Consider the following 57,671-nt stretch of genomic DNA (forward strand, 5'->3'; position numbering starts at 1 on the left):
GGGTGACCATCCGCGGTCGACCGCAGCGGTCACGACCCTCCCGAGTTGCCGCGTGAACCACGGCTTCGCCGCGTACAGGCCGCGCATCACGACCACCACCAGATCACGAGGCCGAGCCCGACCGGGAACAACGACAGGCAGATGGCCTGCACGGTGCCGAGGCACGGCTTCAGGTATCGAGACAGCAGGCCGCCCCCGATCCATCCGATGCAGCCGACGATCCCGATGCGAGCGAGCCGTGGAAGCATCGAGGACGCGACTTCGTGCAGCTCCATTCCGAGTGCACCCGCGCTGTGGGCGTACACCTTCACGGGGATGCCGTTGAACATCTGGTGCGCGAACGCGTTCGACGGATCGGTCGCGAGCTCGTACATCGCGGTCTCGTGCATCCGCGCCGTGGTCAACGGAGTGGCCGTGTCGATACCGTGCGACACCAGCCACCACGTGGTGAGGATCCCGGCAGCGGAGGCGATGGCGGATGCCGCGATCAGCATCGGGCCCCGCCACGAGCGTCCGACCGTGCAGACGAGCAGGAGGAGCGGCATCTCCGCGACCAGCGGCCAGAAGATGCCTTCCGCGAAGGCCCAGGCGGTGATCAGCGCCAACCCTGCCATGGCGAACGCCATGCGACGCACGCGAGTCCAGGCTCGGCCAGGACGCTGGGAGGCAGGCGCTTCGATGAGCGTGTCGATGGCCTGGAACGCTACCGCGGATGCCTCCTCCGCATGCCCGTTCTCGACGCTGAACGGTTCACCCCAGCGCACTTCGACCGGCCCGCGGCGAATGAGCCTCCGTTCCGCCGGAAGCAGATCGCCGGCGCCGACCAAGCCGACCGGCAGTACCTTCGCCCCGGATGCCGCGGCGAGCTCGAACGCGCCGCGCTTGAACCCGGAGAGCTTCGGTGTGCGTCGGCGGCTGCCCTCGGGGAACACGACCACGACGACCCCGGCGGCGACCGTCGGAGCGGCCGCGAGCAGGTCCTTCATGCCGTTGCGGTCGCGCCGGATGGGCCAGATGCCGACCAGCCATTTCGCGATGAACTTGTTCCGGAGCCTGCCGAACCAGTAGTCGGCCGCGGCGACGAACCTGACCGGCCGGGACCGACCGAGCGTTGCGAGCAACACCGCCGTGTCCGCATGGGATGCATGGTTGGCGATGACGACGAGCGGCCCGTCGGGAACCGGTGGCTTGCGAGCGAGCGGGACCGGTTCGGCGGCGTCGCCCGGGATCGTCGTCACCCCATCGGTGACGATCGAAAGGATCAGGCCCCAGAGCTTCGATCGCCAGTACGACACGAGGCCGGAGCGACGAACCTGGCGTTCGGTCGGCGGCGCGGGGAGGTGGAGCGAAGCGGTGTCCAGCATGTCGTGACTTCCCGTCATCGTCGGCGAGCACGAATCGCGAGCGAGTGAGGCTCAGACCGGCAGGCCACCGATGCGCGGCCGCGTAGAGACGTCGTGACGAGCGGCGCGCCGCTCCCGAGCCCGACCGATGGCGATGATGCCTGCTCCGAGCAGTACGAACGCGAAGAGGATGCCGCCGATGTACGTGAACGCCGAGCCGTATCCCGCAATGTGCGGGTCGAGGAAGCCGTAGGGATACCACCACGACGTGCTGCCGTCGGGGTTCACGACGCGTTCTCCTCTGACCATCGTGTAGATCGTCCAGGCGAGCGGGTAGGTGACGATGATGGCGAGCGACGACCATGGGAGTCCGCGGCGTTGGCCGGCGAACAGCAGGTCGAGCACGAAGTAGACCGGCAGCACCACGTGCAGCGTCTCAGTGGCCCACGAGTCCATGAACGCGACCCAACCAGGATCTGTGGCGGCGATCGGGGCGGGGTCGCCGCGGAGCAGCACGTTGAACACGATGCCGAGCAGGATCACCGGGCCGGTGACCGCCGCCATCGCCATGGCGATGCCGACGGGCTCGGGCGAGGGCCCGGCATGCCGCCGCATCCATCGCGCTGCGATCAGCAGCACGACCACGCTGAGTATCGACGACACGATCGTGAAGAGGCTGAAGTAGTTCGCGAGCACATCGCCGCGATCCTGCCCCTCGCGCATCGCGCGATCGATGTTGACCAGCAGTCCGGCGACGACGCCTGAGAGCGCGACCATCGCGGCGGAAACCCTGAACCATACCCAACGCATGAGAACCCCCCAGATCGGTGACTGCGTTTCGATTGGGGATGTTGTAGTCCTCACGCGACGCGGCCGCCCGAAGATTGGCACGAGGATTGAGGAAATCTCGACCCGTGGACGCGATCGTTGTGGGATGGCTCTAACGGTGTCAGCACAAAAGAGGACATGCTCTCGCAGACGACCGAGAGCGACGAAACCGCGCGCGCGATGAGCGCCCGCGCCTCGGGAACGAGCTCGGCGACCGGCCCCGATCTGGAGCCACGAGAAGGTGCTCGAACCTGAAGATCGCTGCAGGTCCGGGGCTCTCATCAGCCCAGTACGGAGGTCCTTGTCGAGAACGCCTAGAAGTCCCAGTCCTCGTCTTCGGTGTTGACCGCCTTGCCGATGACGTACGACGAGCCCGACCCCGAGAAGAAGTCGTGGTTCTCGTCGGCGTTCGGCGAGAGCGCCGAGAGGATCGCCGGATTCACGTCGGTGACCGTCTTCGGGAACATCGGCTCGTAGCCGAGATTCATCAGCGCCTTGTTCGCGTTGTAGTGGAGGAACTTCTTGACGTCTTCCGTCAGGCCGACGCCGTCGTAGAGGTCCTGCGTGTACTGCACCTCGTTGTCGTAGAGCTCGTAGAGCAGCGAGAACGTGTAGTCCTTGAGGTCGTCGCGCTTGGCCTGGTCGACCAGCTCGAGGCCTTTCTGGAACTTGTAGCCGATGTAGTACCCGTGCACGGCCTCGTCGCGGATGATGAGGCGGATGAGGTCGGCCGTGTTGGTCAGCTTCGCCCGCGACGACCAGTACATCGGCAGGTAGAAGCCCGAGTAGAAGAGGAACGACTCGAGCAGCGTCGAGGCGACCTTGCGCTTCAGGGGCTCGTCGCCACGGTAGTACTCCATGACGATCGCGGCCTTCTTCTGCAGGTTCTCGTTCTCGACCGACCAGCGGAAGGCGTCGTCGATCTCCTTCGTCGAGCACAGCGTCGAGAAGATCGACGAGTAGCTCTTCGCGTGCACCGACTCCATGAACGCGATGTTGGTGTACACCGCCTCCTCGTGCGGGGTGAGCGAGTCGGGGATCAGCGAGACCGCGCCGACCGTGCCCTGGATCGTGTCGAGCAGTGTGAGCCCCGTGAACACGCGCATCGTGAGCTGCTGCTCCTCGGCGGTGAGCGTGTTCCACGACTGCACGTCGTTCGACAGCGGCACCTTCTCGGGCAGCCAGAAGTTGTTGACGAGGCGGTTCCAGACCTCGACGTCCTTGTCGTCCTGGATCTTGTTCCAGTTGATCGCGTTGACGTGGTCGACGAGCTTGACCTTGCCGCCGTGGGCGGGGTCGTTCTGGGCCGAGTTGACCGGGTCGGTGAGGGTCATGTCAGTTCCTTCTGAACGGATGTCTCGAGCGGATGTCGCGGATCGCTGGTCGCGGGGCTACAGCATGCAGCTGACGCAACCGTCCACTTCCGTGCCCTCCAGCGCGAGCTGGCGGAGCCGGATGTAGTAGATCGTCTTGATGCCCTTCTTCCACGCGTAGATCTGCGCCTTGTTGATGTCGCGGGTCGTGGCGGTGTCCTTGAAGAAGAGCGTGAGCGAGAGGCCCTGGTCGACGTGCTGCGTCGCCGCGGCGTAGGTGTCGATGACCTTCTCGTAGCCGATCTCGTACGCGTCCTGGTAGTACTCGAGGTTGTCGTTCGTCATGAACGCCGCCGGGTAGTAGACGCGGCCGATCTTGCCTTCCTTGCGGATCTCGATCTTCGACGCGATCGGGTGGATCGACGCGGTCGAGTTGTTGATGTACGAGATCGAGCCCGTGGGCGGAACGGCCTGCAGGTTCTGGTTGTAGATCCCGTGCTCCTGGATGGAGGCCCTGAGGTCGAGCCAGTCCTGCTGCGTGGGGATGTGCACGCCGGCGTCGGCGAAGAGCTGCGTGACCTTCGCGGTCTCGGGGACCCACGCGGCATCCGTGTACTTGTCGAAGAACTCGCCCGACGCGTACTTGGAGTCGCGGAAGCCGTCGAACGTCTCGCCGCGCTCGATCGCGATCTTGTTCGAGGCCCGCAGTGCGTGGAACAGCACCGTGTAGAAGTACATGTTCGTGAAGTCGATGCCCTCCTCGCTGCCGTAGAAGATGCGCTCGCGGGCGAGGTAGCCGTGCAGGTTCATCTGGCCGAGGCCGATGGCATGGGACTTGTCGTTGCCGTCTTCGACGGAGCGCACCGACGAGATATGGCTCTGGTTCGACACCGACGTGAGGCCGCGGATGGCGGTTTCGACGGTGCGGCCGAAGTCGGGCGAGTCCATCGTGAGGGCGATGTTCAGCGAACCGAGGTTGCAACTGATGTCCTTGCCGATGTTCGCGTAGCCGAGGTCCTCGTTGTAGGTGGTCGGGGTGTTCACCTGGAGGATCTCGGAGCACAGGTTCGACATGTTGATGCGGCCCTTGATGGGGTTCGCCTTGTTCACCGTGTCCTCGAACACGATGTAGGGGTATCCGCTCTCGAACTGGATCTCGGCGAGGGTCTGGAAGAACTCGCGCGCGTTGATCTTCGTCTTCTTGATGCGCGGGTCGTCGACCATGGCGCGGTAGTGCTCGGTGATGGGCACGTCGCCGAACGGCTTGCCGTAGACGCGCTCGACGTCGTAGGGCGAGAAGAGGTACATGTCCTCGTTGTTCTTCGCGAGCTCGAAGGTGATGTCGGGCACGACGACGCCGAGCGAAAGCGTCTTGATGCGGATCTTCTCGTCGGCGTTCTCGCGCTTGGTGTCGAGGAACCGCATGATGTCGGGGTGGTGGGCGCTGAGGTAGACCGCGCCGGCGCCCTGACGGGCACCGAGCTGATTGGCGTAGCTGAACGAGTCCTCGAGGAGCTTCATCACGGGGATGATGCCCGACGACTGGTTCTCGATCTGCTTGATCGGCGCGCCCGACTCGCGGATGTTGCTGAGCAGCAGCGCCACGCCGCCGCCCCGCTTCGAGAGCTGCAGGGCCGAGTTGATGCCGCGCGCGATCGACTCCATGTTGTCTTCGATGCGCAGGAGGAAGCAGGAGACGAGCTCGCCGCGCTGCGCCTTGCCCGTGTTGAGGAACGTGGGCGTGGCCGGCTGGAAGCGGCCGCCGATGATCTCCTCCACCAGGTCGATCGCGAGTTGCTCGTCGCCCTGCGCGAGGCCGAGGGCGGTCATGACGACGCGGTCCTCGAAGCGCTCGAGGTAGCGCTTGCCGTCGAACGTCTTGAGCGTGTAGCTCGTGTAGTACTTGAACGCGCCGAGGAACGTCTCGAACCGGAACTTCTTCGAGTACGCGAGGTCGTTGAGCTTCTGGATGAACTCGAACGAGTACTGGTCGAGCACCTCCTGCTCGTAGTACTGCTTCTCGACGAGATAGTCGAGGCGCTCCTTGAGGGAGTGGAAGAAGACGGTGTTCTGGTTGACGTGCTGCAGGAAGTACTCGCGCGCCGCCTCGCGGTCCTTCTCGAACTGGATCCGACCGTCGGCACCGTAGAGGTTGAGCATCGCGTTCAGCGAGTGGTAGTCCATCGCGACGGTGGTGCGCGGAGCGTCCATGAGGGCTACGCCGTCTGCTGCTGCCGAGTTCGCCGCTGTGCTTGTTGTGACCAAAATGCGTCCAATCCCTCGTCGACGGCGCGAACGTCGTCTGGTGTTCCGAATACTTCGAATCGATACAGGTGGGGCACGCCCGTCTTCGCGGCGATGATGTCGCCGGCGAGGCCGTAGGCGTTCCCGAAGTTGGTGTTGCCGGCGCTGATGACCCCGCGCAGCAGCGCGCGGTTCTGCGGGTCGTTCAGGAACTTGATGACCTGCTTCGGCACAGCGCCCTTGCCGTCGCCACCGCCATAGGTGGGGACGATGAGCACGAACGGCTCTTCAGCGTGCAGGGCGTCGTCGCGAGCGTGCAGCGGGATGCGGGCCGCAGGGCGGCCGAGCTTCTCGATGAAGCGCTTGGTGTTGCCCGAGACGCTGGAGAAGAAGACGAGATTCGTCATGATGCTTCCTTCGCCGCGTTCCCGTTACTGTTCCGGTTCACTCCGCCAGCGCCGAGTTCACCGGTGGGCCTTACGCGAGCCGCGAGGCGAGTTCGGCGATCTTGTCGGGGCGGAAGCCCGACCAGTGGTCTTCGTCGGTGATGACGACCGGAGCCTGCAGGTAGCCGAGCTCCTTGACGTGCGCGAGCGCCTGCTCGTCTTCGGAGACGTCGAACACCTCGTACTCGATGCCCTTGCTGTCGAGGGCACGATACGTGGCGTTGCACTGGACGCAGGAAGGCTTCGTGTAGACCGTGACCGTCATGGTTTCCCCTCGTTCTCTGTGTTTCTCGAGCTCCGGAGGAGCCCACCCCCGTACTGCTGATTTCGCTTCTTCAATACTACATCTTGTGTCTGCGGAACTGAACCGCCACAACATGCTGTAGTTACATCCGTGTAGTTTTCCACCGCGTTATCCACCGTTCATCCCCAACCGGATGCCCCGGTGATCCGCGGATTCCCGCGGACTCGACCCCGGTTATCCACAGCCCGCCCGCTTCGAAGAAATTCGCCTGTGGACGGATTCCCCGGCGTGTCGCCCGGTGCCCTCGATACGCGCAGTGCGACATCTTGGGGCCCTCGGATGCCGCTACCCCTACATGTGGTGTTGTGCCATTCATGCTGCCACCACCCACCGACATCGCCGCCGGCGCGGCGCGCGTGTCGCGCGGTCGCGGCATCCGTTCACCTGGCCGGCCCGGAATGCCTCGCAGCCCCGATGCAGGAGGAAGCGGCCCTGCGTCGGCGAGTCGGACCGTCCCACGCGGCGAGTCGCCGGATTCTTCCGGCATTCCGTTCGTCGCGCGAACCGCCGCTACGGTTGAGCGCATGCAGATCGCCACCGACGCCTTCGCTGGCGCCGACCGCCTGTCGCCGCGGCGCCGCGACGGCCTCCCCCGCCGACGCCGGCCGTCCTACCGCCTGCTCACGGTCGTGCCCGTGCTCGGCTTCGTGGCGATCCTGCTCCTCGCGACGGGCGCCGACCCCGCCGCGCTCTCCATCCTGGCGGTCGTCGCGATGCTCTTCGTCGGCGGCTGGTTCGTGTCCGCCGCCGTCTCGGCGTCCGGCGGGCGAACCCGCTACGCCGCCCTGCGCGAGGAGGTCGGCCGCGACGGGGTGGCCGTCAGGAGCACGACCTGGGTCGAGGACGGGCGGCCGGTCGCGGCATCCGAGCGCGACGACGGACGCAAGCCGGGCCGACGCCACCAGCTGCTCTCGTTCACAGAGGCGGGCATCGAGCTCCGCGAGCGACCGGTCGGCGGCCGGCGGGGTGCCACGCTCCTCCCCTACGCGGCGATCGACCACGTCGAGGTCGGCACCGCGACGTTCGACGACTGGACCGAGCGCGCCGTGCTCATCGCCGGACGCATCGACGGACGGCACGTCGAGCTCGGCGTCGTTCCGGTCGTCGAGTCCTCGGTGCTGCTCTCGCCGGTGACGGATGCCGCGTACCGCGCGCTCCTCGAACGGATCATCGCGTGCGCCGAGTCGGGTCGCGCGCCCGAGGAGCTGCTCGATCGCGCCACGGGGTGACGCCGCGGGCCCGCACCGCTAGCCTGACGGGCACACGGAAGGATCAGCGATGACCGACTACGTGACCTCGGCCGACGGCACGCGCATCGGATTCGACCGGGTGGGATCCGGCCCGCCGGTGGTGCTCGTCGGCGGCGCGATGCAGTTCCGCGCCTTCGACCCCACGACGACCGAGATGGCCGGGCACCTCGCGCGCCACGGATTCGAGGTCGTGAACTACGACCGACGCGGCCGCGGCGACAGCCCCGCCGAGTCGCCGATCACCCTCGAGCAGAGCCTCGAGGACCTGCGCGCCCTCATCGACGAGCTCACCGAGGGCGCCGACGACGCCGTCGCGCTGTTCGGCAACTCGTCGGGCGCGACCATCGCGCTCGCCGCGGCGGCGGCCGGCCTGCCCGTGTCGAAGCTCGTGTTCTTCGAGGCGCCGCTCGACGCGGAGCTGGGGCACGAGGGCGCCGTGTTCCTCGACGAGCTCCGCGAGCGCATCGCCGCCGGTGATCGCACCGGAACCCTCGAGGTGTACATGGCGGACATGCCGCCCGAGTGGATCGAGGGTGCGAAGCAGAGCGAGGCCTGGACGACCATGCTCGCGATCGCGCCGAGCCTCGAGCCCGACGCCGAATCCCTCGCGTGGACGCAGTCGGCACCCCGCCGCGAGCTCTGGGCGGGCATCACGCAGCCGACCCTCGCGCTCGTCGGCACCGACACCATGGACTTCATGGATGCCGCGGCCGACTCGCTCGTCGCGAACCTCCCCCATGCGGAGAAGCGCGCGATCGAGGCATCCGATCACCGCTGGGAGCCGCGCACGCTCGCGCTCGTGATCGCGGAGTTCCTCGTCGGCTGAGCCGCGCCCCTACGACCCGACCGCGACGCGGTCGTGGATCGGCGCCCCGGTGCTCGCGCGCACCACGAGCTCGGGCAGCGTCGGCGTCGGCATGAGCCGGTCGTCGTCGCCGAGCACGGCGAGCACGCCCGCCATCGCGTCGCGGCCGAGCGCGTCGAAGTCCTGGCGCACGGTCGTGAGGGGCGGCGCGAAGTACGCGGCCTCGGGGATGTCATCGAAGCCCACGACGCTGACGTCGTGCGGCACCGAGCGGCCGGCCTCGGCGAGCGCGTGCATCACGCCGAGCGCCATCTGGTCGTTCGCCACGAACACGGCGGTCATCTCGGCGTCGCGGGCGAGGGCGCGGCCGTGCACGTAGCCGCTGCCGGGCGACCAGTCGCCGGCGAGCGGTTCGCGGGCGGGCAGCCCATGCTCGCCGAGGGCTGCCGACCAGCCGCGGATCCGCTCAGCGGCGTCCATCGCGGCGGACGGCCCGCTGACGTGCCGGATCTCGCGGTGGCCGAGGCCGATCAGGTGCTCGACCGCGAGGCGGGCGCCGCCGTACTGGTCGAGCCAGACGCGGTGCATGCCGCCGCGGTCCTCGGAGGCCACGGCGATGATCGGGACGCCGAGCTCGACCCCGTCGAGCGCGTCGAGGGCGGCTCGCTGGGCCGCGATGAGCACGATGGCCTCGACGTTCTGGCGCACGAGGAGCTCGGCCGCGGAGCGGAGGCTCGGGGCATCCGTCTCGAGCATGCTCGCCGTGATGACCGAGTACCGGGCGTCGCGCGCGGCCTCGTTGAAGTGCAGAGCCGTCGATGAGGGGCCGTAGTCGGGCGCGCCCGTGACGATGAGGCCGAGCGTGCGCGTGCGCCGGGTGACGAGCGCGCGGGCGGCGGGGGACGGCACGTAGCGCAGCTGCTTGATGGCCTGTTCGACCCGTGCCCGCGTCGCCGGGCGCACGTTGGGGAGGTCGTTGAGCACCCGAGAGACGGTCTGGTGGGACACGCCGGCCAGTCGCGCGACGTCGAAGATCGTCGCGACCCTCGCCTTGTCGTCCCGGTCGCTCACCCGCGCTGCGCTCCTGCCCCGCGCTCCTGCGCGATCCTTCTCGTTGATTATCCTGCCGCCGACGGCCCTACTCGGCTCGGCCCCGCCGAGGCGAACCGGCCCCGCGGGCCCCACCGCCCTCTCAGCGCCGCCTCGCCGTGAGCACCCGCTGCAGGATGATGAACACGAGCAGCAGCGCGCCGATGAAGATCTTCGTCCACCACGACGAGAGCGTGCCCTCGAACGTGATGATCGTCTGGATGACGCCGAGCACGAGCACGCCGAGCACGGACCCGAGCACGAAGCCGTAGCCGCCGGTGAGCAACGTGCCGCCGATGACGACCGCGGCGATCGCGTCGAGTTCGGTGCCGATCGCGGTGAGCGGATACCCCGACAGCGTGTAGAAGGTGAACAGCACGCCGGCCAGGCCGGAGCAGAACCCCGAGACGACGTAGACGAGCACCTTGGTGCGCGCCACGGGCAGTCCCATGAGCAGGCCGCTCTGCTCGCCGCCGCCGATCGCGTAGACCGTGCGGCCGAAGCGCGTGGCGTGCAGCACCCACACCGCGATCGCCACGACGACGAGGGCGATGATGACGCTCGGCGTGATCGACATGCCGCCGCCGAGCGGGATGCGCGCGACGGCGAGCTGCACGAACGTCTCGTCGGTGATCGAGATCGAGCTCTGGCTGATCACGTAGCAGAGCCCGCGGGCGAGGAACATCGCGGCGAGTGTCGCGATGAAGGGCTGCACCTTGAAGACGTGGATCATGAGGCCCACGAGCAGGCCGAGCACGCTCGTGAGCACGAGGATCAGCGGGATCACCGTCCACGGCGACCACCCGGTCTGGAGCAGGCTCGCGGCGATCATGCCGCTGAGGGCGACGACCGCGCCGACCGAGAGGTCGATGCCGCCCGTGAGGATCACGAACGTCATGCCCACCGCGAGCACGATGAGGTACGCGTTGTCGACGAGCAGGTTGAGGAACACCTGCCCCGAGAAGAACCCGCGGTAGCGCACGCCGCCGATCACGAAGATCGCGAGGAACAGCACGGCGGTCACGGTGACGGGTCCGTACTTCGGGCTGGTGAGCAGGGCACGGATGCCGCTCCCGAGAGACCGGCGCGAGGGCCCGGGCTGTCCGGGGCCGGCGGGGCGCCCGGCGCGGCCGGGGCGGGCGGGGGCGTCGAGGAGCTTCGTCATGATGCGGCGGCCCCCTTTCCGGCGCGAACGGCCAGTCGTCGTCGGAACCCGCTCAGCGCCTCGGCGGTGGTTGGCGACTGCAGGAGGCACACCACGGTCACGACCGCGGCCTTGAACACCATGGTCGCGATCGGCGGGATGCCGACCGTGTACACCGTGGTCACGAGCGTCTGGATCACGAGCGCGCCCACGAGCGTGCCGAGGAGCGAGTAGCGTCCGCCGGCGAGCGACGTGCCGCCGATGACCACGGCGAGGATCGCGTCGAGCTCGATGAACAGGCCCGTGTTGTTCGCGTCGGCGGCGGCGGTGTTCGCGGTGAGGATGAGGCCCGCGATCGCCGCGCAGAACGCGCAGAACGTGTAGACGGCGAAGAGCAGCCCGCGAGCGCGCACGCCCGCCTGGCGGCTCGCCTCGGGGTTGATGCCGACGGACTCGATGAACATGCCGAGCGCCGTGCGCCGCGTGATGAGCGCCGCGGCGCCGAACACGACGGCCGCGATGATCACGGCGATCGGGATGCCGAACCAGAAGCCCGACCCGAGCGCCTTGAACGGCGGGCTGTTCACCGTGATGATCTGGCCCTCGGTGATGAGCATCGCGACGCCGCGGCCCGCCGTCATGAGGATGAGCGTCGCGATGATCGGCTGGATGCCGAGCACCGCCACGAGGAACCCGTTCCACACGCCGAGCACGAGCGAGATGAGGAGCGCCACGGCGACGGCGACGGCGACCGTGGCGGGGCTCGCCGGCTCGGGCGACCCGAGGATGATCGAGCACGCGACCGCGCCCGAGATGGCGGCGACCGCGCCGACCGAGAGGTCGATGCCGCGCGTCGCGATGACGAGGGTCATGCCGACGGCGATGATGAGCGTCGGCGCGCCGTTGCGCAGGATGTCGATGAGGCTCCCGAACAGGTGCCCCTCGCGCACGGTGACGGTGAAGAAGCCGGGGAACGCGACGAGGTTGATCGCGAACAGGACGAGCAGCATCACGATCGGCCAGAACAGCCGGTGCGCGACGAGCCGGGCGAGCAGGGCGCTCATCGGTCGCCTCCCTGGGCGGGGTCGGTGGTGGGTTCGGGTGCGGTGACGGATGCCGCGGCGGTCGGCGTCGCAGCAGTGGGCGTCGCGACGGCGGCGAGCTGCGCGGCGGATGCCGCGGGCTCGAGCTCGGGCGAGTCGTCGCCCTCCTCGGCGACGGAGCCGTCGGCGATGAGTGCGAGCAGCGAGTCGACCGTGAGGCCGTCGTTCTCGAGGTCGGCGACCACGTGCCGGTCGCGGAGCACGACGATGCGGTGGCTGAGCCGCAGCACTTCCTCGAGCTCGGCCGAGATGAAGAGCACGCTCATGCCGTTCTCGGCGAGGTTGAACACGAGCTTCTGGATCTCGGCCTTCGCCCCGATGTCGATGCCTCGTGTCGGCTCGTCGAGGATGAGCAGGTGGGGCGCGATCGCAAGCCAGCGGGCGAGCAGCACCTTCTGCTGGTTGCCGCCCGAGAGGTTCCGCACGAGCGCTTCGGGGTTGTCGGGCCGGATGTTGAGCGCCTGGATGTAGCTCTGCGTGAGCTCGTCCTGCCGCTTCTTCGGGATCGGGCGGAACCACCCTCGATCGGCCTGCAGTGCGAGCACGATGTTGTCGCGCACCGTGAGGTCGCCGACGATCCCCTCGTCGCGGCGGTTCTCGGACGAGTACGCGATGCGGTGCGAGATCGCCTGCCGCGGCGTGCGGAGCTTCGTGGCCCTGCCGCGGATCTCGAGCTCGCCCTGGTCGGCGCGGTCGATGCCGCCGAGCAGGCGCGCGAACTCCGTGCGTCCGGATCCGAGCAGGCCGGCGAGGCCGACGACCTCGCCCGCGGCGATCGGGAGGTCGGCCGGGTGGATCGCGCCGCGCCGGCCGAGTCCCTCGGCGCTCACGAAGGTCGCGGCATCCGATTCGTCGGCGAAGGACGCCCGCGCGCGCTGCTCGAGGTCGTCAAGGGCCGTGAGCTCCTTGCCGATCATCTTCTGCACGAGGTCGATGCGCAGGAGCTCCTCGGTGAGGTACTCCCCCACGAGCTTGCCGTTGCGCAGGACCGTGAGGCGGTCGCAGATCTCGTAGACCTGGTCGAGGAAGTGCGAGACGAACAGGATCGCGACGCCCTGCTCCTTGAGCGAGCGGATGACGCGGAACAGCTCGGCGACCTCGTCGGCGTCGAGCGACGACGTGGGCTCGTCGAGGATGAGCACCTTGGCCTGCACGTCGATCGCGCGGGCGATCGCGACGAGCTGCTGCACCGCGAGCGAGTGGTCGCCCAGCAGCGATCCGGGGTCGATCTCGAGGTTGAGGCTCTCGAGCAGCACCGCGGCACGACGGCGCATGGCCCGCCAGTCGATCGAGCCGAACCGCCGCGGCTCGCGGCCGAGCATGATGTTCTCGGCGACCGACAGGTTCGGCAGGAGGTTGACCTCCTGGTACACGGTCGAGATGCCGGCGGCCTGCGCCTGCGCCGGACCGCTGAACGACACCTCGTCGCCCGCGAGCGTGATGGTGCCGGCGTCGATGCCGTACACGCCCGTCAGCGCCTTGATGAGCGTCGACTTGCCCGCGCCGTTCTCGCCCATGAGCGAGTGCACCTCGCCGGGGAACATGCGGAAGTCGACGCCGTCGAGCGCCTTCACGCCGGGGAACGAGATCGAGATGTCGCGCATCTCGACGACCGGCGCGACAGCGGATGCCTGGGTCACGAGTCTCTCCATCGAGGGTGGTGGCGGCATCCGCTCGTGCGATGCCGTTGGTCGAGGGTAGGGCATGGCGGGTGTGCGGCACGGTCGCCGCGCACCCGCCGGTCCGGGCGGGCGGATGCCGCGGCATCCGCCCGCCTCGGGCTCAGTACTGGCGGTCGGGCAGCGCCTCGATCGCCTGCTCCTGGTTGAACGTCGTCTCCTCGGTGATGATGCGCGGTTCCACCGAGCCGCCGTCGTTGAGGGTCGTGATGATGTCGACGAGCTGGGCGCCGAGCAGCGGCGAGCACTCCACGATGAAGTTGATCTTGCCGTCGGCGAGCGCCTGCATGCCGTCCTTCACCGCGTCGACCGTGACGATCTTGATGTCCTCGCCGGGAACGAGACCCGCGGCTTCGATCGCCTCGATGGCGCCGAGGCCCATGTCGTCGTTGTGCGCGTAGACCAGGTCGATGTCGGGGTTCGACTTGAGCATGGCCTCCATGACCTGCTTGCCGCCGGCGCGAGTGAAGTCGCCCGTCTGGCTCGCCACGACCTCGAGGTTCGGGTTCTGCCGGATCACGTCGGCGAAGCCCTCGGCCCGGTCGATCGCGGGCGCGGCGCCCGTGGTGCCCTCGAGCTGCACGATGTTGACGGGCTCGGTCGTGTCCTTGTACTCGTCGAGCACCCAGAGGCCGGCCTTCTTGCCCTCCTCGATGAAGTCGGAGCCGAGGAACGAGACGTAGAGCGACGTGTCCTTGCTGTCGACGGCGCGGTCGGTGAGCACCACGGGGATGCCGGCGGCCTTCGCCTCGTTCAGCACCGCGTCCCAGCCGGTCTCGACGACGGGCGAGAACGCGATGTAGTCGACGTCCTGCTGGATGTAGGACCGGATCGCCTTGATCTGGTTCTCCTGCTTCTGCTGCGCGTCGGAGAACTTGAGCTCGATGCCGGCCTCCTCGAACGAGGCCTGGATGTCCTTGGTGTTCGCGGTGCGCCAACCGCTCTCGGCGCCGACCTGGGCGAATCCGACGACGAGTTCGTCGAGGGGCTTGGGACCCTCGGCCGCGGCACCGCCGCCACCGCCTGCGCAGCCGGCCAGCGCGACGAGCATCGCGCCCGCTGCGGCGATTCCGATGAGCTTCTTCATCAGCGTGAACCTCCTTGTTCAGTGGTGCCGGCGAAGCCTGCGTTGCTGCGTTCCTGGTGCGCCGGGTCGCCAGTCCATTCTGGCGGCACTCGTGATGTTAGCGCTCACTTGTGAGCGCTCACAAGTACGAGTTCGGTAACGGATGCATCACGGCCGGTGGTCGTCGGTGTGATCACGCTCTCTCGCGCTGATCACGCCGTTTCCGTCGGGCGGGCCAGCCGCTTGGGCGGCGTGTGCGGTGTCGACCCCCTGCGGAATGTGAGCGCTCAACTTCTCAGATGCCGCGCCCGTCGGGCCGCCTCCCGGAGCACGTGCTACGTGGCATCCGGATTCAGGCGATCGACGCCGATTCAGGCAGATCCCGCGGATCCCGGCCTGAATCCCGCGCGATCGCCTGAACCGCGACCCCTCGGCGGGTGGGATGCGGGGCACGGGAGCGGAGCCACGAGCGCGAGCGGCGCGTCGCGTCGGGTCGCGTCGCGTCGCACCGCGTCGCGGCGCACCTTGAGCGGAATCCCAATCGCGCGCTGGAATCCCGTTCGAGCGGGATTCCAGCGCGCGAACGGGATTCCGGCCCGGCCTCAGCGCCGGCGGGGCGGCCGCGCGCGGCGGTTCACGCCGGCGGGGCGGCCGCGCGGCGGTTCACGCGGGCGTAACCCGACCGGGGCAGACTCGGCGTATGACCGAACCGTTCCACCTCATCGTCGGCGCGGGGCCTGTCGGCCGGGCCCTCGCCGTGCAGCTGGCCGACGCGGGCACGCCCGTGCGCGTCGTCACCCGTTCGGGCGGCGGACCGGAGCATCCGGGCATCGCACGCCTGGCCGTCGACGCGAGCGATCCCGATCGCCTCGAGGAGGTCGCCCTCGGCGCCGAGGTCGTCTACAACTGCGCGAACCCGGGCTCGTACCCGAAGTGGGAGCGCGTCTGGCCACCGCTCGCGGCGTCGATCCTGCATGCCGCCGAGGCATCCGGTGCCGTGCTCGTGACGATGGGCAACCTCTACGGGTACGGGCCCGTCGACGGCCCGATGCGGCGCGATACGCCCCTGCGCCCGACCGACCACAAGGGCGAGCTCCGCGCGCGGATGTGGCGCGACGCGCTCGCCGCGCACGAGGCCCGCCGCGTGCGGGCCACCGAGGCCCGCGCCTCCGACTACCTCGGGCCGACCGCGCCCACCTCGAGCGGCCTGCTGCCGATGTACGCCGACGCCACGCTCGCCGGACGCCGCGCGACCGTCTTCGGCGACCCTGACGCGCCGCACTCCTGGACCGCCGTCGACGACATCGCGTCGACGCTCGCGGTGCTCGGCCGCGACGAGCGGGCGTGGGGCTCGCCGTGGCTCGTGCCCTCGAACCCGCCACGCAGCGTCCGCGAGGTGCTGCGCGCCCTCGGCGAGCGCGCCGGCACCGGCGAGCCGAGACTGCGACGGATGCCGCGCTGGACCCTTTCGACGCTCGGACTCGTCGTGCCGATCCTCCGCGAGGTCACCGGCGTGCTCTACCAGTTCGAGCGGCCATTCGAGATCGACGCCACCGAGACGACCGCGACGTTCGGGATCGAGCCGACCGACTGGGAGGCGCTCCTCGACGCGACCGCGGCGGCGTGGCACGAGCGCGCGGTGGCGCGCTGAGCGCGGGCTCCAGTCAGCTCTTCGCGGCCTTGGCCGCGGCCTTCGCCGCCTGCTTCGTGGCGCGCACCTTGGCGAGCGACTCGGCGCTCGTGATGTCGGCGACCGAGGCGAAGCCGCCCTCTGCGCCGTAGTGCGGACCGGCGGCCTCGCGCCACCCGGCGGCCTCGACGCCGAGCTGCTTGCCTAGGAGCGCCAGGAAGATGCGCGCCTTCTGGTCGCCGAACCCCGGCAGCGCTTTGAGCCGGCGCAGCACCTCAGGCCCGTCGGGATCGCCCTGCGTCCAGATCGCGGACGCGTCGCCGCCCCAGTCGTCCACGACCGCCTTCGCGAGCGACTGCACGCGCCCCGCCATCGAACCCGGATAGCGATGCACCGCCGGAGGCTGCTTGAACACCTCGACGAACCCCTCGGGATCGTAGGCCGCGACGGTCTCGGGATCGATCGAGCCGACGCGCTGCGAGATCTTCAGCGGACCCGCGAACGCGGTCTCCATCGCGATCTGCTGGTCGAGCAGCATGCCGACGAGCAGGGCGAACGCGTCGGTGCTGAGCAGCTCGTCGGCCGCGGAATCGCCGGTGATGTTCAGTGCCATGCGTCCTATCCTCGCACTGGGGGCCCTTCGAGGCATCCGTTGCGAAGCGGACAGAAGCTGACCGGATGTCGCGCCACACTGGTCCCACGAGAACACGCCTGAGGAGGCATCCGCATGGACTGGAAGATCGAACTCATCCACGTGCCCGTCAGCGACGTCGACCGCGCGATCGAGTTCTACGTCGACAAGGTCGGCTTCAACCTCGATCACGACCAGCGCGTCAGCGACGACCTGCGCTTCGTGCAGCTGACCCCGCCCGGGTCCGCCTGCTCGATCGCGATCGGCCAGGGCCTCGGCGCCACGCTCGCGCCGGGATCGCTCGACGTGATCCAGGTGGTCATCGACGACGCGGATGCCGCGCTCGAGCAGCTGCGGGCGAAGGGCGTCGACGCCGAGGGCGTCGACGAGCAGGCGTGGGGTCGGTTCGTCACCTTCCGCGACCCCGACGGCAACCGCTGGACGCTGCAGCAGCTGCCCGCCTGGCGCTGAGCGCGGCGGGGCCTGAGGCGGCGCCGAGCGCCGCCGCTGCGGCCGAAATGCATGAGAATCCGGGAGGAAGGCGCGCTGGGCGGCCTACCGACCGGATTCTCATGCATTCGGCGAACGCGATGCAGGCGTGACCGGCGCTATTCGCGGGGCGCCGCCGTGCTCTCGCGCACGACGAGCTCGGGCACGCGCGCCGTGCGGTCGGGCGCGCTCGGTTCGTCGCGCAGCACGTCGAGCACCGTCGCCATGATGTCGCGGCCGAGGCCGTCGAAGTCCTGGCGCATGGTCGTGAGCGCCGGGGCGAAGTACGCCGCCTCGGGGATGTCGTCGAAGCCGATGACGCTCACGTCATCGGGCACGCGCCGGTCGGCACGCCGGAACGCGGCGAGCAGTCCGAGCGACATGTGGTCGTTCGCGACGAACACCGCGGTGACGGTGGGGTCCGCGAGCAGCTCCTCCCCCGCCGCGTGCCCCGACGCGGCGAGCCAGTCGCCGACGATGGGCTCGCGCGGCTCGAGGCCGTGCTCGCGCATCGCGTCGTCGAACCCGCGGCGGCGCTCCGCGGCATCCATCGAGTCGGCCGGGCCCGTGACGTGCCGGATCTCGCGGTGCCCGAGCCCGATGAGGTGCTCGGTCGCGAGGCGCGCGCCCGTGTACTGGTCGAGCGAGACGCGGTGCAGGCCTGGTTCGTCCTCGGATGCCACAGCGACCACGGGCACGCCGGCGTCGATGCCGTGCAGCACCTCGACGCCCTCGCGCTCGCCCGAGATGAGCACGATCGCCTCGACCCGCTGGAGTGCGAGCCGGTGCACCGCCCGGGTGAGCGTGTCGGGGTCGAGCGTGCGCATGCTGGCCTGGCTCACGGTGTAGCCCGCGTCGCGCGCGGCCTCGTTGAATCCGAGCGCTGCGCTCGCCGGGCCGTAGTCGGGGCGTCCGGCCTGGATGAGCCCGATCGAGCCCGACCGGCGCTTCGCCATGGCGCGCGCGGCCGGCGACGGCGTGTAGTTCAGCTCGGCGATCGCCTGCTCGACGCGCAGCTTCGTCGACGCCGCGACCCCGCTGAGGTCGTTGAGCACGCGCGAGACCGTCTGGTGCGAGACGCCCGCACGACGTGCCACGTCGAACATGGTCGGCACGCCGGCGGGCTCGGCCGCGGCATCCGTCGCAGCCGCGTCAGACCCGGCGGGCTCGGTCGCGGCATCCGTCGCAGCCGCGTCAGACCCGGCGGACCCGGCCGCGGCATCCGTCGACGATGCCTCGGTCGCCGCTGGCTCGGCGGCCTCAGGCGCTTCCGGCACGGACGCCCCGCTCGCGGCATCCGCGTCGGTCGGGGCATCCGTGTCGGCCATGCGCTCGCCGCTCAGAGGCCCTGCGCCAGTCGGTAGTACGCCTGGTTCCAGCGCACCTCGTGCTCGAAACCGCGCTGGGTGGTGTCGTCGTCGATGACGAGCAGCTCGACCTTCGCCATGTCGGCGAAGTCGCGGAACACGTCGATGCCGATCGCGGTCGACATGACCGTGTGGTGCGCCGCACCGGCGGTGAGCCACGCGGCGGCCGACGTCTGGAAGTCGGGGGCGGGCTTCCAGATCGCGCGGCCCACGGGCAGCTTGGGCAGCGGATGCCGCGGCTCGACGTTCTCGACGACGTTCGCCGTGAGGCGGAACCGGTCGCGCAGGTCGCTCATCGCGACGACGACGGCCGGACCGGGGTCGGCGGTGAAGACCAGGCGCACCGGATCCTCCTTGCCGCCGATGCCGAGCGGGTGGATCTCGAGCGACGGCTTGGCGGTCGTGATCGACGGCGCGACCTCGAGCATGTGGGCGCCGAGGATGAGCTCGTCGCCGGGCGTGAGGTCGTAGGTGTAGTCCTCCATCAGGGTCGCGCCGCCGGGCAGGCCCGCGCCCATCACGTTGGCGATGCGCACGAGGACGGCCGTCTTCCAGTCGCCCTCGGCGCCGAAGCCGTAGCCCTCGGCCTGCAAGCGCTGCACCGCGAGGCCGGGCAGCTGCTGCAGCGCGCCGAGGTCCTCGAAGCTCGTGGTGAACGCGCCGAAGCCGCCCTCCTCGAGGAACGAGCGCAGCCCCAGCTCGATCGCCGCGCCGTAGCGCAGCGAGTCGTGGCGGTCGCCGCCGCGCCGCAGCTCGGGCGCGACGTCGTACTCGTCCTCGTAGAGCGCGACGAGCTGGTCGATCTCGGCGTCGGATGCCGCGTGCACGGCATCGGCGAGCTCGTTCACGCCCCACGTGTTCACCTGCACCCCGAAGCGCAGCTCCGCCTCGGTCTTGTCGCCCTCGGTCACCGCGACGAAGCGCATGTTGTCGCCGAAGCGGGCGAGCTTCAGGCTGCGGGATGCCGCGAGGCCGGCCGCCGCGCGCTGCCAGGTCCCGAGCTCGCGCTGCACGCGCGGGTCGGACGCGTGCCCGACGATCGTCTTGCGCGGCACCCCGAGGCGCGTCTGGATGTACCCGAACTCGCGGTCGCCGTGCGCGGCCTGGTTGAGGTTCATGAAGTCGAAGTCGATGTCGTCCCAGGGCAGCTCGACGTTCGCCTGCGTGTGCAGGTGCGCGAGCGGCTTCTGCAGCGCGTCGAGGCCGGCGATCCACATCTTGGCGGGGCTGAACGTGTGCATCCACGCGACGAGGCCGATCACGTTCTCGGCGGCGTTCGCCTCGAGCACGACCTTCTTGATCGCCGCCGAATCGGTGAGCACGGGCAGCCAGACGATCTTCACGGGCACGTCGGATGCCGCGTCGAGCGTCTCGGCGATGCGCTGCGACTGCTCGGCGACCTGCGCGAGCGTCTCGGGGCCGTAGAGGTGCTGGCTGCCGGTGAGGAACCAGACCTCGTACGCGTCGAGCGAGGTCTGGAGCGGGGTGCGGGTCATGCGAATGTCCTTACTTCTGCGATGAGTTCATGTGGCGTGTGGCGTGCCGTGCGGTTGCGCGTTCGCCGGTCGGTCTCCTCGAGTGGGCGATGTCGGCGGTCCCTTCGCGGATCATTTCGCCAAGATCGCCCACTCGGGTCAGAGGGCTTGCACGGCGGCGGCCTCAGCGGCGAGGCCGTCGCGGTAGCGGTCGAGGAAGGCGGCGAAGCCGGCGACATCCGAGGCATCCGGCTCGACGATCTCGAACGCGGCATCCGCGAAGACCCGCTCGTCCAGGTAGGCGCCGAGGTCGAGCTCGTCGGCCGACGACAGGTACGACGCGAGCACCGCGATGCCCCAGGCGCCGCCCTCCGAGGCGGTCTCGCCGACCGCGACGGGCGCGTCGAGCGCGCCGGCCAGGAACCGCTGCGCGACGCCGGCGGTGCGGAAGATGCCGCCGTGCGCGAACATCCGGTCGAGCTCGACGTTCTCGTTCGCGAGGACGTTCATGCCGAGCGCGAGCGTGCCGTACACGCCGTAGAGCTGCGCGCGCATGAAGTTCGCGAGCGTGAGCCGGCTGTCGGGGGTGCGGACGACCATGGGCCGCCCCTCCTCGAGCCCGGCGATCGGCTCGCCCGCGAGCTGGTTGTAGGCGAGGAGGCCGCCGGCATCCGCGTCGCCTCCGAGCGCCTCGCGGAAGAGCACCTCGAACACCGCGTCGTTGTCGACCTGGGCACCGGATGCCGCCGCGAACCGCGCGAACAGTCCCGCCCACGCGGCAAGCTCGCTCGCGCCGTTGTTGCAGTGCACCATCGCCACGGGATCGCCGGCGGGCGTCGTGACGAGGTCGAGCTCGTGGTGCGCGTGCGACAGGGCGCGCTCGAGCACGACCATCGCGAAGATGCTCGTGCCGGCGCTGACGTTGCCCGTGCGCGGGGCGACCGAGTTCGTCGCGACCATGCCCGTGCCGGCGTCGCCCTCGGGCGGGCACAACACGACGCCGGGACGCAGGGCGCCCGTCGGGTCGAGGAGTGCGGCGCCCTCGGCGGTCAGCTCGCCTGCCGGCCGGCCGGCCGGGAGCACCTCCGGCAGGAGCTCGGTCAGCTGCAGGCCCGGGGCTCGGTCGGCCACGAGCGCATCGAAGACCTCGACGAGGCGAGCGTCGTAACCGTTCGAGGTGGAGTCGATCGGGAACATGCCCGACGCGTCGCCGATGCCGAGCACCTTGCGCCCGGTGAGCTTCCAGTGCACGTAACCGGCAAGGGTGGTGACGAAGGCGACCTGCGGCACGTGCGACTCCTCGTCGAGGACCGCCTGGTGCAAATGGGCGATCGACCAGCGCAGGGGGATGTTGAGCCCGAACCGCTCGCTGAGCTCGGCGGCGGCGGGCCCCGTCGACGTGTTGCGCCACGTGCGGAACGGCACGAGCAGCTCGTCGTCGGCGTCGAACGCGAGGTAGCCGTGCATCATCGCCGAGACGCCGATCGCGCCGAACGTCTCGGGCTGCACGCCGTAGCGACGGCGCACGTCGGCGACGAGGTCGGCGTAGGCCGCCTGCAGCCCCGTCCAGACCGCATCGAGCGAGTAGGTCCAGCGACGGTCGACGAACTCGTTCTCCCATTCGTGGCTGCCGACGGCGAGCACCTGCGTCGGGTCCTCGCCGACGAGGCACGCCTTGATGCGGGTCGAGCCGAACTCGATGCCGAGCGACGTGCGTCCGTCGAAGATCGCGGCGCGCGCGGCATCCGTCGTTGCGGCATCCGTCGTGTGCTGGGTGTCGCTCATCGGCGTGCGTCCTCACTCTGTCCGTAGACGTTCTGGTAGCGGTCGTAGAGCCGGTCGATCGCGTCCTGCGGGATCGGGACCAGCGGGCCGGCCTCGCGTGCGAAGTGCACGCTGCGGGCGACGTCCTCGACCATGACCGCGGCCTTCACGGCGTCCTTCGCGTTCGACCCGATCGTGAACGGGCCGTGGTTCCGCATCAGGACCGCCCGCGACCGGTGACCGCGGAGCGTGTCGACGATGCCCCTGCCGATCGAGTCGTCGCCGATGATCGCGAACGGACCCACCGGGATCGGCCCGCCGAACTCGTCGGCCATGGCCGTGATCACGCACGGGATCTCCTCCCCGCGCGCGGCCCAGGCAACGGCGAAGGTCGAGTGCGTGTGCACCACGCCGCCGACCTCGGGCATGTTGCGGTAGACGTAGGCGTGCGCGGCGGTGTCGCTCGAGGGCGCGCGCTCGGAGCCCAGCGTGCCGGGGACCACATTGCCGTCGAGGTCGCAGAGGATCATGTTCGCGGCCGCGAGGTCGTCGTAGCTCACGCCCGACGGCTTGATCACGAACAGGTCGGCGCCCGGGACGCGGCCCGAGACGTTGCCGCCCGTCCAGACGACGAGCCCGTACCGGGTGAGCTCGCCGTGCAGGCCGGCGACGTCCTCGCGCACCTGCGCGATCGCCGCCTCGACGTCGGGCGCGAAGACGGATGTCGCGCGGCTCACGCTGCCGCCGTCCGCCTGGTGGCCTCGAACCAGCGGTCCATGCGCTCGGCCACCTCGGCCCCGTCCTCCGACGACTGCAGCCCCCGGACGAAGTCGGCGAACTCGTCGAGCGCGCTGCCCGTCACGTACTGCTGGTCGGACACGGGGACTCCTTCGTCGAGGGCGTTTCGTTAGCGCTAACGAAGCACGATGTTAGCGCTAACGAAGCCCAGTCTCAACCCGTATCACCCGTCGTCCTGGCTTGCCCTTCCCCGAATGCAGGAAGAACCGCGCGACGCGCCGTCCGACGTGCTCTGACACGCGGCCCGCGCTAGAGGACTTCCTGCATTCGTGGGGGGACCCGCGGGACGGGGAGGCGAGGTCGGGCCGTGGAGAAGTCGGGCCGCGGAGTGAGTGAACTCGGGCGGCAGGGAGGGCGAACGGGAAGGGATGCCGCGGCATCCGGAGACGGCGAAGGGGGGCGGATGCCGCGGCATCCGCCCCCAGGGTCACCACACCCTACTGGCCGCCGGAGCGACGCTTGTTGTACACGTCGAAGGCGACGGCGAGGAGCAGCACGAGGCCCTTCACGGCCTGCTGCCACTCGATGCCGATGCCCATGATCGACATGCCGTTGTTCAGGACGCCGATGATCAGACCACCGATGATCGCGCCGCCGATCGTGCCGACGCCGCCCTGCACCGCCGCGCCGCCGATGAACGCGGCCGAGATCGCCTCGAGCTCGAAGCCGTCGCCGGCCTTCGGACCCGCGAGGTTGAGTCGGGCGGTGAAGATGAGGCCGGCCAGCGCGGCGAGCACGCCCATGTTGACGAACAGCCAGAAGTCGACGCGACGGGTCTTGATGCCCGACAGCTCCGCGGCGTGGCGGTTGCCGCCGATCGCGTAGATGTGGCGGCCGAAGACGGTGCGGTTCATGATCACGCTGTACACGAGCACGAGGATCGCGAGGATGATCAGCGTCACCGGGATGCCCTTGTACTGGGCGAGCGAGTAGGCGAAGAAGCCGATCGCGGCCGACACCAGCACGAGCTTGGTGACGAACCACACCATGGGCTCGACCTCCTGGCCGTACTTCTGGCGGCCGCGGCGGGTGCGCACCTGCTGCACGATGAGGATGACGATCGCGAGCGCGCCGACGCCGAGCGTCAGCGGGTCGATCTCGAAGTCGCCGAAGACGTCGGAGAGGAAGCCGTTGCCCAGCGCGCGGTACTCGGCGGGGAACGAGCCGATGTTCGCGTTGCCGAGCACGACGAGCGCGAGGCCGCGGAAGATGAGCATGCCCGCCAACGTCACGATGAACGCGGGGATGCCGACGAAGGCGACCCAGAAGCCCTGCCAGACGCCGACGAGGGCGCCGATGCCGAGCGACAGGATGACCGACAGCCACCACGGCAGGCCCCACTGCACGGCGAAGACGCCCGAGCATGCGCCGACGAACGCGGCGACGGAGCCGACCGACAGGTCGATGTGGCCGGCGATGATGACCATCACCATGCCGATCGCGAGCACGAGGATGTACCCGTTCTGCACGACGAGGTTCGAGATGTTCTGCGGACGCAGCAGGATGCCGTTCGTCAGGATCGAGAACAGCACGACCACCGCGATCAGCGCGATGAAGATGCCGTTCTTGCCGAGGTCGGACAGGACGTGCGACAGCCAGTTCGTGAACTTGTTGTCGGACGGGTTGATGTTGCCGCCGACGGCCTGCGACTCACCGGTGGGACCGGAGGGCGTCTGGGTTGAGGTGTTCGACATGGGGGTTCTCCTGGTGATCCGCGGGTCAGCGGGGCTTTTCCATGGTCATGAGCTTGAGCATCGCCTCGGGCGTGGCCTCCTCGACGGGGAGCTCACCGGTGATGCGGCCCTCGGAGAGGGCGTAGACGCGGTCGCAGATGCCGAGCAGCTCGGGCAGCTCCGACGAGATCACGATGATGCCCTTCCCGGCCGCGGCCAGGCGGTTGATGATCGTGTAGATCTCGTACTTCGCGCCGACGTCGATGCCGCGCGTCGGCTCGTCGAGGATCAGGACGTCGGGGTCCGAGTAGATCCACTTCGACAGCACGACCTTCTGCTGGTTGCCGCCCGAGAGCTTGCCCGTCTTCACGAGCACGCTGGGCGCCTTGATGTTCATCGACTTGCGGTACTCGTTGGCGACCGCGTACTCCTCGTTGTCGTGCACGAGGCCGTACTTCTCGAGCTTCTTCAGCGACGCCATCGAGATGTTCCGTTTGATGTCCTCGATGAGGTTGAGGCCGTAGGTCTTGCGGTCCTCGGTGGCGTAGGCGAGGCCGTGCTCGATCGCCTCGGCGACCGTGCGGGTCTTGATCTCCTCGCCGCGCAGGAAGACCTTGCCTGAGATGCGCGAGCCGTAGCTCTGGCCGAACAGGCTCATCGCGAACTCGGTGCGGCCGGCGCCCATGAGGCCTGCGATGCCGACGATCTCGCCCGCGCGCACGTGGAGGTTGACGTTGTCGACCATGACGCGCGAGGTGTCCTGCGGGTGGTGGGCCGTCCAGTCCTCGACGCGCAGGAGCTCCTCGCCGATGTTCGGCGTGTGGTCGGGGTACCGGTGCTCGAGGTCCCGGCCGACCATGTCCTTGATGATGCGGTCTTCCGTGACGTCCTGCTTGGCGATGGTCTCGATCGTCTTGCCGTCCCGGATGACCGTGACGGAGTCGGCGACCTTCTTGATCTCGTTGAGCTTGTGGCTGATGATGATCGACGTGATGCCCTGACCCTTCAGGTGCAGGATCAGGTCGAGGAGGTGATCGGAGTCCTCGTCGTTGAGGGCGGCGGTGGGCTCGTCGAGGATGAGGAGCTTCACCTCCTTCGAGAGCGCCTTGGCGATCTCGACCAGCTGCTGCTTGCCGACGCCGATGTCCATGATCTTCGTCGTCGGGTTCTCGCGGAGGCCGACCCGGGCGAGGAGCTTCTGCGCCTCGAAGTTGGTCTTGTTCCAGTCGATGAGGCCGCCGCGGCCCTTCTGCTCGTTGTTGAGGAAGATGTTCTCGGCGATCGACAGGTAGGGGCTGAGGGCGAGCTCCTGGTGGATGATCACGATGCCCTTGGCCTCGGAGTCCGTGAGGTCCCGGAACTCGACGACCTCGTTCTCGAACACGATGTCGCCGTCGTAGGTGCCGTGCGGGTAGACACCCGACAGCACCTTCATGAGGGTCGACTTGCCGGCGCCGTTCTCGCCGCAGATGGCGTGCACCTCGCCGCGCTCGACCTCGAGGTTGACGTTCGAGAGGGCCTTGACGCCGGGGAACGTCTTCGTGATGCCGCGCATCTCGAGAATGTTGGTGGTCATCCTTGCTCCTGCTTCATTGCCGGGTGGGGCCGGCCGGGTGACGGATGCCGCGGCCGGGACCTGAGGCGAGAGTACTCCCGCCCCGGTCCCGACACGCGGTGTCGCATCATCCGGCCGGCGTGAACCGGAGGCGACTAGCCGTTGATTTCCTCTTCGGTCCAGTAGCCGCTGTCGACGAGGACCTCGGTGATGTTGTCCTTGACGACGATCTGCGACTCGAGGAGGTACGACGGGACGACCTTCACGCCGTTGTCGTAGTCCTCGGTGTTGTTGACCTCGGGCTCCTCGCCGTTCAGCAGGGCCGTCGCCATGTCCACGGCCACCTTCGCGAGGTTGCGGGTGTCCTTGAAGATGGTCGAGTACTGCTCACCGGCGTTGATCGCCTTGACCGAGTCGAGCTCGGCGTCCTGGCCGGAGATGATCGGCCAGCCCTCGCCGACGGTGTAGCCCGCGTCGGTGAGCGCCGAGATGATGCCGCGCGAGAGGCCGTCGTAGGGCGACAGCACCGCGTTGACCGTCGAGCCGTCGGAGTAGGTCGAGGTCAGGATGTTCTCCATGCGCTCCTGCGCGACCTCACCGTCCCAGCGGAGGATGGCGGCTTGCTCGAAGTCGGTCTGGCCCGACTTCACGACGAGGGTGCCCTCGTCGATGTACGGCTGGAGCGTGTCGATCGCACCGTTCCAGAAGAAGGTGGCGTTGTTGTCGTCGGGCGAACCGGCGAAGAGCTCGATGTTGAACGGACCGGCCGGGGCATCCGCCGCAGCCTCGCCCTCGAGGTCGGTCAGGCCGAGGCCCGCGAGCAGCGACGTGGCCTGCTGCACGCCGACGATGTAGTTGTCGAACGACGCGTAGTAGTCGACGTTCTCCGAGTCGCGGATGAGGCGGTCGTACGCGATGACGGGGATGTCGGCGTCGGCCGCGTCCTGGAGCACCTGCGAGAGCGTGGTGCCGTCGATCGACGCGATGATGAGCGCCTCGGCGCCCTTCGTGATCATGTTCTCGATCTGCGAGACCTGCGTGGGGATGTCGTCCTCCGCGTACTGGAGGTCGACGGAGAAGCCCTGCTCCTCGAGCTGCTCCTTGACGGCGTCGCCGTCCTGGATCCAGCGCTCCGAGCTCTTCGTGGGCATCGCGACGCCGATGAGGCCGCCGTCGCCGCCGCCCTCGCCGCCACCGCCGCTGCCGCCCGAGCACGCGGCGAGGGCCAGCATCGAGCCGGCCGCGAGCGTGGCGAGAAGCACCTTCTTCGTGTTCTTCACGGTGTTTCCTTTCACTGTGTTGTCAGTCATGGACGTCGTTGTCTTGGTGACAGTCGGAGCCGGCTTCGTCCATGTCAGCCGCCTCCCTCGCGCCGCCCGTGCTGTGCCGTCGGTCGCAAGCTCTCGTGGTCGCCGGATCATGATCCGACCTTGGTGGTGCGGCGGGCGGCCTTCGCCCGCTGGGAGGTCTTCGCGGCGCCCGCGCGGCGGGCGTCGTCCTGCTGTCCGTAGACGTTCTGGTACCGGTCGTAGAGCCGGTCGACCGCGTCCTGCGGGATCGGGACCAGCGGGCCGGCCTCACGTGCCAGGTGCACCGTGCGCGCGACGTCCTCGACCATGACCGCGGCCTTCACGGCGTCCTTCGCGTTCGCGCCGATCGTGAACGGGCCGTGGTTCTGCATGAGCACGGCGCGCGAGCGGTGGCCGGTCAGCGTCTCGACGATGCCCTTGCCGATCGAGTCGTCGCCGACGATCGCGAACGGGCCCACGGGGATGGGCCCGCCGAACTCGTCGGCCATGGCGGTGATCACGCAGGGGATCTCCTCGCCGCGCGCCGCCCAGGCCGTCGCGTAGGTCGAGTGCGTGTGCACGACCCCGCCGACCTCGGGCATGTTGCGGTACACGTAGGCGTGCGCCGCGGTGTCGCTCGACGGAGCGCGGTCGGCGCCGGGCGTGCCCGGGATGACGTTGCCGTCGAGGTCGCAGAGGATCATGTTCTCGGGGGCCAGCTCGTCGTAGCTCACGCCCGAGGGCTTGATCACGAACAGTTCGGCGCCGGGCACACGGCCCGAGACGTTGCCGCCCGTCCAGACGACGAGCCCGTAGCGCGTCAGCTCGGCGTGGAGCTTCGCGACCTCGGCGCGGACCCGGGCGATGGCCACCTCGACCTGCGGACCGAACGAGCTCATCGCGCACCCCCACGGGCACCGTCGAACGCGCTGCTGCCCCGGGCGGGAACGTGCGCAACCTCGGTGACGAGCACGCGGGACTCCTTCGTCGATCTGGATGGAACCTGGCCGAGTGACGGGATGTGACCGTTCACACGAACGTCACACATGCTAACCGCACCAGCGATCGTGCTGTCAACTCACGGAGGTCACGGAACGGTAACGGCCCGGATGCCGCGGCCGCGTGTCGCCGGCCGCCGACACGGGAACCGGCGTCGACGCGTCAGCGGGCGCCGCCGGCTCACCACGGCGGCGCTCCCGTCGACCCGCGGATGATCAGCTCGGGCACGATCGTGCCGTGGTAGTCGGCCGCGGCCGGGTCGAGATCGCCGAGCAGCAGCGCCACGCAGCGGCGCCCGAGCTCGGCGAAGTCCTGCCGCACGGTCGTCAGCGGCGGCCAGAAGTGCGGCGCCTCGGGGATGTCGTCGAACCCGATGATCGAGATGTCGCGCGGGATCTCGAGGCCCGCGTCGCGCACGGCGTGCATGAGCCCGAGGGCCATCTGGTCGTTCGACGCGAAGATCGCGGTGAAGTCGCGCACGGTGAGCAGCTCACGCCCCGCCCAGTAGCCGAAGTCGGCCGTCCAGTCGCCGAGGATCGGCGCGGTCGTGGGCACGTCCTGGGCGCTCATCTCGTCGAGGAACCCGCGCATCCTGGCCTCGGCCTCGATCCAGTCCTGCGGCCCCGCGAGGTGGTAGATCCCGCGGTGTCCCAGCTGGATCAGGTGCCGCGTCGCCATGCGCGCCCCGGCGATCTGGTCGACCGAGAGCGCGTGGTCGGGATCTCGGCCGGTGGACTGCAGCGACACGTACGGCACGTCGATCGACAGCTGGGCGAGCGTGTCGAACACCCGCACCTGCGGCGCGATCACGACGAGGCCCTCGATGCCTTGGGCGGCGAGGTGCGCGAGCCCGTCGGAGATCGACCCGGCGTCCGAGGAGTCGATGTTCGCGGTGCTCACCCAGTACCCGGCCGCGCGCGCGGCCTCCTCGATCGCGGCGATGCTCGACGCCGGGCCGTACTGCGTGCTCGACGCCGACAGGATGCCGATCGTGCGCGACCGGCTCGTGACGAGCGCGCGGGCCGCGCGATTGGGCTTGTACTGCAGCTCGGCCATGACGTCGAGCACGCGCTGCTTCGTCTCGGGCCGGATGCTCGGGTGGTTGTTGAGCACGCGCGACACGGTCTGGTGCGAGACGCCGGCGAGGCGTGCGACATCGCGGATGCTCGGGGCTCTCCCCCGCTGCGGCTCCTCTGGCACGGCGTCCCCGATCGGGTCCCGGCATGTGCACGGTCACATGCTTCGTCGTCCCCAATTATGCACAACTCCGCCGGAATGTGACAGTCACAGATGTGACGTCACATCCGCGCGGGCGCGGGCGACTCCACGTATGCGTGTGCCGTCACACGAGCGACGGCCGCCTCAGGGCGAATCGGATGCCGCGACGCCGTCGTCGGGCCCGACTCAGCTCGTTTCGGAGGCCGCAGCGCCCCCTCGGGGCCGCACTCGCGGTGCGAGCACCACTGCGAGCACCGCGATGGCCACCGTCACGGCGAAGTCCGCGGTGAACGCGCCCGCGGCGAGCGTGCTCGACACGAGCGCGGTGAGCGCGAGCGCGACGGCCGCACCGAGCGACTCGCCGATCGAGAGCGCGGCGCTGTTGAAGCCCTGCGACGAGACCGGCGAGAGCTTCAGCACGGCGACCGAGAAGCGCGGGTACATGATGCCCATCGCGCCGCCCGCGATCGTCCAGGCGACGAACGCGATCGCCGGCGCCAGCGTGAACGCCGACACGAGCAGCACCACGACGAGCGCCGCCGCGAGCACGCTCGCGCCGAGCTGCACGGCCTGCGTGTTCGACATCCGATCGCCGAGGCGACCCTGGAGCCACGATCCCGCCGCCCAGGTCACGCCCGCGCCGGTGAGCACGACTCCGGCCAGGCTCGGCGAGAACTCGTACCGCTCGATGAGCAGGTAGGGCAGGTAGATCTCGCTGCCGAAGAACGCGCCGGCCACGATGAGCCGGAGCAAGACGGTCGCGGGCATCCCCCGAGCGGCGCGCAGTGTGCCGACCGGCATGAGCGGTCGCGCGGCGACGGCCACGAGCGCGATGGACGCGATCGCGACGATCCACCGCCACGGATCGGCGAACTCCTTCGAGAGCGACAGCGCGAGCGCCGACGCCGCGGCGAGCACCGCCCAGGCCACCCGGGCGACGCTCCAGCGCACGGTCGGATCGCCCTGCACCTGGTCGCGCACCCGCAGGATCGGCGGGAGCATCATGGCGGCGGCCGGCACGATGAGGGCGATCACCCCGAGGAACACCCAGTGCCAGCTCACGGTCTCGGCCACGAGGCCGGCGAGCGCGGGCCCGACGATCGACGGGATCACCCACGCAGCCGCGAAGCCCGCGAACACCCGGGCCCGCAGCGCCTCGGGGTAGATGCGCGCCACGATGACGTAGAGCGGCACGATGACTGCGGCGCCCGAGACGCCGTGCACGAAGCGCCCCAGGATGAACACGGGCATGTTCACGGCCGTGCCGGCGATGAGCAGGCCCACGACGAACAGCACGGCCGACGTGATGAGCGAGGGCAGCGGGCCCGATCGGTCGGTCCAGTTGCCCGCGAGCACCATGCCGATGATGCCCGCCGCGAGCGGCACCGCGAACGCCAGCGCGAAGAACTCGACGCCGTCGAGGTCGCGTGCGACGAGCGGCATGATCGTCGTGACCGCCATGGCCTCGAACGCCGCGAGGAAGATGATCGAGTACATCCCGATCGAGAGCCAGCGGTAGGGCGACGAGAACGTGCTGCGCGCGGGCGGCGCCGCGGCGGCCGCACCGGCCTCGGCCATGGCGCCGGTGTCGGCACGGCGCAGCGCGTCCGCGGCGGCGGCATCGGGCTCGGAGCGAATCCCGCCCGTCTCGGTGTGCGTCGCGGCATCGGGCTCGGTGCGATCGGATGCCGCGGACGGCTCGACCGGTCCGACGACGGAGCCGACCGACAGCTCGGAGGTGTCGCGGCCGGGGTTCGTCGTCGAGTCGTTCACTCGATTCAGCCTATCGGCGCGGGCCGACACGGCACCCGGCCGAGACGGACGACCTCGCCGTGGCGGCTAGAACTCCTCGTGCGTGTCGGGGTCGGCGCCCCACAGCCGCCCGCGCGACAGCGCGGAGATCGCCTCGACCTCCTCGGGCTCGAGGCTGAACGAGAAGACGTCGAGGTTCGTGCGACGGCGCGCGGCATCCGCCGACTTGGGAATCGGCACGGCCTCGAGCTCGACGTGCCAGCGCAGCACGATCTGCGCCGGCGTCACGCCCTTCGCCGCGGCGAGCGCGGTGATGACCGGCTCCTGCAGCAGCTCGGAGCGCTTCGCGAGCGGGCTCCAGCTCTCGGTGCGGATGTCGTGCTCGTCGTGGTAGGCGCGCAGCTCCTCCTGCGGGAAGTACGGGTGCAGCTCGACCTGGTTCACCGACGGCACGACGCCGGTCTCGCGGTCGAGGCGGTCGAGCATGTCGGCCGTGAAGTTCGAGACGCCGATCGAGCGGACGAGCCCGCGCTCGCGCAGGCGGATCATGGCCTTCCAGCTGTCGACGAACTTGTCGATCCGCGGCAACGGCCAGTGGATGAGGTAGAGGTCGACCCACTCGACGTCGAGTCGACGGCGCGACTCCTCGAGGCTCGCGATGGTCTCGTCGTAGCCGTGGTGGCGGCCCGGGAGCTTGGTCGTGATCACGAGGTCGCTGCGGTCGACGCCCGAGCGGCGCACGGCCTCGCCCACGACGTCCTCATTGCCGTAGTTGTAGGCGGTGTCGAGCAGGCGGTAGCCGTCGCCGATGCCCGAGACGATGGCCTCGATGCCGGCCTGCTCGTTGAGTCCGTAGGTGCCGAGCCCGATCGCCGGGAGGGACGTGCCGTCGCGAAGCGAGTACTCGGGAGCGATCATTCCCTTATCCTCACCCACGAACTCGGCGGATGCCACCGCCCGGCGCCGTGGGTCGCGCGTCGGGTCGGCGCAGCGGTTCGCCTGCGGCGACCGCCGGTTCAGCCGAGTGGCAGCTCCGCGAACGCCCGCACCGGGAACGTGCCGAAGCCCTCGACTCGCGGCGGCACGGCCGTGAAGCGCGCGCCGCGCACGGGCACCCGGTCGAGGGCCGTGAGGTGCTCCACCACGTGCACGCCGGCCGCGAGCAGGATCGAGTGCGCCGGGCGCGTGCCGCCCGACTCGGTGTCGTCGATGTTCAGCGCGTCGATGCCCACGATCACGGCGCCCGCGTCGACGAGGTGCCGTGCGCCCTCCTCGGTGAGGAACGGCGATCCGTGCGCGTACTCGGGCGTGCCGAAATGGCGGCTCCAGCCGGTGTGCAGGAGCACGGCGGTGCCGGCGAGGTCTCGGTCGAGGAACGCCTCGGCCGGGATGCCGCGCGTCGCGGCATCCGTGAACCGGAACACCTCGGCGGGCACGCCCACGAGCGTGTCGAGGTCGAGGCTCGCGAGGTCGCCGCCCTCGGCGTAGCGGTGGAACGGCGAGTCGAGGTAGGTGCCGGTGTTGCCCGCCATGGCGATGATGTCGATCGCGAACTCGGTGCCCGGCGCGTAGTGGTCGCGCGACGCCTCACGCGTGAGGTGCGGCGTGATCGTCGGCGCGGGGATGCCGGGATACGTCACCAGTCCGGCCCGGATCGTGTGGCTCAGGTCGACGAGCTCGCCGCGGGCGGCGCCTGCCACGCCGGTGCGAGCAGCGGATGCCGCGGCATCCGTCGACGCTTCGCCCACGCCGCGCGACCCCTTGTGCGCCTCCTCGACGATCTCGAGGTTCGACAGCTCGACCCGGCCGACCATGGCGAGGCCCAGGTGCCGCACGAGGAGCTCGCCGATCTGCGCTTCGGTGAGCTCGGCCGACGGGAGGTCGAGTCGGAAGCCCTGAGCCTGCAGCCCGCCCCCGTTCACGAACTCGATGTCGGCGTCGAAGGCGGCGCGGTACTCGGTCAACTGGGCTCCTGTCGGGCGGTGGCGGAGAGGACGGGTTCGGGGGCGCGTGCAGCGGGGTCGGTTTCGACGTCGGCATCGGCATCGGCATGGGCATCGGTCGAGACTCGAGCGGTCCGCGCGGCGCGTCCGCGTCGCAGGCGTCGCACCACCGTGACGAGCACGGCGGCGGCCGCGAGCACGAGGGGCACGAGGAGGTTCTGCCACGCGAGCACGAGCAGCCCCGCGGTCATGATCGTCGCCACGACGGCGAGCCACCAGCCGAACGACCAACGTCGCAGCAGCAGCGTCGCCGCGAGCATGCCTGCGGCGTAGATCGAGACCATGTTGCTGGTGTGGATGAGGATGAAGGCCGACAGGTTCAAGCCGTTCAGGAGCATCAGCACGAAGTAGACGGCGACCAGTACGGCGGTGAGCATGAGCGCGCGACGCGGCACCTCGCCCGCGCCAGCGCCCTTCGCGAAGAACCGCGGCAGGTCGCCGTCGCGACCGAGCGCCGCGCCCAGCTTCGCGAACGCCGGCAGGTACGCGTTCATCACGCCGAGGCAGACGATCGCCGTGACGATCGCGACGAGCACCGATCCGATGCCGGGTGCGGTGGTCTCGACGAGGTCGAGGAGGGGCACCTGTCCCTCGCCCGCGCGGGGCCCCAGCACCGCGACGGTGACGACCTGGAGTGCCAGGTAACCGGCCCCGACCACCACGATCGCGATAGCGGTGGCGAGCGGGATGATGCGACGAGGGTTCTTGAACTCGCCGGCGATGTGGGTTCCGACCTCCCAGCCGGCGAAGGCCCAGACGAAGAGGCTGATCGCGACGCCGACACCGCCCCATCCGTTCGGGAGGAAGGGCTGGAAGTTCGACGCCTCGACCGCGGGGAAGGTCACGGCGACCACGCCGACGACGACGGCGATCAGGAGCCCGGTGAGCACGAACTGCGCCCAGCCCGCGACCCGCACGCCGAACCAGTTCGCGATGAACGGCGGCACGAAGATCGCCAGGGCGATGATCGGCACTGCGGCGCGGTCGACGCCGAGCACGGCGACGACGTACTCACCGCCGAGCACCGCGAGGACGGGTGCGCCGAACGCGACGCCGAAGAAGAACCAGTAGCCCGTCATTCGCGCGGCCGTGTCGCCGAGCGTGCGACGCACGTAGCTCGCCACACCGCCCGGGTCGGGGTAGCGCGACGCGAGCGCGGCGAACGTGCCCGCGAGCGGGATCGAGAGCACGAGCACGGCGGCGACGGCCACGATCGAGGCCGGTCCTGCCGCAGCGGCCGCGAGCCCCGGGAGCACGAGGATGCCGGTGCCGAGCACGCTCGCGATGTAGAGCGCGGTACCCTGCACGAGTCCGAGCGAGCCGTGGTGCGCCTGCGATCCGGTCGTGTCGGCCGCGTCGGCGCCTGCCCCGGCGATGGTCTGGTTCGATGTCACCCGCTCATTCTGGGGCATCCCACCGACACGGGTCGATGGCAGGATCGACACTCTTCGTCGAATTCCTGCCAGTCGATCAGGATGCCGCGAATGCCGCCGCGCGGTGGGTCGTGACGGGCGCGCTGCGGCCGGTCGCGACGCAGCCCGCACTCAGTGCCCGCGCACCTGAGAGACGGCCGCCTCCCGGTCGATGAACGACGTGAGCTCGCCGATGGAGCTCATGAGCGGCGCGGGGAACACGACCAGGGTGTTCTTGTCGACGCCCACCTCCACGATGCTCTGCAGCGTGCGCAGCTGCAGGGCGAGCGGATGCGACATCATCGTGTCGGACGCGACGCCGAGCTGTGCCGCGGCCATCGCCTCGCCCTCGGCCGCGATGATCTTCGCGCGCTTCTCGCGCTCCGCCTCGGCCTGCCGGGCCATGGCCCGCTTCATCGAGTCGGGCAGGAGGATGTCCTTCAGCTCGACGAGCGTCACCTCGACCCCCCACTCGGCGGTGGTCACGTCGAGGATCTCCCGGATGTTGGCGTTCAGCGTCGCCGTGTCGGAGAGCGCCTCATCGAGGTGGTGCTGCCCGACGACCTTTCGCAGGGTGGTCTGGGCGATCTGGTCGATCGCCGACTTCACGTTCTCGATCGCGATCACCGACTTCACCGCGTCCACCACCCGGTAGTACGCGACCGCGGAGACCCCCACGCTGACGTTGTCGCGCGTGATGATGCCCTGCGACTGGATCGGCAGCGTGACGATGCGGAACGACACCTTCGTCATCACGTCGACGATCGGGATGATGAAGCGGATGCCGGGCTCGCGCACGTTGTGCAGCCGTCCGAACCGCAGCACGACGCCGCGCTCGTACTGCTTCACGATCTTCACCGACATGAAGAACAGGACGACGGCGAGGATGCCGACGATGACGAGAGTGACCCAGAACCAGACCATGGAGCTCATCTCCTCGGCGCCGGTGACGTGCCGTGCGCCGCTGCCTCCATTGTCCCACCAGCGCCGGTCGAGACGGATGCCGCTACAGCCGCGCGAGCGCCCGGTCGATGTCCTCGAGCAGGTCGTCGACGTCCTCGATGCCGACCGAGAGGCGCACGATCGACTCGGGCACCTCCGCCTCGGTGCCGCGCACCGATGCGTGCGTCATCTCCGACGGGTAGTTCACGAGCGACTCGACGCCGCCGAGCGACTCCGCGAGCTGGAACAGCTCGGTCGACTCCGCGAACCGGCGCGCCGCCGCGGCGCCGCCCTCGAGGTCGATCGAGACCATGCCGCCGAACGCCGACATCTGCCGGGCGGCGAGCTCGTGGCCGGGGTGCGACTCGAGGCCGGGGTAGAGCACGCGGGCGATGCCGGCGTGCTCCTCGAGGCGCCGGGCGATCGCGAGCGCGTTCTCGCTGTGCCGCTGCATCCGGATGCCGAGGGTCTTGATGCCGCGCGTCGTGAGGAACGCGTCGAACGGTCCCGACACGGCACCGGCCGCGAACTGCGTGAACGTCACCCGCTCGGCGAGCTCCTCCTGGCCGGCCGCGAACACGAGCCCGCCGCCCACCACGTCGGAGTGGCCGCCGAGGTACTTCGTCGTCGAGTGGATCACGACGTCGGCACCGAGCCCGATGGGCTGCTGCAGCGCCGGCGACGCGAACGTGTTGTCCACGACGACGAGCACGCCCGCCTCGTTGCCGAGCTCGGTGAGCGCAGCGATGTCCGAGATCTTCATGAGCGGGTTCGACGGCGTCTCGACCCAGAGCACCTTCGTGGTGCCGAGCTCGACGGCGGCCCGCACCTGGTCGAGGTCGCTCGTGTCGACGGTCGAGTGGCGGATGCCCCACGCGCCGAAGATGCGGCGCACGAGCCGGTGCGTCCCGCCGTAGACGTCGTTGCCGATCACGACGTGGTCGCCGGGCGCGAGCACCGTGCGCAGCAGCGCGTCCTCGGCCGCGAGCCCCGACGCGAACGAGAGGCCGCGGATGCCGCCCTCGAGCGCCGCGAGCTGCGTCTCGAGCGCCGTGCGGCTCGGGTTGCCGCCGCGCGAGTACTCGTAGCCGCCGCGCAGGCCGCCGATGCCGTCCTGCACGTACGTCGAGGTCTGGTAGATCGGGGGGATGACCGCGCCGGTCGTCGGGTCGAACGCCTGTCCGGCGTGGATGGCGCGGGTGTCGAAGCGCGCGTCGTCGTGCATGGTGCGTGGGCCTTTCATGACGGATGCCGCGGCGGCATCCGATGGATCAGGAGGAGAGGTACGAGAGCAGGTCGGTGCGGCTGATCACGCCGAGCGCCTTGCCGCCGTCGGTCACGAGCATCGCGGCGGCGTCGCCGAACGCCGCGCGCGCCGTCGCCACGGGCTCGTTCACGCCGATGAGCGGCAGCGGCTCGCCGACCACGGTGGAGACGTCGTCGGTGAGGTTCGCCCGGCCCGAGAACACGAGGTCGAGCAGCGCGTCTTCGTGCAGCGCCCCGACGACCTCGCCGAGCACCACGGGCGGCTCGGCCGACAGCACGACGAGCTGCGAGACGCCCGACTCGGTCATGCGGTCGATCGCGTCCTTCACGGTGTCGCTCGGGTGCACGTAGACGAGCGGCGCGGTGCGGTCGGCCTTGGCGGCGAGCAGGTCGCGCACGGTGTGGCCCGTGGGCGCGTTGCCGAAGCCGTAGGCGCGCAGCCACTTGTCGTTGAAGATCTTGCCGAGGTAGCCGCGACCCGAGTCGGGCAGCAGCACCACGAACACGTCGTCGGGGCCGGCGGATGCCGCGGCCTTCAGCGCGGCGACGACGGCCATGCCGCTCGACCCGCCGACGAGGAGGCCCTCCTCGCGCGCGAGCCGCCGCGTCATCGCGAACGACTCGGCGTCGCTCACCGGGATCACCTCGTGCGGCACCTCGGGGTCGTACGCCTTCGGCCAGAAGTCCTCGCCGACGCCCTCGACGAAGTAGGGCCGGCCGGTGCCGCCCGAGTAGACGGAGCCCTCGGGGTCGGCGCCGATGATGCGCACGGTGTCGCCCGACACCTCGCGCAGGTAGCGGCCGGTGCCCGTGATGGTGCCGCCCGTGCCGACGCCGGCGACGAAGTGCGTGACCTTGCCGTCGGTGTCGCGCCAGATCTCGGGACCGGTGGTCTCGTAGTGCGAACGCGGGCCGTTGGGGTTGGAGTACTGGTCGGGCTTGAACGCGCCCGGGATCTCGCGGGCGAGCCGGTCGGAGACGCCGTAGTACGACTCGGGGCTGTCGGGTGCGACGGTGGTGGGCGTCACCACGACCTCGGCGCCGTAGGCCATGAGCACGTTCCGCTTGTCTTCGCTGACCTTGTCGGGGCACACGAAGATGCACTTGTAGCCGCGCTGCTGGGCGACGAGCGCGAGCCCCACGCCGGTGTTGCCCGACGTCGGCTCCACGATGGTGCCGCCGGGCTTCAGCTTGCCCTCTCGCTCGGCGGCGTCGATGAGACGACTGGCGATGCGGTCCTTCACCGAGCCGCCGGGGTTGAAGTACTCGAGCTTCACCAGCACGGTGGCATCCGTCACCCCCTCGGTGACGCGGTGGAGCTTGACGAGCGGGGTGTCGCCGACGAGGTCGACGATCGACTCTGCGTACTTCATGCCGTGTTCATTCCTCTGGTGGAGTGCGTCGAACAGCGAGCGGATGCTGCGTGGACGCGTCGGAAGGGGTCGCCTGCCTCAGCGAAGACGACACAGCATGGGTGCGCTCACGGGGTCAGCCTAGCCGGACTGGGCGGCCGGGCGCTTGGCCGATCCCCTGCGCGCGAAGACCACCTCGGATCGCGCCGATCACCATGACGGGGACGCGAGGCATACGCTACTCACGACGGTGTTCGCAAGGTCGAACGTTGCTCGGTACGGTGCTTTCACAGGTGCATGCGCTCGTATTGACACTGCCCCTGCGCGCTCCCTGCGCTCCCCCACGCGACCGGAAGGCCCCCACGTGAGTTCTGGCAAGCCCACGATCAAGCAGCAGCGAGCGGCGGAGCGGGAGCGCAAGCTCGCCGAGTTCCGCAAGCAGGAGGCGCGCCGCAAGCGGAACCGCACGATCGCGATCGCGTCGGCGATCGTCGGCGGCGTCGTGGTCGTCGCGCTGCTCGTGGTCTCGTTCGTGCTCATCCCGCAGCCCGCGTCGTACACCGCCGGCGGCTCGGGCGCCGAGATCGAGGGCGTGGAGACCTTCGAGAACACCTCGGCCCACGTGACCGAGGCGGTCGACTACGCGCAGACGCCGCCCGCCGGCGGCGAGCACAACCCCGCGTGGCTGAACTGCGCCGTCTACACCGAGCCGGTGCCGAACGAGAACGCGGTGCACTCGCTCGAGCACGGCGCGCTGTGGGTGACCTACGACCCGTCGCTCTCGTCGTCCGACCTCGACGAGCTGAAGTCGAAGCTCCCGTCGACGTACGTCATCCTCTCGCCGTTCGACGGCCTGCCCTCCCCGATCGTGCTGAGCGGCTGGAACGTGCAGCTCCAGGTCGACGAGGCCGACGACCCGCGCATCGCCCAGTTCTTCGAGGAGTACTGGAAGAGCGACCTCGTGCCCGAGCCCGGCGCCCTGTGCACGGGCGGCGTGGACGCACCGGGCAAGGCGTGACCCCGGGGCATCCGACGCCCGACCCGGCCGACGCGCCGGAAGCCGAGCGCGCACCCTCGCGTGCCGGACGGATCGCCGTGCTCGTGGCCGCGGGCCTCGCGATCGTCGTCGTGGCCATCGTCGCGTTCTCGGTCGGACGCCTCTCGACGCTCGCCGAGCCGACGCCCGACGACCGCAGCGCCGAGGCGGGGTTCGCGCGCGACATGCAGGTGCACCACCTGCAGGGCGTGGAGCTCGCGATGATCGTGCGCGATCTCACCGACGACCCCGACGTGCGCCGCCTCGCCTACGACATCGCCACCACGCAGGCGCAGCAGTCCGGCCAGATGTACGGCTGGCTCGAGGAGTGGGACCTGTCGCAGGCGGGCACCGAGCCGTCGATGACGTGGATGACGCGACCGCCGCTCGAGGGCTCCGACGAGCACGGCGCGCACGAGACGACGGGCACGGATGCCGCGGCATCCGCCCATGAGCCCGGAGCCCCGATGCCCGGCCTGGCGACGTCGGAGCAGATCGCCGAGCTGCAGGCGTCGACGGGCGTCGAGGCGGAGCGGCAGTTCCTCGAGCTCATGATCGCCCATCACCAGGGAGCCGTCGAGATGGCCGACGCCGTGCTCGCGCGCGCCGAGTCGCGCGTTGTGCTGAGCCTCGCCCAGTCGATCGTCGCCAGCCAGCAGGCCGAGATCGAGCTCATGGAGGGCATGCTCGCCGACCGGAGCTGACGGACGCCGCTCGCGCGGCTCCTGGGGCGGCGCAGCCGGTGGGCCCGACGCCCGCCGCCACGCCTCAGCCGATGACGCGCAGCGCCACGGGCGGGTCGATGCCCGCGCCGGCGAACGCGGTCCGAGCACGGCGCATCCGCAGCTCGAGCTCCTCGCCGAACTCGCGGGCGAGGTCGGGGTCGTCGTGCACGAGGTCGGCGGCGACGTCGGCGGGGATCGCGAGCATGGTGACATCCGTCAGGGCGGCCGCACTCGCGTCGATCGGGCGCCGCATGATCGCGGTCAGGCCGACCGGGTCGTGCCGCCCGAGCTCGAACAGCGTGAACGCCCCCGAGTCGCCCTCGGGCGCGGCGCGCATGACCACGCGTCCGGCGACCACGATGCGCACGGCGTCGGGCACGACCCCGTGCGCCTGGATCGTCTCGCCGGCCGCGAACCGCTCGAGGCGCGCGCTGCCGCCGAGCGCCTCGGCCTGCGCCGGGTCGAGGTTGAGCACGGATGCCTCGCCGCGGAGCGCCGCGGCGACGTCGGCCGCGGCATCCTCGTCGACCGGCGGCACGCCCGACTGGGTCAGGCCGGCCCGGCGTGCCGCGTACCAGAGGCGTGTGCGGAACAGCTCGACCGTGCTCGACCGCTCGCCGGGCGAATGCACCGGGATGGCGACCGTGTACGCGCCCGCTGCGTCGGTCGTCGCCTCGGGGACCGCGTCGGCGGGTCGGTCGGGCAGGTCGGCGGCGGTCGCGACCAGGAGGCGCTTGACCTCGTTCGGCGGGTCGGACGGGTCGAACTCGACCGTGGCCTCGGCGAACTGCGGTCCGGGCGTGCGCGAGAGGTTCGTGAACGAGGCATCCGCCAGCACCGCATTCGGCACGATGCGCAGGCCGTCGCCGGTCTCGAGGTGCACCGAGCGCCAGTTCACCTCGACCACGCGCCCGCGCACGTCGCCCGTGTCGATCCACTCCCCCTGCTCGAACGGCTGTTCGAAGAGCAGCAGCAGGCCCGAGATGACGCCGCCGACCGCGTGCTGCAGCGCGAGGCCGACGATGATCGAGGTCACGCCGAGCGCGGCGAACAGGCCCGCGACGTCGGCGTTCCAGACCCACGACATGAGCAGGCCGATGCCGACGACCACGACGACGACCCGCGCGATGTCGACGAAGATCGACGGGATGCGCTCGCGCCACGTGCCCTTCGCCGCGCGGGTGAACATGAAGTGGTTGATGCTGTTCACGAGCACGAGGATCACGACGAACCCGAACACCGTCGCGACGATGCGACCCCAGCTCAGTTCGAGCTCGGGGTCCTCGACCTGCCACAGCAGGATGAGGAGCGCCCCCGTCGGCAGCACCCAGTTGCGGATGAGCGTGAGCACCCCGACCGCGCGGCTGCCGCGGCGGTCGAGCATGACGATGGCCTCCGAGAGGATGACGATCGCGATCGGCAGCCCGACGACCACCGCGACGGTCGGCCAGAACCACGGCTCCTGCACGATGCTCATGTCGCCTCCACCCGCCAGACGCCCTGGGTGCCGGCCGTCGTCTCCACCTCACCCGCGGGCTCGACGCGGTAATGCCCGCGCGCCCGCTGGATGACGCGGTCGGTCGCGAACACGCCCGACCCGCCCTGGTCGCCGCTCACCCGGAACGCGAGGTTCACCGCGTCGCCCCACAGGTCGTAGACGACACGGGCCTGGCCGACGAGGCCGCTCGTCGCATGCCCCGAGTCGAGGCCCGCACGCACCGACAGGTCGGTGCCGTTGCGGTCGTTCCAGCGGTCGACCACCTCGGAGAGGGCGAGCGCGAACTCGAGGGCGCGGCGGGCGTGGTCGACCCGCGGCACCGCGAGCCCGCAGCTGGCGAGGTAGCCCTGCCGGGTCGTGCGCACGCGCTCGACGCCGACCCGCTCGGCCACCTCGTCGAAGTCGCGGAAGATGTCGTTCAGCAGGTGCAGCGCCGCGGTCGACGTGAGGTCGGCGCTCGCGTTCTCGAAGCCGACGAGGTCGACGAACACCACCGTGACGTCCTGGTGGTCGGCGGCGATGTCGTGGTCGCCGTTCCGGTAGCGCTCGGCCATCTCCTCGGGCATGAACGCGAGCATGAGCCGCTCGTTGTCGCGCTCCTTCTCGGCGATCACGGCCGACTTCGCCTCGAGGCTCCGGCTCATCTCGTTGAAGGCGGATGCCACGTCGGCGAGCTCGTCGCCGAAGCCCGATCGCACCTGCACGCCCTCCTCGCCGCGGGCGATCGCGAGGGCGCCGTCGCGCAGGTGCCGCAGCGGACGCACGATGAGCCGCGCGAGGAACACCGAGAGCAGGCTCACCACGATGACGATCGCCGCCGTCGAGAGGAACAGGCCGCGCGTGAAGTCGTCGACGGGCCGCAGCGCCTCGGCGCGGTCGACCTGCGCGATCACGACCCAGTCGAGCCCGCCCGCGCGCACCGGCGCGTAGGCGGTGAGCTGCTCGCCGCCGAGGTAGCCCTCTGCGGGCATCACGCCCGCCTCGCCGCGCAGCGCGGCCCCGACGGCCGCCGTGGTCACGGGCTGCAGCATGATGGTGTCGCCGTTCACGGCGGCCAGTTCGGCGACCTCGGGCAGCGTGCCCGCAGCGACCGCGCGCTGCACGTACACCTCGGGGTCGTCGGTGAGCTGCCGCGAGTTCGAGCGCATGAGCTTGTCGGGCCCGACGAGGTACGTCTCGCCGCCGACGCCGAGTCCCGTCGCTTCGTCGTCCTCGACCGCCATGACCTCGTTGATCCCCGCGATCGGCATCTCGACCGCGATCGCGCCGAGCACCTCGCCCTCGTCGGCGACCATCGCCACGGCCCATGCCGCCGGCACCCCGAGCGACGGCACGTACGGCGCGAAGTCGGTGAAGGCGACGTCGCCCGGCACGTTGCGGTTCATTGTGCGCCGGAACGCCTCGGCCAGGTCGGAGAGCCGGTAGGGCCCCTCGACGAGGTCGGTGCCGAGGTCGACGCCCTTGAATGCGGTATAGACGACCCGGCCATCGCGATCGATCAGCAGCACGTCCTCGTAGTCCATGCGCTCGGTCATCTCACGGAAGTAGGGGTGGGCCTCCCGATGCACCGCCGACCAGGTGCTGCCGTCGCCCGCGTCGTCGACGGCGATCGCCTGCTCGAACGAGTCGGCGGGCACGGTGTAGTGGGCGCGCAGGTACCGCTCCGCGGCGCTCGTCGGCAGGAACGTCGACACGTCGGCGACGCTCGTCTCCCCCATGGCGGCCGCGAGCTCCGGCCCGAAGCTGTCGCGGTACCAGTCGTCGACGAGGGTCTCGTCGTCGGCGTTCCCCGCCTGCGCGTCGAGCTCGTCGTAGGCGGCCGAGAACTCGCGAAGGGCCGCCTTCGTCCCCGCCTCCGACGCGGCCAGGGCGACCGCGGTGTCAATCGAGCCGAAGAGGTCGTCGATGCGGTCGGCGCGGGCGTCGCGCACCTCGACGAGGCGGCTCGCCGCGGCATCCGTCAAGGAGGCGGCGCCGTTCACGTAGCCGATGAGGCCCACGACGACGCTCACGACGACGGTCGACGCGAGCAGCACGATGAGCAGGATCGAGAAGATGCTGAGGCCCGCGAACCGCGCGGAGAGTCGACCGCCGTCCCTCGGCTTCGTCGTCGACGCGTGCGTCACGGGCACCTCCCCGATTTCCGGCGCGCTCGCGCTCGGGAACCGCCGGATGGCCACATCGTATTGTCCGAGGAAGCCTCAGGACCACTGGGTCAGCCCTGAACTGGGGGCACGGACGCCGGCGCCTGGCACCCGGCCGGGCGGCGCTGCCGGGCGGCCGGCCGGTGTGCGGCCGCCGGGCGCTCAGGCCTCGAGGACGGGACGCTCCTCCTGCTGGCGGTAGAGCGACGCGTAGACGCCGTCGGCGAGCACGAGCTCGGCATGCGTGCCGCGCTCGACGATGCGCCCGGCGACGACCACGAAGATCACGTCGGCGGCCACGACGGTCGACAGCCGGTGCGCGATCGCGATGGTCGTGCGCCCGCGCGCGGCGTCGTCGAGGGCCTGCTGCACGACGCGCTCCGAGATGGTGTCGAGCGCGCTCGTCGCCTCGTCGAGCACCAGCACCGGCGGGTCCTTGAGCAGCACCCGGGCGATCGCGATGCGCTGCTTCTCGCCGCCCGACAGGCGGTAGCCGCGTTCGCCCACGACGGTGTCGTAGCCCTCGGGGAACGACATGATCGTCTCGTGGATGTTGGCCGCCCGCGCGGCGGCCACGAGCTCGTCGTCGGTCGCGTCGGGCCTCGCGTACCGCAGGTTGTCGCCGATCGATGCATGGAAGAGGTACGTCTCCTGGCTCACGATGCCGATGTGCGAGATGAGCGACTCCTGGCGCAGGTCCCGCACGTCGTCGCCGGCGAACCGCACCGAGCCGTCGGATGCCTCGTACAGCCGTGGCACGAGGTAGGACACGGTCGTCTTGCCGGCGCCCGACGGTCCGACGAACGCCGCGTACTGGCCGGGCTCGATCGTGAAGCTCACGCCGTCGAGCGTGGGCGCGGAGTCGCCGTCGGCGTCGGGGTAGCGGAACGTGACGTCGTCGAATTCGACGCGCCCGAGCGCTGATCCGTCGCGCACATCGCGGGCTCCGGCGGCATCCGTGATCGAGGGCTGCAGGTCGAGGTACTCGAAGATGCGCGCGAAGAGGGCGCCCGAGGTCTGCAGGTCGAGCGCTACGCGCATGAGCGCCATGAGCGGGAACAGCAACCGCGCCTGCACCGTCGTGAAGGCGACGATGGTGCCGGCCGTGATGTCGGTGGAGCCGCCCTCGATGAGCCAGCCCGACACCAGGTAGACGATCGCGGGGATCGCCGACATGAAGATGCCGACCATGGCGAAGAACCACTGGCCGGTCATCTGCTGGCGAACCTGCAGGCTGATCTGGTTCGCGTTCTCGTCGGCGTACCGATCGATCTCGCTGCGCTGGCGCGTGAAGCTCTTGGACAGCAGGATGCCCGACACCGACAGGGTCTCCTGGGTGATCGCGGTCATCTCCGACAGCGACTCCTGCGTCTTCGCCGCGATGCGGGCGCGCACCTGGCCCACGCGGCGCTGCGCGATGACCATCACGGGCAGCAGGATGAGCGCGATGATCGTGAGCTGCCAGTTCAGGATGAGCATGGCCACGAACGCCGAGATGACCGTGACGGTGTTGCCGAGCACGCTCGAGACGGTGTTGGTGAGCACGGATGCCACGCCGCCCACGTCGTTCTGCAGGCGCGACTGGATGATGCCCGTCTTCGTGCGCGTGAAGAAGCTGAGCTCCATGCCCTGCAGGTGGGTGAACATGCGCACGCGGAGCGCGCCCATGACCTTGTTGCCCACGTTGGCGGTGAGCCAGGTCTGCCAGACGCCGAGCAGCGACGAGACGATGAAGACCGCCATCATGGCGATCACGATCCCGGCGAGCACGGGCAGGTTCGGCGGCAGCAACTCGCCGTCGGCACCGACGGGGAACAGTCCGTCGTCGAACGCCCGCTCGGTCAGCAGGGGCGGGATGACGCTGAGCGCCGCCCCGACCAGGACGAGGATCACGGTGACGGTGAGGGCCGCCTTGTGCGGCGCGAACAGCTCCGAGATGCGACGCAGGAGGTGCGGGATCTTGGGCGCGTCGGCGTTCTCCGCGCGCTGCGCGTTCTCGTCGGCTCCGCTGATGCGCGTGCGCGGCTTGCCCATCCTGCCGGACTGTCCGCCCGGCGCGCTGGCGTGCATGGTCACGCGCTCAAGCCTAAGCGCGAGGTGCGACGGGTCGGCCGGATGCCCCGCCCCGAACGGGGACGTTCGCCACGGGCGTCACGCCGATAGCGTGAGGCTCGTTCGGCTTCCGACCCGAGGGAGTTCCGCCATGCGTCGATCGAGTGTGCCCGAGACCCGTGATCGTGATCGTGATGGACGGTGGCGCGAGCTGCTTCGGAGGGCGTCGGCGGCGGCCATCGCCGTCGTGCTGGCGGGCGGACTCGCCGGGTTCGCGGCGGGTCCCGCATCCGCCGAGGAGGAACCCGTCGCGGTGCCCGCGGTCGTGGCACCCGACATCGGCGTCACCGCGACGCCCCTCAGCTGCAGCACCGACCGGGACGGCATCACGTTCGTGACCTTCACGGGACTCATCCCCGGCGAGCTCTACGGGTTCGAGGTCGTGGGCCCCGACTTCAGCGTCGCCGGGCCGTTCGAGGCCGAGAGCGACGTCGAGGAGCGGGAGTTCGTGGGCATGCCGCCGGGCAACTACTACGTCTACATCCAGGAGATTCCGCCGGATGAGGAGTCGGTGCCCCAATTCGACTGGATCGCCTTCGCGGTCGAGCCGTGCCAGCCCGCAGTGGAGATCGCGCTCACGCAGTGCACCTCCGCCGGCGGGACGGGTACCGCGGCCGTGTCGCTGTCGCGACTCGTCACGGGCGTCGAGTACACGGTCTGGATCACCGACGCGGGCGACCCCGGCGGCTCGCCGTACGGCGACCCCCAGGTCGTGACCGGTGACGAGTTCGCCGAGGCCAGTGCCTCGTTCGCGTCGTTGCCCGGCGGGCGCAGCTACACGGTGTGGGTCGACGGTGTCCGGAACGCGGACCCCTACGAGGAGCCGCCCTTCGTCGGCGGCGGCAACTTCGTGCCCCTTGAGACGGTCGACCTGACGACGAGTGCGGACTTCTCGCTCGCGGCCTGCCCGGCCGCGCCCGCGACCCCCGCCGCGCCGGCGTCGACCACGACGCTGCCCGCGACCGGCCCCGACGGCATCGGCGGTCTCCTCGCCGGCGCGATCCTGTTGCTCGCCCTCGGCGGTGCGCTCGCGTTCGGGTCGCGCCGAGCGCTGCGCGGCTGAGACCACGGGTCTCCTCCCGTTTCCCCCAACTCACGGACGTCAGCGGGACGACCTGGCCCGCGACACGAGACCGGCACCCCGCGACGAGGGCACCATGACGGATGCCACGTCTTCGAGTCGCGGGTGCAACTCGTCGCTGTGGTCGACCACGCCGGTCCACCACGCGATGGTGACCCCCTCGTCGGCGTCCTCGAGCAGCGCCAGGTTGTTGTCGAACCACGGGCCCTTGACGGTGTGCCACCGGAACGGCGGATCGGGCACTTTCGCCGAGCGAGCCGCTGCGGCTCCGACGGGCGTCGCCACCCCGTACGACATGACGACGGCGAACCAACGGAGCAGGCGTGGGAGCGGGTTCCGCACGGGCGAGCACACGGCCTGCAGGATGCGCCCCCCACTCGTGCGTTCCACCTCCGACAGGTACGAGTAGTGCACGTCACCGGACAGGAACGTCACCGTCTGCGGCGACGGACCGCGTTCTCCGTCGGCCACCTCCGTCACGATGCGGGCCACCTCCTGGAAACTGTTCTGGAACGCCGCCCAGTGCTCCAGGTCCACCGCCTGCCGCAGCCGTTCGCCGACCCAGGCGGCGGGCGCGCCCCACGCGCCCTGGGCGATGGCCTCGTCCCACGCCTCGACGTGGTGCAGGCCGAGGGGAAGCAGGTATGGCAGCGAGCTCGCCACCAGCAGGTGCCGGAACCCGCCGCGCATCTGCTCGTCGAACCATGCGAGCTCCTGGGCGTCCAGGAGCCCACGACTCGAGGGCTCGAGGTCGCGCGCCACGCGGGAATCGACGACGATCAGCCGCACGTCGTCGAAGTCCCGGCAGTAGCTCCAACGGTATCCGTCGGGGTCCGCGTCGCAGCGCTCCGCGAACTCGTCGAGCACCTCGCTCAGATCGAGCTCGTCGGTGCCGGCATGCCCGACGATGCGGCGCCACACCTCGTCGTCCGCACGCGCGCGAGGCGACAGGTTGCCGAGGTGCTGGTACACCCAGTACGACGCCAGGCCGGCGACGATCCGACCGTGCCACCAGGTGGTGGCCTCCATCTTCCGCTTCCAGTCGAGCGAGGCGTTCCAGTCGTCGCGGACGTCGTGGTCGTCGAAGATCATCGCGCTGGGCAGGGTGGAGAGGAGCCATCGGTTGGCTTCGTCCGACCAGGCGAGCTCGTAGAGGTGGCCGTACTCCTCATAGTCCTTGAGCTCCTTGCCGGGCTCCTCGCGGATGTCGCGACGGCTGCGGATGAAGTCCTGCATCTCCTTCGAGGTGGAGTCGGCGTAGACCTGGTCGCCGAGGAACAGGAGGAGGTCCGGGGGGTCCACTCGGCCCTCCGCCAGGGCGAGCGCGAAGGCCCGCAGCGAGTCCACGCCGTGCATGCGGTTGCCGCGGCGGTCGTGCGAGACGCTCGTACGGCACGATCCGAAGGCCATCCGCATCGGGCGCCCGGGCGTGCGCGTCGCGATCACGGACGGCGGATACGGCGACTCCTCCTCGGGCCAGACCTGCCGCCCGTCGACCAGCACGACGTACGGTCGCACCGTCCCCGGTTGGAGGTCGTCGACCTCCACGAGCGCGTAGTGGTGGCCGTGCACGGTGAAGGTGCGGGCGTGCCAGGAGCGCCCTTCCGCCTCCACGCTCACCAGGCAGTCGGCACGCGTCTCGACCCAGATGCTCGCGGAACGCTCGTCGACGTACCGCAGCATCGGTCCGAGGAGCAGTGGCGAGGACGCCATGTATCCCGTTGTATCGCGTCGGGTCGATCATGGCCACGGGTTGCATGGCGGATGCCGCGTGCCTCCCGCACGCGGCATCCGTTCCCCCGCCCGTTCGGACCGGTGCGGCTACCCCTTCGTCGACCCCGCCAGGAGGCCGCGCACGAAGTAGCGCTGCAGGCTGAAGAACACGATCAGCGGGATGACGATCGAGATGAACGCCGAGGCCGTCAGCAGTTGCCAGTCCTGGCCTCTCGTGCCGACCAACTCCGCCAATCGTTGGGTCAGCGGCGCGACGTCTTGCGTGCCGCCCGAGAAGATCAGGGCGACCAGCAGGTCGTTCCACACCCAGATGAACTGGAAGATCGCGAACGACGCGAGCGCCGGGGTGGCGAGCGGCAGCACGATGCGGAAGAAGATCTGTCCGTGCGTCGCACCGTCGACCCGCGCCGCCTCGATCACGTCGGCCGGGATCTCCGCGATGAAGTTGTGCAGCAGGAAGATCGCGAGCGGAAGTGCGAACATCGCGTGCGCGAGCCAGACCGGGGCGTAGTTCTGCTCGGGGATGATCGGGATCACGTCGTGCAGCCACGCCTGCAAGGGTCGGAGCCAGGTCGAGAAGATCTGCAGCAGTGGCACGAGGGCCATCTGCAGCGGCACGATCTGGAGCGCGAACACGAAGATGAACAGCCAGTTCACCCACTTGAACCTGATCCAGGCGAAGGCATACGCCGCCATCGACGCGAAGACGAGCGGGATGATCGTGCCGAGCAGCGCGATCGCGATCGAGTTCACGATGTACGCGCCGAGCTGCGGCGACGACGATGACGTCGAGAACAGCACGCCTGCGTAGTTGTCGAGCGTGAGGCCGGGATTCGCGAAGTACGTCCACCACCCGGTCGTCCGGATGAGCTCCGCCGGCCGGAACGACGACAGGAACAGGCCGAACGTCGGGATCGTCCAGAGGATGGCGATGATGAGCGACGCGATCGTCGCCGTGCGCGACGTCAGGCGCTTCTTGACGCGAGCGGTCTTGGTCTCGCCGTAGGTGGTCTCCTCGACCTGCTCGAGCGAACCGAGGTCCTTGCCGACGGGGAGGTCCGCCGGGGCGACGCTGCTCATCGGATCTCCCTCTGTTTGCGAAGCACGTTGACGTTGTAGATGACGATCGGCAGCACCAGCACGAACAGGATGAGCGCGAGCGCCGACCCTCGTCCGATCTCGCTGGCACGGAACGCCTGCGTGTACATCTCGTTCGCGATGACGCTGGTGTTGAAGTTTCCGGCGGTCATCGTGCGGACGATATCGAAGACCTTCAGGGTGGCGATGGAGATCGTGGTGACGACCACCACCAGGGCACCACGGATGCCCGGCACCGTGACGTTCATGAACCGCTGCCACGCATTCGTGCCGTCGAGCTGCGCCGCCTCGATCTGCTCGGTCGGCACGCCCTTGATCGCAGCGCTCAACAGGACCATGGCGAACCCGGTCTGGATCCAGATCATCACGACGATGAGGAGGAACGTGTTGATCGGGTCGGTCTGCAGCCACTGGACGGGTTCACCACCGAAGGCGACGACGATGGCGTTGAGGAGGCCGATCTGCTCGCGATCGCCCGACCGGTACTCGTAGACGAAGCGCCAGATCACGCCCGCGCCCACGAAGGAGATCGCGATCGGCATGAACAGCACGACCTTGTAGTACTTCTCGCCGCGGGACCGGTCGATGAAGACGGCGTAGGCGAGGCCGATCGCCGTGGCGATGGTCGGCACGAACAGCACCCAGATGATCGTGTTGATGAGCGTGCGGATGGCGGCCGGCTGCGTGAACGTCCAGATGAAGTTGTCGAGGCTCCAGGCGCCGCTCGCGTCCTGGAACGCGAGAACGCTGGTGCGAATCGCCGGGTACACGAGCCCGATGGCGAGGAACAGCATCGCCGGGGCGAGGAAGCCCGCCAGCTGCCAGTAGTCACGGCCCTTCTTCGGGGCCTTGTCGATGAAGAAGATGAGGAGGCCGACGACCGCCGCGAAGATCGCGAGGCCCATCACCACCTGCAGGAGCTTGCCGAGCAGATCGGCCGTGGTCATCGTGCCTCCCGGGTTCGTCGTTGAAGCTGGGGTGCCGAGGGGCGGGGTGTCGACCCCGCCCCTCGATCATGCCGCGCCTTCGGTTCTCACCGTGCGCGACGCGCGGACGGTCAGCTGGCCGGCCAGCTGGCCTCGATGGTGTCGAGGACCTGCGTGGTGCTCTCGCCGCCGACCCAGGCCACGATGCCCTTCCAGAAGGAGTCGGCACCGACGGCACCGGGCATCAGGTCGGATCCGTCGAAGCGGAACGTCGTCTCGGGATCCTGCAGGATCTGGATGGACTGCACGAGGAGCTCGCTCGATGCGTTCTCGGGGTCGACACCCTTGTTCGCGCTGATGACGCCGCCGAGGCTCACGCGGTTGTTCGCCCACGTGTCGCTCGACAGGTACGAGCGGAACGCCTCGACCTCCTCCGCCTCGCGGAAGGCCACGACGATCTCGCCGCCACCGGTGACCGACAGCGGGTCATCGGCGTTCACCGGCGGGAGCAGGAAGCCGAACACCGAGCCGTCGGAGGCCACGGTGTTCTCGTCGCCGCCCTCGGGGTTCCAGAAGGTCTCGTAGAACGAGGCCTGGTGGTGCAGTGAGCACGCGCCGTCGAGGATGGGGAGCCCGGCCGTCTGGAACGCCTCGGTGACGAGCGTCGAGACGTCGCCGATGCCGCCGTTGACCATGTCCTCGTTCTTCAGGTACGCGCCGACCGCGTCGAAGGCCTCTGCGACCTGCGGGTCGTTGAACGGGATCTCGTGGTTCACCCACTGGTCGTACACGTCGGCGCCGTGCAGGCGCAGCATGTAGTCCTCGACCCAGTCGGTGCCGGGCCAGCCGGTGGCGTCACCGGACTCGAGGCCCACGCACCACGGCTTGTGGTCGCCCTCGGCCGCGATGGTCTCGGAGAGTTCCGTGAGCTCGTCGAGGGTCTTGGGGATCTCGTACCCCTTCTCCTCGAACTCCGCCGGCGAGTACCAGACGTAGCCCTTGATGCTCGCCATGAGCGGGGCCCCGTAGAACGTGTCTTCGTAGGTGCCGTACGCCTTCCAGTCCTCGGACCAGAACTCGTCGGCGTTCGCCTCGACCGGCTCGGATGCCGGGATGAGCCAGCCGCCCGCCGCGAGGCGGTTCATCAGGCCCGGCTGCGGCACGAAGCCGACGTCGGGCGCGTTGCCGCCCTCGGCGAGCACCGCGATCTGGGCCTCGAACTCGCTCGAGCCCTGGTACTCGACCGAGATGCCGGTGCAGGTCTCGAAGTCGGCCCAGGATTCGTTCAGCCGGTCGGCCTCGAGGTCGAGGATGGTGCCGCCGACCGTGACCTCGGCGCCGTCGAACGTGCCGTACGCCTCGTAGTCGGCGCAGTCGACGTCTGCTGCCTCCTCGTTCGCGATGTCGCCGGTACAGGCCGTGAGCGCCAGGCCGACCGCCGCGGCCGCCACGACGGGGACCGCCCAGCGGCGATGCCGTGTGAGTCTCATGTCTTCTCCTCATTGAGTGTGGTGCAGGCAGGGGACCGGGAACCGGTTCCAGCCTCCACGGTATGGCACTGGGGCGATTCCTCACAAGACACCCGAGGTCACGGTTCGGACACCGAGGCCGATCGGCGGGGAACGGGTGGGAGAGCGCTCCCACCTCTGCACACCGGGCGGCGCCGACACGCGGATGCCACATCAGGAAACGGTTCCACATTCGCTCCCCCGAGCACTACACTCTGCATCGGAGCAGCCCGACGGAGGGAGGCGGCGATGGCGGCCATCGGCGACGTCGCACGGCTCGCGGGCGTCTCCAAGGCCACCGCCTCGCGCGCGCTCTCGGGCGGCGGCTACGTCGCCGACGACACCCGGCGCAGGGTCGAGGCCGCGGCCAAGGAGATCGGCTACATCGCCTCGCCCGATGCCGCGAGCCTCGTCACGGGGCGCACGAAGAACGTCGGCGTCATCATCCCCTTCGTGAACCGGTGGTTCTTCGGCGAGGTGCTCGAGGGCATCGAGCGCGCCCTCCTCTCCGCCGGGTACGACCTCACGCTCTACAACCTCTCGGAGCCCGGCCCCGACCGGGCGCGCGTCTTCGACTTCTTCCTCGCCCGCAAGCGCGTCGACGCCGTCATCGCGGTCGGCGTCGACCTCGACGAGCGCGAGGTCGCGGCGCTCGAGAAACGCGAGAAGCCGCTCGTGGCGCTCGGCGGCAGCGGCGGCGCCGACGCGCGCCTCTCGGTCGACGATCGCGCCGTGGGCCAGCTGGCGACCGAGCACCTGCTGCACCTCGGCCACACCCGCATCGCGCACCTCGCCGGCGTGGGGGCGGGCGACCTGCCCATGAGCGTGCAGGGGCAGCGGCGCCAGGGGTTCCTCGACGCGCTCGCCGCCGCCGGGATCCCGCCCGAGCACCGGGCGGTCATCCTCGAGGCCGACGTGAGCCTGCCGGGCGGATACACGGGCGCGCTGCAGCTGCTGGGCCACCCGGGCGCGCGTCCGACCGCCCTCTTCGCGGCATCCGACGAGATGGCCATCGGCGCGATCCGCGCGGCCGAGAAGCTCGGCATCGACGTGCCCGGCGACCTGTCGATCATCGGCGTCGACGGGCACGAGTACGCCGAGATGTTCGAGCTCACGACCATCGAGCAGGACCCGGGCGAACAGGGCCGGCTCGCCGTCGACGTGGTGATGGCGCTGCTGCTCGACGAGGGCGCGGCCGATCCGCTCCCCGACTCCGGCGCTCCCCTGCCCACGCGGCTCGTCGTGCGGGCGACCACGAGCGCGCCGCGCTGAGCCGAGCGGCAGGCCATCAGGCAGGGCCGAGCGGATGCCTCGGGCCGCTCGGCTATGTAACGAATGGGGAGCAGTGCAGATCGTGGGCGCGGCGATGTGGCGGACGGCGGCCGATCAGCGCCATCATGAGCCTGAGCTCCAGCGAGCCGCGCCGGGGCGTGAGATCCCGTCGATGCAAGGAGTCATCGTGACCGACGTCACCGCCGACAGCGCACAGGTGCCGCTGGACGCCCCGCTCCGCGGAGCGACCTTCGGACAGGCGTTCAGTCGATTCTTCAAGAAGTACGCGACCTTCCACGGCCGCGCGAGCCGCAGCGAGTACTGGTGGTGGTTCCTCGGCTACTACGTCATCTCGGGCGTGCTCTACGGCCTGACCTACACCATGGGCAATCCGATGATGGTGATGGAGAACGGCGTTCCCACGCCGGTCTGGAGCATCGCGATCGTCCCCTACGCGCTCTGGGGCCTCGCGACGCTCATCCCGTTCCTGGCCATCCACTGGCGCCGGCTGCACGACACGAACCGAGCGGGCCCCTGGTGGTTCATCGGTTGGATTCCGATCGTCGGCCCGATCATCCTGCTCGTCTTCCTCGTCGGGGAGCCGAAGCCCGAGGGCGCTCGCTTCGATCGCTGAGGCGGACGTGGAGGCTCAGCCGCGAGGTCGGGCCTCCACGATCGGCTGCAGCACCAGCTCCGCGAACCGCTCCCCCATGAGCCGTTGCACGTCGGGGCCAGGGTGGAGGTTGTCGGGCAGCGGCATCGTCGCGGCATCCGTCGCACCGTAGAGCTCGAGCCCGTCGAGGTACGCCAGATTCGGGTCGTGGGCGGAGCGACGTGCGACGATCTCGGCGAGCGCTGTGCGGATCGCGCGGAGCGAGAGCCTGCCTGTTGCGACGTCGTCGACCGATCCGCCGGCGACCGACCACTCCTCCGTGCGCATCGGGTCCTGCACGGTCGGGCCGGCCGCCGACTCCACCGGCTCGCACCAGATCGGCGAGACCACGACGATGGGCGCGGTCGGATGTCCCTCCCGGAGCGTGTCGAGGAATCCGTCCACTGCGGGCCGGAACGCCCGCATGCGCATGACGTCGGCGTTCACGAGGTTGATGCCGACCTTCAGGCTGATCACGTCGGCCGGACGGTCGCGCATCGTCCGAGCGGTGAACGGATCGAGCATGGCGCTCCCCGAGAACGCGAGGTTGGTCAGCTCCAAGCCGGTCGCGAGGGCGGCGACCGCGGGCCACGTCCCGGTCGGTGCATCCGCGCGGTAACCGTGGCTGATCGAGCTGCCGTGGTGCAGCCAGCGCATGGCCCGGCGCTCGGCGGGCGGTGCCACCGGTGCATCCGCACGCAGCGCGAGCACCTCCACGGCGTCGGTGAACGGCAGCCAGAGCTCGTACTCGCGCTCGACCGGCGCCAGTCCCGCGAAGCGCGCGGTGGACGGCGCCCCGTCGACGACGAGCCCCCGCGGGTCGTCGAACGAGAAGAGGTACCGCGAGCCGGCGACGGCGTCGGCCTCGGCGACCACGGCACCGTCCGACGTCAGCTCGTATCGACTCGGTGGCAGCTCGGATGCCTCGTCGGGCGCCATCCGGCGCGCGGAGACCTCCAGTTCGAGCGTCGTGGCGGCAGTTCGGAACGCGAGCCGCACGCCGGCGCTCTCGGCCGAGGTCTGGCGCATGAACGGGTCGGGGACCTGCGTACGGGCCCAGGCCGGCAGCCGGTGGGGCCGAAGCCCTCGGTCGGTCCGCTCGACCTCGACCGCTCCCCGTATCACGACACGGGAGAGGTCGACCTCGCGCAGCCCGCCGGAGCTCATGCTCGGTCGACGACCCGGCCGTCGGCGTGCACGTCGACGAGGCGGTCGCCGACGCGGAGCCCGCGGAGCACCGCATCGGGATCGAGTGCAGCGACGCATCCGTGCACCTCGCCCAGGCCGTCGACGCCGGGCGCCGCGCCGAACAGCGACTCGATCACCAGCGCGACGTAGGCCCCCGACGACGAGCACGCCCAGTCGTTGATGTACGGCAGCTGCGGCGGGGCCTTGCGTGCGCCGCCGCTGAGGAGCGGCTGCGCCTCGGCGACGAAGTGCGCCTGCCCGGGAGGGCCCTGGTTGGCACTGCGGGCGAGGCCGGGCAGCCAGTCGAGGGCGACGTTCGGCTCGCCGAGCGCGACGAGGGCGCGCGCCGCATCGGCCGGCCAGGCGGTGTAGGCGCCGTTCCACTGGTGGTCGGGCCGCACGCTGTACGAGGCGTCCGGGTCCCACGGCGAGAGCGCGCGGAGCCACTCGGGCGTCTGCAGCTCGCGCCGGAAGAAGTCGACCATCTCCCGCCGGGTCCGCTCGTCGAGGTCCTCCGGGATCGACGTCCCGACGATGTTGAAGTCGTAGCAGTGGCGCACCGGCAGCCTGGTGCCGTCGGGTTGGCCCGCCGCGAAGAACCCCTCGCCCGGCAGGTACAACTCCATGACCGCCTCGACGAGCTCGTCGGCCGCCGCACGCAGCTCGGCCGCGGCATCCGCATCGCCGCGCGACTCGAGGAGGTCGGCGGTCACGCGCATGTTCCACACGTTCGCGGCGTTGAAGCTCGCGACCTCGTGGGTGTACGAGCTCACGCACTCGAGCAGGTTCTCGATCTCACCGTAGTCGGCGAGCTTCGATGCCCGCCGCAGGCCCTGCCAGGCGCGCGCCCAGAACCGCAGGTGGTCGAGCACGCTGCGGCCGTCGCCGAACTCCTCGTCGAGGAAGCCGTCGTCGCCCGTGAACCGGAGGTAGTCGCGCACGAGGCGGGTCATCGCGTAGTCGTTCACCGAGTACCACTGGCCGACCGGGTCGCCGGTGAGCGACGACGTGCCGAACAGGGTGTGCGTGTCGCTCGTGATCCAGTGCGCGAGCTGGCGCCGCATCGCCACGGGGTCGAGGAGCGCGTGGGTCACGGAGCTCAGGCTGAAGTCCCAGAGGAAGGTCGTCGTCGCCCAGTAGTTCGGCATCAGCGTGTCGTAACTGCGGCCGAGCACGTTGCCCTCGTAGTCGCGGCGGAAGTAGAGGATGCCCAGGATGCCCCACCAGTAGAGGCGGGACAGCGCCTCGGACGACGTCTCGAGCACCGGCAGGTGGCCCGAGAACTCGCGGTTCCCCGGCGTCACGGCCGCCTCGAGCTGCGCGTTCCAGTACTGCTCGGATGCCTCGACCGCGCGCTCCACGTCGTCGACCACGGCGTCGTAGACCTCGATCGCGGCCTCGCGGGTCCTGCCGACCGAGTGCACGTAGCCGAAGCGTCGCTCGGCACCCGCCGGGACGTCGAGCACCACCGTGACGTCGCCGCCCCTGCCCATGCCGCCGATACCGACCATGAACTCCTCGGACGCCGGCGCCACCCCGCTCAGGCGGGCGATCGCCGGGAGGTCGACCCCCTGCACGCTCCACGCCGTCTCGTCGTCGTCGGCGAACACGAGTCGCGATCCGTCGACGGATGCCTCGTTCTTCGCGTTCGGGGACTCGGGCGCGTTCCACGCCTCGTCGCCGGCGACCACGCGGGCCGCGAGCGAGAGCATGACCTCGACCGCGCGGCGCTCGGCGCCGAGGTTGCGCACCCGCACGTCGATCGCGACCGCGGTGCGGCCCGGCACCACCACCGTCGTCGTCTCGAGCACGAGGCCGGGCAGCTCGGTCCGACGCACCACCCGGTCGGGACGCCACTCGTGCGTGATCGGAGCGCCGTACGACTTGAGGATCCGGCCGTCGACGAAGCACACCGCCGTGGTGGCGAGGCCCTGCGACACGGGCGGGAACTGGACGCCCGTGACCGAGGTCAGGTCGTGGTCGACCCGCACGGTGCCGAGGTGGTTGGTCAGGCCGGAGGGGGCGACCATGTCGTCGTAGTGGTGCGTGATCGGGTCCGCGGCCAGGTGCTCGACCGTCGGGATGTGGGACGTGCGGGTGAACACGGGCGAACTCCTAGTACTGGCCGAGGGCGAGGCCGCGGGCGAAGAACTTCTGGGTGAAGAGGAACAGCACCACGGTCGGCAACGAGACCAGCACCGCCGCGGCGAGCACCGTCGACATCTGCGCACCGCCGTAGGTGCTCTGCATGCCGGCCAGCGTCGTCACGATCGGTCGGACGTCGTCGGACTGGCTGAGCGTGAGGCCGAGCAGGAGGTCGTTCCAGATGAACGTCGCCTGCAGGATGAAGATCGCCACCAGCGCGCTGGACGCCATCGGGAGGTAGATCCGCGAGAAGATCCGCCAGGTGCTGGCGCCGTCGAGCACGGAGGCCTCGAACACGTTGTGCGCGACGCCGGTGAAGAAGT

49 protein-coding genes (2 of these 49 running past the window's edge) are annotated in these 57,671 nt (G+C 69.9%); 9 read left to right on the forward strand and 40 right to left on the reverse strand.

Annotated features, from left to right (window positions below; translation table 11 throughout):
- The 7 genes from ACWEOH_RS04510 to nrdH form a co-directional block, all read right to left on the reverse strand.
- Window positions 1-33, reverse strand: partial view of a CDP-alcohol phosphatidyltransferase family protein gene (locus ACWEOH_RS04510; RefSeq protein WP_452028626.1) — the beginning only. 528 nt of this gene lie to the left of the window's left edge; 33 of the gene's 561 nt are visible here — the first part of the coding sequence; its start codon is at window positions 31-33; its stop codon lies beyond the left edge, outside the window.
- A 53-nt stretch (window positions 34-86) separates the two neighbouring features.
- Window positions 87-1,364: a lysophospholipid acyltransferase family protein gene (locus ACWEOH_RS04515; RefSeq protein ID WP_452028628.1), complete on the reverse strand. Its 1,278-nt coding sequence runs from the start codon at window positions 1,362-1,364 to the stop codon at window positions 87-89.
- A gap of 51 nt (window positions 1,365-1,415) precedes the next feature.
- Window positions 1,416-2,120: a Pr6Pr family membrane protein gene (locus ACWEOH_RS04520; RefSeq protein ID WP_452028630.1), complete on the reverse strand. Its 705-nt coding sequence runs from the start codon at window positions 2,118-2,120 to the stop codon at window positions 1,416-1,418.
- 365 nt (window positions 2,121-2,485) lie between these two features.
- Entirely contained in the window at window positions 2,486-3,505 is a 1,020-nt protein-coding gene (gene nrdF, locus ACWEOH_RS04525) for a class 1b ribonucleoside-diphosphate reductase subunit beta (RefSeq protein WP_148732442.1), read from the reverse strand.
- Between the two features lie 57 nt (window positions 3,506-3,562).
- Complete coding sequence (gene nrdE / locus ACWEOH_RS04530; protein WP_452028632.1) at window positions 3,563-5,695, reverse strand: class 1b ribonucleoside-diphosphate reductase subunit alpha; 2,133 nt, start codon at window positions 5,693-5,695, stop codon at window positions 3,563-3,565.
- A 5-nt stretch (window positions 5,696-5,700) separates the two neighbouring features.
- On the reverse strand, window positions 5,701-6,135 hold the full coding sequence (gene nrdI / locus ACWEOH_RS04535) for a class Ib ribonucleoside-diphosphate reductase assembly flavoprotein NrdI (RefSeq protein WP_452028634.1): 435 nt from the start codon (window positions 6,133-6,135) through the stop codon (window positions 5,701-5,703).
- A gap of 70 nt (window positions 6,136-6,205) precedes the next feature.
- Complete coding sequence (gene nrdH / locus ACWEOH_RS04540; protein ID WP_148732445.1) at window positions 6,206-6,439, reverse strand: glutaredoxin-like protein NrdH; 234 nt, start codon at window positions 6,437-6,439, stop codon at window positions 6,206-6,208.
- Between the two features lie 563 nt (window positions 6,440-7,002).
- Here nrdH and ACWEOH_RS04545 point away from each other — a divergent pair.
- Both ACWEOH_RS04545 and ACWEOH_RS04550 read left to right on the forward strand, forming a co-directional pair.
- Window positions 7,003-7,707: a hypothetical protein gene (locus ACWEOH_RS04545; RefSeq protein ID WP_452028635.1), complete on the forward strand. Its 705-nt coding sequence runs from the start codon at window positions 7,003-7,005 to the stop codon at window positions 7,705-7,707.
- A 49-nt stretch (window positions 7,708-7,756) separates the two neighbouring features.
- Window positions 7,757-8,554, forward strand: a complete 798-nt coding sequence (locus ACWEOH_RS04550; protein ID WP_452028637.1) for an alpha/beta fold hydrolase — start codon at window positions 7,757-7,759, stop codon at window positions 8,552-8,554.
- A gap of 9 nt (window positions 8,555-8,563) precedes the next feature.
- Here the strand turns inward: ACWEOH_RS04550 and ACWEOH_RS04555 are convergent, their stop codons facing one another.
- From ACWEOH_RS04555 to ACWEOH_RS04575, 5 genes are all read right to left on the reverse strand, one after another.
- Window positions 8,564-9,604, reverse strand: coding sequence for a LacI family DNA-binding transcriptional regulator (locus ACWEOH_RS04555; RefSeq protein WP_452028638.1), 1,041 nt, complete (start codon window positions 9,602-9,604; stop codon window positions 8,564-8,566).
- Window positions 9,605-9,725: 121 nt separating this feature from the next.
- The gene (gene yjfF, locus ACWEOH_RS04560) at window positions 9,726-10,787 is read right to left on the reverse strand and encodes a galactofuranose ABC transporter, permease protein YjfF (protein ID WP_452028640.1); all 1,062 of its coding nucleotides are present in this window, start codon (window positions 10,785-10,787) and stop codon (window positions 9,726-9,728) included.
- Entirely contained in the window at window positions 10,784-11,830 is a 1,047-nt protein-coding gene (locus ACWEOH_RS04565) for an ABC transporter permease (RefSeq protein WP_452028642.1), read from the reverse strand. Before ACWEOH_RS04565 ends, yjfF begins: the two co-directional genes overlap by 4 nt.
- Complete coding sequence (locus ACWEOH_RS04570; RefSeq protein WP_452028644.1) at window positions 11,827-13,539, reverse strand: sugar ABC transporter ATP-binding protein; 1,713 nt, start codon at window positions 13,537-13,539, stop codon at window positions 11,827-11,829. The genes ACWEOH_RS04565 and ACWEOH_RS04570 overlap by 4 nt, the downstream gene beginning before the upstream one ends.
- Before the next feature lie 112 nt (window positions 13,540-13,651).
- Window positions 13,652-14,635, reverse strand: a complete 984-nt coding sequence (locus ACWEOH_RS04575; protein WP_452028646.1) for an ABC transporter substrate-binding protein — start codon at window positions 14,633-14,635, stop codon at window positions 13,652-13,654.
- Window positions 14,636-15,314: 679 nt separating this feature from the next.
- On the opposite strand from ACWEOH_RS04575, the gene ACWEOH_RS04580 reads away from it, so the two are divergent.
- Entirely contained in the window at window positions 15,315-16,265 is a 951-nt protein-coding gene (locus ACWEOH_RS04580; protein WP_452028647.1) for an NAD-dependent epimerase/dehydratase family protein, read from the forward strand.
- 13 nt (window positions 16,266-16,278) lie between these two features.
- Here the strand turns inward: ACWEOH_RS04580 and ACWEOH_RS04585 are convergent, their stop codons facing one another.
- Window positions 16,279-16,857: an HhH-GPD-type base excision DNA repair protein gene (locus ACWEOH_RS04585; protein WP_452028649.1), complete on the reverse strand. Its 579-nt coding sequence runs from the start codon at window positions 16,855-16,857 to the stop codon at window positions 16,279-16,281.
- 114 nt (window positions 16,858-16,971) lie between these two features.
- Between ACWEOH_RS04585 and ACWEOH_RS04590 the strand changes: the two genes are divergently transcribed.
- Window positions 16,972-17,346, forward strand: a complete 375-nt coding sequence (locus tag ACWEOH_RS04590; protein WP_452028651.1) for a glyoxalase superfamily protein — start codon at window positions 16,972-16,974, stop codon at window positions 17,344-17,346.
- Window positions 17,347-17,483: 137 nt separating this feature from the next.
- Here the strand turns inward: ACWEOH_RS04590 and ACWEOH_RS04595 are convergent, their stop codons facing one another.
- The 17 genes from ACWEOH_RS04595 to ACWEOH_RS04675 form a co-directional block, all read right to left on the reverse strand.
- On the reverse strand, window positions 17,484-18,692 hold the full coding sequence (locus ACWEOH_RS04595; protein WP_452028653.1) for a LacI family DNA-binding transcriptional regulator: 1,209 nt from the start codon (window positions 18,690-18,692) through the stop codon (window positions 17,484-17,486).
- A gap of 11 nt (window positions 18,693-18,703) precedes the next feature.
- A complete protein-coding gene (gene araA, locus ACWEOH_RS04600) occupies window positions 18,704-20,227 on the reverse strand; it encodes an L-arabinose isomerase (RefSeq protein ID WP_452028655.1) in 1,524 nt (507 codons plus the stop codon).
- A gap of 138 nt (window positions 20,228-20,365) precedes the next feature.
- The gene (locus ACWEOH_RS04605) at window positions 20,366-21,991 is read right to left on the reverse strand and encodes a xylulokinase (RefSeq protein ID WP_452028657.1); all 1,626 of its coding nucleotides are present in this window, start codon (window positions 21,989-21,991) and stop codon (window positions 20,366-20,368) included.
- Complete coding sequence (locus tag ACWEOH_RS04610; protein WP_452028658.1) at window positions 21,988-22,707, reverse strand: L-ribulose-5-phosphate 4-epimerase; 720 nt, start codon at window positions 22,705-22,707, stop codon at window positions 21,988-21,990. Before ACWEOH_RS04610 ends, ACWEOH_RS04605 begins: the two co-directional genes overlap by 4 nt.
- Window positions 22,704-22,850 (reverse strand): hypothetical protein, encoded by a 147-nt coding sequence (locus ACWEOH_RS04615; protein WP_452028660.1) that lies wholly within the window; start codon window positions 22,848-22,850, stop codon window positions 22,704-22,706. Before ACWEOH_RS04615 ends, ACWEOH_RS04610 begins: the two co-directional genes overlap by 4 nt.
- 355 nt (window positions 22,851-23,205) lie before the next feature.
- Window positions 23,206-24,462: a multiple monosaccharide ABC transporter permease gene (mmsB, locus tag ACWEOH_RS04620; protein WP_452028662.1), complete on the reverse strand. Its 1,257-nt coding sequence runs from the start codon at window positions 24,460-24,462 to the stop codon at window positions 23,206-23,208.
- Window positions 24,463-24,487: 25 nt separating this feature from the next.
- Window positions 24,488-26,017, reverse strand: a complete 1,530-nt coding sequence (gene mmsA / locus ACWEOH_RS04625; protein WP_452028664.1) for a multiple monosaccharide ABC transporter ATP-binding protein — start codon at window positions 26,015-26,017, stop codon at window positions 24,488-24,490.
- Between the two features lie 134 nt (window positions 26,018-26,151).
- Window positions 26,152-27,228 carry a multiple monosaccharide ABC transporter substrate-binding protein gene (chvE, locus tag ACWEOH_RS04630; protein WP_452031848.1) on the reverse strand — a complete coding sequence of 359 codons (1,077 nt, stop codon included), beginning with the start codon at window positions 27,226-27,228 and terminating at the stop codon, window positions 26,152-26,154.
- Between the two features lie 185 nt (window positions 27,229-27,413).
- A complete protein-coding gene (locus ACWEOH_RS04635; protein ID WP_452028666.1) occupies window positions 27,414-28,184 on the reverse strand; it encodes an L-ribulose-5-phosphate 4-epimerase in 771 nt (256 codons plus the stop codon).
- 280 nt (window positions 28,185-28,464) lie between these two features.
- Window positions 28,465-29,484 (reverse strand): LacI family DNA-binding transcriptional regulator, encoded by a 1,020-nt coding sequence (locus ACWEOH_RS04640; RefSeq protein WP_148732461.1) that lies wholly within the window; start codon window positions 29,482-29,484, stop codon window positions 28,465-28,467.
- Window positions 29,485-29,688: 204 nt separating this feature from the next.
- A complete protein-coding gene (locus ACWEOH_RS04645; protein WP_452028667.1) occupies window positions 29,689-31,275 on the reverse strand; it encodes an MFS transporter in 1,587 nt (528 codons plus the stop codon).
- 66 nt (window positions 31,276-31,341) lie between these two features.
- The gene (locus ACWEOH_RS04650; protein ID WP_452028669.1) at window positions 31,342-32,172 is read right to left on the reverse strand and encodes an aldo/keto reductase; all 831 of its coding nucleotides are present in this window, start codon (window positions 32,170-32,172) and stop codon (window positions 31,342-31,344) included.
- Window positions 32,173-32,270: 98 nt separating this feature from the next.
- The gene (locus ACWEOH_RS04655) at window positions 32,271-33,218 is read right to left on the reverse strand and encodes a cyclase family protein (RefSeq protein ID WP_452028671.1); all 948 of its coding nucleotides are present in this window, start codon (window positions 33,216-33,218) and stop codon (window positions 32,271-32,273) included.
- Window positions 33,215-34,651 (reverse strand): APC family permease, encoded by a 1,437-nt coding sequence (locus ACWEOH_RS04660; RefSeq protein WP_452028673.1) that lies wholly within the window; start codon window positions 34,649-34,651, stop codon window positions 33,215-33,217. Before ACWEOH_RS04660 ends, ACWEOH_RS04655 begins: the two co-directional genes overlap by 4 nt.
- A 150-nt stretch (window positions 34,652-34,801) precedes the next feature.
- Window positions 34,802-35,593, reverse strand: a complete 792-nt coding sequence (locus ACWEOH_RS04665) for an SPFH domain-containing protein (protein ID WP_452028674.1) — start codon at window positions 35,591-35,593, stop codon at window positions 34,802-34,804.
- 82 nt (window positions 35,594-35,675) lie between these two features.
- Window positions 35,676-36,836, reverse strand: a complete 1,161-nt coding sequence (locus tag ACWEOH_RS04670; RefSeq protein WP_452028675.1) for a cystathionine gamma-synthase — start codon at window positions 36,834-36,836, stop codon at window positions 35,676-35,678.
- Between the two features lie 46 nt (window positions 36,837-36,882).
- A complete protein-coding gene (locus tag ACWEOH_RS04675; protein ID WP_452028677.1) occupies window positions 36,883-38,250 on the reverse strand; it encodes a cystathionine beta-synthase in 1,368 nt (455 codons plus the stop codon).
- 343 nt (window positions 38,251-38,593) lie between these two features.
- On the opposite strand from ACWEOH_RS04675, the gene ACWEOH_RS04680 reads away from it, so the two are divergent.
- Both ACWEOH_RS04680 and ACWEOH_RS04685 read left to right on the forward strand, forming a co-directional pair.
- On the forward strand, window positions 38,594-39,247 hold the full coding sequence (locus tag ACWEOH_RS04680) for a DUF3105 domain-containing protein (RefSeq protein WP_452028679.1): 654 nt from the start codon (window positions 38,594-38,596) through the stop codon (window positions 39,245-39,247).
- Window positions 39,244-39,969 carry a DUF305 domain-containing protein gene (locus ACWEOH_RS04685; RefSeq protein WP_452028680.1) on the forward strand — a complete coding sequence of 242 codons (726 nt, stop codon included), beginning with the start codon at window positions 39,244-39,246 and terminating at the stop codon, window positions 39,967-39,969. Before ACWEOH_RS04680 ends, ACWEOH_RS04685 begins: the two co-directional genes overlap by 4 nt.
- 64 nt (window positions 39,970-40,033) lie before the next feature.
- On the opposite strand, the gene ACWEOH_RS04690 is transcribed toward ACWEOH_RS04685, so the two are convergent.
- The 3 genes from ACWEOH_RS04690 to ACWEOH_RS04700 form a co-directional block, all read right to left on the reverse strand.
- Entirely contained in the window at window positions 40,034-41,467 is a 1,434-nt protein-coding gene (locus ACWEOH_RS04690) for a mechanosensitive ion channel domain-containing protein (RefSeq protein ID WP_452028682.1), read from the reverse strand.
- Window positions 41,464-43,614 (reverse strand): adenylate/guanylate cyclase domain-containing protein, encoded by a 2,151-nt coding sequence (locus ACWEOH_RS04695; protein ID WP_452028684.1) that lies wholly within the window; start codon window positions 43,612-43,614, stop codon window positions 41,464-41,466. The genes ACWEOH_RS04690 and ACWEOH_RS04695 overlap by 4 nt, the downstream gene beginning before the upstream one ends.
- A gap of 180 nt (window positions 43,615-43,794) precedes the next feature.
- Window positions 43,795-45,702 carry an ABC transporter ATP-binding protein gene (locus ACWEOH_RS04700; RefSeq protein WP_452031850.1) on the reverse strand — a complete coding sequence of 636 codons (1,908 nt, stop codon included), beginning with the start codon at window positions 45,700-45,702 and terminating at the stop codon, window positions 43,795-43,797.
- Between the two features lie 133 nt (window positions 45,703-45,835).
- Between ACWEOH_RS04700 and ACWEOH_RS04705 the strand changes: the two genes are divergently transcribed.
- Entirely contained in the window at window positions 45,836-46,807 is a 972-nt protein-coding gene (locus ACWEOH_RS04705; protein ID WP_452028686.1) for a hypothetical protein, read from the forward strand.
- Window positions 46,808-46,846: 39 nt separating this feature from the next.
- Here the strand turns inward: ACWEOH_RS04705 and ACWEOH_RS04710 are convergent, their stop codons facing one another.
- The 4 genes from ACWEOH_RS04710 to ACWEOH_RS04725 all read right to left on the reverse strand — a co-directional run bounded on the left by ACWEOH_RS04710 (window position 46,847) and on the right by ACWEOH_RS04725 (window position 52,073).
- Window positions 46,847-48,538 (reverse strand): alkaline phosphatase D family protein, encoded by a 1,692-nt coding sequence (locus ACWEOH_RS04710; protein WP_452028688.1) that lies wholly within the window; start codon window positions 48,536-48,538, stop codon window positions 46,847-46,849.
- Window positions 48,539-48,646: 108 nt separating this feature from the next.
- Window positions 48,647-49,639: a carbohydrate ABC transporter permease gene (locus ACWEOH_RS04715; protein WP_452028689.1), complete on the reverse strand. Its 993-nt coding sequence runs from the start codon at window positions 49,637-49,639 to the stop codon at window positions 48,647-48,649.
- Window positions 49,636-50,604 (reverse strand): carbohydrate ABC transporter permease, encoded by a 969-nt coding sequence (locus tag ACWEOH_RS04720; RefSeq protein ID WP_148732473.1) that lies wholly within the window; start codon window positions 50,602-50,604, stop codon window positions 49,636-49,638. The genes ACWEOH_RS04715 and ACWEOH_RS04720 overlap by 4 nt, the downstream gene beginning before the upstream one ends.
- A 110-nt stretch (window positions 50,605-50,714) precedes the next feature.
- Entirely contained in the window at window positions 50,715-52,073 is a 1,359-nt protein-coding gene (locus ACWEOH_RS04725) for an ABC transporter substrate-binding protein (protein WP_452028690.1), read from the reverse strand.
- A gap of 267 nt (window positions 52,074-52,340) precedes the next feature.
- Here ACWEOH_RS04725 and ACWEOH_RS04730 point away from each other — a divergent pair, with 267 nt between their 5' ends.
- The gene (locus ACWEOH_RS04730; protein ID WP_452028691.1) at window positions 52,341-53,363 is read left to right on the forward strand and encodes a LacI family DNA-binding transcriptional regulator; all 1,023 of its coding nucleotides are present in this window, start codon (window positions 52,341-52,343) and stop codon (window positions 53,361-53,363) included.
- Window positions 53,364-53,550: 187 nt separating this feature from the next.
- Window positions 53,551-53,997, forward strand: a complete 447-nt coding sequence (locus ACWEOH_RS04735; RefSeq protein WP_452028692.1) for a DUF805 domain-containing protein — start codon at window positions 53,551-53,553, stop codon at window positions 53,995-53,997.
- Between the two features lie 15 nt (window positions 53,998-54,012).
- Here the strand turns inward: ACWEOH_RS04735 and ACWEOH_RS04740 are convergent, their stop codons facing one another.
- The 3 genes in view from ACWEOH_RS04740 to ACWEOH_RS04750 are tightly spaced (at most 10 nt apart) and all read right to left on the reverse strand, a layout consistent with a single transcriptional unit that may run on beyond the window.
- A complete protein-coding gene (locus ACWEOH_RS04740; protein ID WP_452028693.1) occupies window positions 54,013-55,182 on the reverse strand; it encodes a GDSL-type esterase/lipase family protein in 1,170 nt (389 codons plus the stop codon).
- A complete protein-coding gene (locus tag ACWEOH_RS04745; protein WP_452028694.1) occupies window positions 55,179-57,308 on the reverse strand; it encodes a hypothetical protein in 2,130 nt (709 codons plus the stop codon). Before ACWEOH_RS04745 ends, ACWEOH_RS04740 begins: the two co-directional genes overlap by 4 nt.
- A 10-nt stretch (window positions 57,309-57,318) precedes the next feature.
- A protein-coding gene (locus ACWEOH_RS04750) for a carbohydrate ABC transporter permease (RefSeq protein WP_452028695.1) crosses the window boundary here: on the reverse strand, window positions 57,319-57,671 show its final stretch. The gene runs 460 nt beyond the window's last position; the window shows 353 of its 813 coding nt (coding positions 461-813); its start codon lies off the right edge, out of view; its stop codon occupies window positions 57,319-57,321.

This window comes from Agromyces sp. NPDC004153 (genome assembly GCF_053603635.1).

Bases quoted from the DNA above. Each gene is read 5' to 3' on its own strand.
- ACWEOH_RS04515 (WP_452028628.1), bottom strand. From the start codon at position 1,364: ATGCTGGACACCGCTTCGCTCCACCTCCCCGCGCCGCCGACCGAACGC.
- ACWEOH_RS04520 (WP_452028630.1), bottom strand. From the start codon at position 2,120: ATGGTCGCGCTCTCAGGCGTCGTCGCCGGACTGCTGGTCAACATCGAT.
- nrdF (WP_148732442.1), bottom strand. From the start codon at position 3,505: ATGACCCTCACCGACCCGGTCAACTCGGCCCAGAACGACCCCGCCCAC.
- nrdE (WP_452028632.1), bottom strand. From the start codon at position 5,695: ATGGACGCTCCGCGCACCACCGTCGCGATGGACTACCACTCGCTGAAC.
- nrdI (WP_452028634.1), bottom strand. From the start codon at position 6,135: ATGACGAATCTCGTCTTCTTCTCCAGCGTCTCGGGCAACACCAAGCGC.
- nrdH (WP_148732445.1), bottom strand. From the start codon at position 6,439: ATGACGGTCACGGTCTACACGAAGCCTTCCTGCGTCCAGTGCAACGCC.
- ACWEOH_RS04545 (WP_452028635.1), top strand. From the start codon at position 7,003: ATGCAGATCGCCACCGACGCCTTCGCTGGCGCCGACCGCCTGTCGCCG.
- ACWEOH_RS04550 (WP_452028637.1), top strand. From the start codon at position 7,757: ATGACCGACTACGTGACCTCGGCCGACGGCACGCGCATCGGATTCGAC.
- yjfF (WP_452028640.1), bottom strand. From the start codon at position 10,787: ATGACGAAGCTCCTCGACGCCCCCGCCCGCCCCGGCCGCGCCGGGCGC.
- ACWEOH_RS04565 (WP_452028642.1), bottom strand. From the start codon at position 11,830: ATGAGCGCCCTGCTCGCCCGGCTCGTCGCGCACCGGCTGTTCTGGCCG.
- ACWEOH_RS04570 (WP_452028644.1), bottom strand. From the start codon at position 13,539: ATGCCGCCACCACCCTCGATGGAGAGACTCGTGACCCAGGCATCCGCT.
- ACWEOH_RS04575 (WP_452028646.1), bottom strand. From the start codon at position 14,635: ATGAAGAAGCTCATCGGAATCGCCGCAGCGGGCGCGATGCTCGTCGCG.
- ACWEOH_RS04580 (WP_452028647.1), top strand. From the start codon at position 15,315: ATGACCGAACCGTTCCACCTCATCGTCGGCGCGGGGCCTGTCGGCCGG.
- ACWEOH_RS04585 (WP_452028649.1), bottom strand. From the start codon at position 16,857: ATGGCACTGAACATCACCGGCGATTCCGCGGCCGACGAGCTGCTCAGC.
- ACWEOH_RS04590 (WP_452028651.1), top strand. From the start codon at position 16,972: ATGGACTGGAAGATCGAACTCATCCACGTGCCCGTCAGCGACGTCGAC.
- ACWEOH_RS04595 (WP_452028653.1), bottom strand. From the start codon at position 18,692: ATGGCCGACACGGATGCCCCGACCGACGCGGATGCCGCGAGCGGGGCG.
- araA (WP_452028655.1), bottom strand. From the start codon at position 20,227: ATGACCCGCACCCCGCTCCAGACCTCGCTCGACGCGTACGAGGTCTGG.
- ACWEOH_RS04605 (WP_452028657.1), bottom strand. From the start codon at position 21,991: ATGAGCGACACCCAGCACACGACGGATGCCGCAACGACGGATGCCGCG.
- mmsB (WP_452028662.1), bottom strand. From the start codon at position 24,462: ATGTCGAACACCTCAACCCAGACGCCCTCCGGTCCCACCGGTGAGTCG.
- mmsA (WP_452028664.1), bottom strand. From the start codon at position 26,017: ATGACCACCAACATTCTCGAGATGCGCGGCATCACGAAGACGTTCCCC.
- chvE (WP_452031848.1), bottom strand. From the start codon at position 27,228: ATGCTGGCCCTCGCCGCGTGCTCGGGCGGCAGCGGCGGTGGCGGCGAG.
- ACWEOH_RS04635 (WP_452028666.1), bottom strand. From the start codon at position 28,184: ATGAGCTCGTTCGGTCCGCAGGTCGAGGTGGCCATCGCCCGGGTCCGC.
- ACWEOH_RS04650 (WP_452028669.1), bottom strand. From the start codon at position 32,172: ATGATCGCTCCCGAGTACTCGCTTCGCGACGGCACGTCCCTCCCGGCG.
- ACWEOH_RS04665 (WP_452028674.1), bottom strand. From the start codon at position 35,593: ATGGTCTGGTTCTGGGTCACTCTCGTCATCGTCGGCATCCTCGCCGTC.
- ACWEOH_RS04670 (WP_452028675.1), bottom strand. From the start codon at position 36,836: ATGCACGACGACGCGCGCTTCGACACCCGCGCCATCCACGCCGGACAG.
- ACWEOH_RS04675 (WP_452028677.1), bottom strand. From the start codon at position 38,250: ATGAAGTACGCAGAGTCGATCGTCGACCTCGTCGGCGACACCCCGCTC.
- ACWEOH_RS04690 (WP_452028682.1), bottom strand. From the start codon at position 41,467: ATGAGCATCGTGCAGGAGCCGTGGTTCTGGCCGACCGTCGCGGTGGTC.
- ACWEOH_RS04700 (WP_452031850.1), bottom strand. From the start codon at position 45,702: ATGCACGCCAGCGCGCCGGGCGGACAGTCCGGCAGGATGGGCAAGCCG.
- ACWEOH_RS04705 (WP_452028686.1), top strand. From the start codon at position 45,836: ATGCGTCGATCGAGTGTGCCCGAGACCCGTGATCGTGATCGTGATGGA.
- ACWEOH_RS04710 (WP_452028688.1), bottom strand. From the start codon at position 48,538: ATGGCGTCCTCGCCACTGCTCCTCGGACCGATGCTGCGGTACGTCGAC.
- ACWEOH_RS04715 (WP_452028689.1), bottom strand. From the start codon at position 49,639: ATGAGCAGCGTCGCCCCGGCGGACCTCCCCGTCGGCAAGGACCTCGGT.
- ACWEOH_RS04720 (WP_148732473.1), bottom strand. From the start codon at position 50,604: ATGACCACGGCCGATCTGCTCGGCAAGCTCCTGCAGGTGGTGATGGGC.
- ACWEOH_RS04725 (WP_452028690.1), bottom strand. From the start codon at position 52,073: ATGAGACTCACACGGCATCGCCGCTGGGCGGTCCCCGTCGTGGCGGCC.
- ACWEOH_RS04730 (WP_452028691.1), top strand. From the start codon at position 52,341: ATGGCGGCCATCGGCGACGTCGCACGGCTCGCGGGCGTCTCCAAGGCC.
- ACWEOH_RS04740 (WP_452028693.1), bottom strand. From the start codon at position 55,182: ATGAGCTCCGGCGGGCTGCGCGAGGTCGACCTCTCCCGTGTCGTGATA.